This is a genomic window from Colwellia sp. Bg11-28, from assembly GCF_002836245.1.
Lineage (GTDB): Bacteria > Pseudomonadota > Gammaproteobacteria > Enterobacterales > Alteromonadaceae > Colwellia > Colwellia psychrerythraea_A.
Genome location: NZ_PJBA01000006.1, coordinates 1903159 through 1960829 on the forward strand (window position 1 = coordinate 1903159; position 57671 = coordinate 1960829).

Here is a 57671-nt window from a genome sequence, read left to right on the forward strand (position 1 = left end):
CCAGCCACCAAATTGGCGGGTTAATGCTTGTCACTGCTTTCTTATCAATGTGGATGTCTAATACAGCAACCGCAGTCATGATGTTGCCTATCGCCTTATCTATTATCGAGATGGTTAAGCAGAAGCAAAATGGTAGTACCCCTGAAAACTTTTCAAAACCAATGTTATTAGCTATTGCTTTTTCTGCAAGTATTGGTGGCTTAGCGACCTTGATTGGTACTCCTCCTAATGCGCTGATGGCGGCTTATTTAGCTGATAGCTACAACATTGAAATCGGCTTTGCCCAATGGATGATTATCGGCGTACCGTTAAGTGCAGTATTGTTGGTATTGTGTTGGTTTATTCTTACCAAGGTTTGTTACCAAGTTAATGAAGGGGAACGAGTTGATACAAACAGTATGTTCAAAGAGAAACTTCAGGAATTAGGTCAAATGAATAAAGGAGAGAAACTCGTACTGTTTTTCTTTGCTTTTGCAGCCTTCAGTTGGATATTTAGACCGTTAATAGCCAAAATGACTGGACTCGCTATATCGGATACCGGCATCGCTATGTTTGTAGCTTTGTTATTATTTGTTGTACCTGTTGACCGTAAAAAAGATATTCGTATTTTAGCCTGGGAAGATACTAAGAAGTTACCTTGGGGTGTATTGTTGCTTTTCGGTGGTGGATTAGCCTTAGCCAGTTTAATCAAAAAATCAGGACTAGCGGGTTACATAGCCACGCAGCTTGAAGCAACGTCTAACATTCCTGTTATTGCTGCCGTTTTGGTCGTTACTATTACCATCTTATTCTTGACTGAAGTAACAAGTAATACGGCAACGGCTGCTAGTTTCTTACCTTTACTAGGACCAATAGCTGTGACCTTAACTGATGGTCCTTTAATGTTAGTTATCCCTGCCGCATTAGCTGCTAGTTGTGCCTTTATGATGCCAGTGGCAACACCGCCAAATGCTATCGTATTTAGCTCCGGAGAATTACGTATTGCTGACATGGCCAGAGCAGGTTTCTGGCTTAATATCGCAGCTATATTTATGATAGTTTTATTGATGTTAACTACAGTACCTATGGTCTTTAACTTATAAATAAAGTCTTTTAGATTCTCGATTTAAACACCAGACTAATAGTCTGGTGTTTAAATTACGCGCTACTCTATATAAGCAGTCCCTACTAATATCAATCGGACAAGTACGCTAAACGATACTAGTTATCACCTTACTAAAATTCAGAAAAAACTCTAAATCCACCCCTCTACACTGCTCATTTAGACGATCTACTTAAAGTAATTGCTAAAGTAATATCGCAATCAGCTACTCAATAAAAACATCAATCGCGGCGTAAATCTCATACTTTCCTCGTGATTAAAAAGCACAGGAAACATGTTCTGCAACAGTCTGGGAAGCAATTTGTCCGAGTAAAGCCTGCTCAGACTCAGTTCCAGGTAACTCTGCAATGTAAGGTAAAGTATCTGCTGTTTGACCACTAATTACTTGATACAACACCAAAGCGCTGAGTAAAGCCCCTAACTCCGTAGCATGATTTCCATCCGCTTGATAAAGATCCAAATCAGGCTCAATAGTTAACACTTTATTCCAACTTAATCCTACAGGGGCAATACAACTAGACTCTTCATCGGCAATATCAACATGTAAACTATGAATATAATCAGCTTCGAGAAGATTTCCTCGTTGCGGATGTTCAGGATAGAGTATTGGCGTAGCTCCTTTCTTCTTTGCACGTTGAATCCATGTTCTTGTTGCTTCTGTCGAATAAAGGACTGATTGACTCTGCGAATATTTCTGTCCTTGCAAAATTATATGAGTCCAAGGCCTTGCCTCAACTAATTCGACCAAACTTTCTTTATCAACAATGACATCTAGAAAAGCACCTACGCGCTTATCAATGTTTATCTCTTTTTCTTTGAGACCATTTTGAAAGATTAAGGTCAATAATTTTTGTATTGACTGAACGTGGCTATTGCCAATAACGAGTATTTGATACGTGTCGAGTGATCTATTATCTGGAATTGCCAAATTTTTAGACGCCGCAACAGACTCTGGTGCTTTAGCATCTGGGACTACCTGTGCTTTGGCTTCTCCTTCACTACCACTACCACTGCCGCAAGCAGAAAGTAACCATAATAATGGTAAAGTAAATAAATTTAATTTCATCATTCCCTCGATAAAAAATTCAATAAGTTATACCCAAGTCACTTGAAGATATGTGTTTCAGGTAGCTTGGGCAATACAGTTAATTGGTCGGTTTAGTACTACTTCTTAAAACGAGAAATAAGGCTTGATGTATCCCATCGGCTCCCGCCATTGTCTTGTATCTCTTGGTAATAACCATCAAGTTGCTTAGTTACTGTTAAATCAGCACCTAATTTTTCAGCTTCTGCAAATGCGATAGCCAAATCTTTTCTTACCCAATCAACGGCAAAACCAAAATCAAATTCGCGCGCACACATCGTTTTACCTCGATTATCCATTTGCCAAGAGCCTGCAGCGCCCTTCCCAATAGTATCAAGTAATTTGTCAGTATCTAATCCTGCTTTTTGGGCAAAGTTCAATCCTTCAGCTAAGCCTTGCACTGTATTGACAAAACAAATCTGATTAACCATTTTAGCTAATTGTCCTGAGCCAACGGGACCCATGATTTGACTAAAGCGAGCAAATGCAGCCATAACAGGCTCAGCTTTAGCAAAAATACTCTCATCACCACCGACCATAACTGTCAGCACACCATTTTCGGCACCCGCTTGACCACCTGATACAGGTGCGTCTAAAAAGTATTGGCCATTTTTATCCGCAACAGCAGCAAGCTCAACAGCAAGCTCTGCAGATGCCGTGGTATGATCGACAAAAATACTTCCTTTAGAAAGACCTGCGAAAATCCCTTCATCACCTAATGAGACTTGTCTGACGTCATCATCATTACCGACACAGGCAAATACAATGTCACACCCAGTAGCGGCTAGCGCAGGTGTTGTTGCAATATCACCACCAAACTCTTTTTGCCAAGCTAAGGCTTTATCCCTGTTTCGGTTATATACACAAACCTGATGACCTGCTTTAGTCAAATGTCCCGCCATTGGGTAACCCATAACGCCAAGACCAATAAATGCTACTTTCATGTTCCAACCTTTTAAGTCATTAATTTAATGCGATCAGTCTACTTCAGTTTTTTATTTTGCTCTAGCATCTTTTCAACACAACAATTTTACACTACAATGAACAAATATATTGTGCACAATCAAATTGCGAACCACTTAAATAGTCGCAGTATAATTATCCCAGATAGCTTTACATTTACTTTAAAGGAAAAATTAAGATGAGTAATATTTATCAGTTTACAGTGAAGAATAATAAAGAAGAGACGATCGAATTAAATCAATTTACCGATAAAGTATTACTCATTGTTAATACCGCGAGTAACTGTGGTTTCACTCCACAATATCAAGGTTTACAATCACTACATGATTCGTTTCAAGCAAATGGTTTTGAAGTATTAGCCTTTCCTTGTAATCAATTTAAGCAACAAGAGAGTGGTAATAACGAAGAAATACAGCAATTTTGCGATTTACACTTCAATATAAAATTCCCTTTATTTGACAAAATCGACGTCAACGGAAGTAATGCCCACCCTCTTTTTAGTTTTCTAAAGCAACAAGCTCCAGGCATTCTTGGTTCTAAATCCATTAAGTGGAATTTCACAAAGTTTTTAGTAAATCGTCAAGGTGAAGTAGTTAAACGTTATGCTCCTACAACAAAACCAGAAGCCATTACCGCTGATATTGAAAAGTTATTGAAGTAACCGATGAGTAATAATTTACTGCTAGAAAAACAGTTATGTTTTCGACTTTATAGTTTGAATAAATTAATGTGCCGACTTTACGCGCCCGTTTTAAAAGAGCTCGCATTAACTTATCCACAATATTTGGCCATGCTCGTTTTATGGCAAAACCTTGATGGAATTTCGGTTAAGGACTTAGGTAATAAACTTGATTTAGATTCAGGCACACTATCTCCCTTACTTAAAAGAATGGAAGCACAAGGGTTACTTACTCGAGTTCGACAACCGTCAGATGAGCGGGTAGTTATCATCAAACTAACTAAAAAAGGGATGGGATTACAACAAAGTGCAGAACATATTCCTGGAAAAATGTTTGCTGTAACGGGTTTAACACCAGATAAATTACTCAACTTAAATCAAGAACTTGATCAGCTTATTGCTAATATCAGCGATTGAACGCTAAACAACCCAGAGAAAGAAAAGAAAGAATGAAGCGTTTATCATTCTTTCTTTATTTATTAATTTAACAATGACGTTAACAGTACATTACCGTCAGATAGAAAGTATCAAGTAAGGTGTCCTGAGCAATCTATTAAGAAAACTAGGCTTAAGCGAATAAGGTATTATGTAATTTCTCAACCACATAATTTGCCTCATCTTCATTCACTAAAAAGCATAAGTTATTGGCACTAGCGCCATGACAAATTAAACGGATATTCACATCATTAATCGTTTCAAAAATGCTTTGACCAATACCTTTAGCACACGTTAAACCATTCCCAATCACAGCAACTAGCGATAAACCATGCTCAACGCTAACTTCACATAACTGCTCTAATTCTGCCACCACGGCATTAGTAATTAACGATTGCGTTGAACCACTTGGGTTATCAAAAGTTAAAGCGACACTAATTTCACTGGTAGTGATCAAATCAATGCTTAACTCATGTTTCGCTAATACGCCAAACACTTTTGCTAAGAATCCGCTAGCATGTAACATAGCCGGGCTTTTTACCGTCACTAACGTTTGTTCACGTCTTAATGCAATGGAGCGATAAGTGGGATTCGAATCAACTTTTTGCTTAATTTGCGTACCACCTTTTTCTGGCTCTTTACTTGAACCAACAAAAACTGGAATATTGCGGCGCATTGCAGGGATCAGTGTCGCGGGGTGTAATATTTTCGCGCCAAAGGTGGCCATTTCGGCCGCTTCGCCAAAGCTAATTTCTTTAATCGCCCGCGCTTGGTCAGTAATACGCGGGTCGGTAGTAAAGATACCTACAACATCCGTCCAAATAGATAAATTATTACCATTTAAAGCTTCAGCAAGTAATGCTGCGGAATAATCGGATCCACCTCGCCCTAGCGTAGTCGTATGACCTTGGCTATCTTGGCCAATAAATCCCTGAGTAACAATAACTTTATCAATCAGTTTTGGGGCAAGCAGTTGTGTGCTTTGTTCACTCAGTTGATTAAGATCTACTACCGCTTTGCCATATAAACTATTGGTTTTCATCACTTGTTGCACATTGAAATACTCACCTGGAATATCAACAGATTGTAAAACTTGAGCAAAAATTCGCGAGCTAAATTGCTCACCAAAGGCAAGAATGGCATCTGCTGTCTTAGTCGAGTATTGTAATAACTGCGTTAGTGCATGTTGAGTTAGTTCATCAAGTAAGCTGTTTATTTCTTGATTAAGCTGTGCTTCAACATCGCTTGATAAATGCTGAGTAATATTGACTTGAATAGCGCGGATATTTTCAACAATATCCTTTTGCTCAATGACAGATACATTTTTCTGACTTAAGCGAACTAGCAGGTTTGTCACGCCTGAACTAGCTGAAACAACCACTAGACGATTGCTGTTATCATTTTTAATAATATTGGCGCAACGAAGCATAGCTTGGTAATCGGCAACACTAGTACCGCCGAACTTGGCAACAGTTAAAGATGATGTAGATTGAACTGAATTCACAAAATTCTCCCATAAAAATACTAGTTACTTACTGAGCTCTTTGCTGAGTAAATTAACTATTGGAAGAGCATGACTGAGTAGGTAGCGAGTGGTGTATTTTGCACGTTTAAAGGGATATCTAATAAACTGCAAAAAAAACGAAACTTTTTCAGCCAGAAGCTCTCCACCTATTATTTAATGCTTAATGATACCTAATTAGTTAGGTATCATTTAACAAATACGTCAGGTGACAGCCATAAGGATTCAACCTTAGTGACCGAGTATCTAAATCCACTTTTAAATACTCTCGGCGATAACTTCCCTCAAAAACGGTATTTGGAATGTGGTTCCTCTCGTTTTCTACCTAAGTTTCGCACCTCTTCTGGTACATTATATTTTAGAGTATTGACCCTAAACCACAATGCGAAATCATTAGAACCGATTTAACCTTACATTGCAACAGGCTATTAGTCAGTTTTTATAAGTTTTTTGCCCTTATTATTCACTTTGATCGGCATCGTCCTAGGTACTCTACTACCTATTATCTATCTACCAAGCATAAGAAAACTTGCTAACTAATTACTTTACAAAAGCAAAATCGAGAGTCAAGGCTATACTTTACTCACTTAGGTCTTTGGTTTGTTTAATGATTAAACCCTGCAAAGGGGGAAATTATTCGCTAAACACTGTACAGTAACAATGTGTATACAAAGCCCGTTTTATTCAAAACTACTTACAGGAAGCCATAATGAGCAAAAACAAAGAAGATACAGATAAAGATAAGGAGCTTGTTGTTGAAAAGTCAGTTTACCGATCTGACCACGTGATTGGAGAGAATAACGTAGAAATAATGGGCATGGACTTACATAATCCTGTGTTCTTTTTCTCATCTACACTTATTGTTGTATTTGTTCTATTAACCCTACTATTCCCTGAATTAGCCAAACAATCATTCGATGCATCAAAAAGTTGGTCTATCGACCATTTTGACTGGCTATTCATTGTCAGCGGTAACCTTTTTGTCCTTTTTTGTTTAGCCTTGGTTGTTTCACCTTTTGGAAAAATCCGACTCGGTGGTACTGAAGCAAAACCAGACTTTAGCAAATTGTCTTGGTTTTCTATGCTATTTTCTGCCGGAATGGGCATAGGTTTAATGTTTTGGAGTGTTGCAGAGCCTGTTGGTTACTTCACTAATTGGTATGGCACGCCCCTAAATACGGTTGCCGGTACTCCCGAGGCAGCTAAAATGGCGATGGCGGCAACAATGTATCACTGGGGATTACACCCATGGGCCATCTATGCCGTTGTAGGTTTGTCTTTAGCTTTCTTCACTTTTAACTGCAACATGCCATTAACCATCCGCTCTTCTTTTTACCCATTGTTAGGCGAGCGAGTTTGGGGCTGGCCGGGCAATGTCATTGATATTACCGCGGTATTAGCTACTATTTTTGGTCTCGCTACTTCTTTAGGTTTTGGGGCACAACAAGCGGCTGGAGGTTTAAGCTTCCTATTCGATATACCCAATACCATAAACACTCAGATTGCCATTATATTTGGCGTTACCATGGTCGCCATATTCTCAGTGACTCGAGGCTTAGATGGTGGGGTTAAACTATTAAGTAATATCAATATGTCACTTGCGGTTGTATTAATGTTATTTGTTATTATTACGGGCTCTACTGTAGTGATTATTAATGGTGTTGGCACAACCCTGCTTGCCTATGCCGAAAATATTATTCCGTTAAGTAACTGGATTGGTCGTGAAGACGAAACGTTTTACCATGGCTGGACTGTATTTTATTGGGCTTGGTGGGTTTCTTGGTCACCGTTTGTCGGTATGTTCATCGCAAGAATTTCGCGCGGCAGAACGGTTCGTGAATTTATATTAGCAGTATTATTTGTTCCTACTTTACTTACATCAGTATGGATGGCAACCTTTGGCGGCATGGGTCTTGAACAAGTACAAAATGGTGTAGGTCAATTAGCTCAAGGCATTGGTGATAGCTCGTTAGCACTATTTCAAATGTTAGAGAACTTGCCTTTAAGCAATGTTACTTCGTTCTTGGCGATTGTCTTGGTATTGATTTTCTTTGTCACTTCATCAGATTCAGGCTCTTTAGTCATAGACAGTATTACCGCTGGTGGTAAAGTAGATGTGCCGGTACCACAAAGAATATTTTGGGCTGCTATCGAAGGGGTCATTGCTGCTGCATTATTATTCGGCGGAGGCAAAGATGCGCTGGGTGCCTTGCAAGCTGCAGCCATCACAGTAGGATTACCTTTTACCATACTACTAATTGTTATGTGTTTCGGTTTATTCTTGGGATTAAAAAGAGAGTATAAAAAACTAGGTTAGGGCAACTTAGCTTTCTCCCAACAAAGTTTAATTTAGCTAAGCAGCCTAGTGCAATACTTGATATAGTAAATAGATATCAATGCTCTAGGTAACTTAGCTGAACCATATGGATTTATTTCTTCTTAAAAAAATCATCACTGTATTGATCATGCCCATCAATATAGTGCTGTTATTACTCATTTTTGCCCTCATTGTTCATCGTAAAAAGCCTAAACAAAGTATTAAGAGCTTATCTGCAGCGATAGTCATTTTACTTATCAGCGCCTTCGCACCTTTTTCAAATACGGTTATGACCGCTATTGAGAATGATTACCCGCCTTATGTTAAAACCAACGTATCTATCGACTACATCGTGGTATTAGGTTGCGGTCATAATACCAACGCAGAGTTGCCAGTAACCAGCCAATTAGCTAATTGCTCCTTACAACGCATGGTTGAAGCTTTACGTATATATCAGTTACATCCAGAAGCCAGAATAATCACATCAGGTTATGGCGGACATAATCCAGTCTCTAATGCGGAAACGGTAAAACAATCATTGGTACTTTTAGGCGTTCCTGCGCAAAAAATTATTACTGAGAATTTTCCAAAGGATACTGAAGAAGAAGCACAACTCATTGCCCCACGGGTACAAGGTACCCAAGTGATACTGGTAACAAATGCTGACCATATGCCACGCTCTATCAATTACTTCCAGGCAGAAGGAATATACCCTATTGCTGCGCCGACTGGCTATTGGGTAAAGAACCCAGACAGTAGCAAAAACTGGGCTCATTATATGCCTAGTAGTAAGAAACTAGAACAAACCACTATTGCCTGGTACGAGAGTTTAGGGCTGATAGTGCAATGGTTTAAATCACTATTTAGCTAAATAAAATTAAGAAGGTTACTTGAATCGATAAAATAGATTCAAATAATGAACCGACGTAACCTGTCTCCGCTTAAACCTTAAGTTTTAAACGGGGTTATCGATATCAACAAATATTACTTCAAGTCCGTGCTTTTCAGCTAAATGCTCTCCTAAGGCTTTTATCCCATAACGCTCAGTGGCATGATGGCCAGCAGCAAAGAAGTGTATATCCATTTCATGGGCTATATGAGTCGTTTGTTCTGATACTTCACCCGTTAAAAAGGCATCTATGCCCTGCTCTGCAGCAAGTTCAATATAACCTTGACCACCGCCAGAACACCAAGCAATAGTTTTTATTGGCTTATTACTCGGTGCCGCAATATGTAAACATTCTCGCTCAAGCGTACTATTAATTAACTGGCTAAATGCTTCACCGCTACATGGATGCTCGAAACACCCTTGCATAGCAACGCTTAATGGATTACCTACTTCTAGCGGCTCTACATCGACAATATTAAATAACTTAGCTAACTGTGCGTTGTTACCCAGCGTCGGATGAATATCTAAGGGTAAGTGATAAGCAAATAAATTAATGTCATTTAGCAATAGTGCCTTGATTCGGTCATGCTTCATGCCACGAATAACGTAAGATTCATTTTTCCAAAAGTAACCGTGATGTACCAGTATGGCATCAGCTTGCTCTGCGATTGCTTTATCAATTAAAGCCTTAGAAGCTGTGACCCCGGTGATCACTTTACTAATGTGAGCACTACCTTGAATTTGTAAGCCATTAGGAGTGAAGTCTTTTATTTGTTGCGGTTTTAACAATTCAGCTAAATAGCTTTCTAGTTCATTACTTTGCATAGTTGGGTTACTTTTAATAAGGATAAAATAAAGGTTAGGTTGTCAGTTCACATAAACTATTTTTCTTGGGGGAATTATCTCTTCTGATGCCCTTTTTTGTGATCCACTAATTCTCGATGTGTGCTTAGACTAGGGACTTTTACAGGACGAAACCCAGATCGAATCTGCCATTTGGGTTTAATTGGTGTTAAGGGTAATACTCTTTTTTTCGCGACAATTACATAAACAGAGCCTAAGGCAGGTAAGTAGCTTTTTGCCAACTTGTGCCATCTATGTTCTAAGCTGTCGGTGCTCACCTTCCCCGTTAAACTACTATGTAAACAACGTTGGTCAGCTAAAATTTCAAAACCCATTAAATGTAACCAATCTTTGATTCTCATCGGCGAGAAGAAATGTTCATTCCAAGGTGTTTTACTTCGTCTATACGGTAATAAACGGTTTAAGCCAACAAGGCTTAGTGGATTAAATCCCGTTAAAACTAAGTAACCATTGGGAATTAACACTCTATTAGCTTCACGGACCACATGGTGAGGGTCAAGCGAGAACTCCAATGCATGGCTTAACAAACAAACATCAACACTATGCTCCTGCAAAGGTAAATCATCAATATCTCCAACCACATTAGCCAAGCCATTCTTAATGCTAATACTTACTTGATGATTAATAGTGCAGTCAGGTATCTCGATTTCACTACTTAATGCACCAAGCTTAATTAAATGATAACCAAAAAACTTTTGCCACCAAGGGGCAAGTTCTTGCTCTATTGCCTTTTTAATGACTTCTCCATTAGGCAATGCCTTCCATGAGTTAGGGTAATGTGGCTGTCGAAAAGCTAACGCAGGTTTCATAGAGTCTTCTTTTAGGCGTATAATAGTATTAAGTATATACCCGTTACCTTTCAAAGTGCATGATTTAGGTGGGAGTTAAAAATGATTTAGGCAAGGCATTTATTTTAAACAATGGTTATTCCCTTGTTCAAATGAATAACGCTGCTTAAAGCACTCTTAAACAAGCATCTTGAGTGGCAACGGGTATAAATCAAACTACAGGTAAAATCTCATATGACTAACTCTCACCAAATTGTTACTGCAATTAACGCGTTTAATGATAATTATATTTGGGCTATTTCTAGTCAAAATAATGATAAAATTGCACTGGTCGACCCAGGTGATGCAGTAGTGTGTATAAAGTACCTGCAAGAAAATAACTTGGCGTTATCTGCCATTCTGATCACCCATCATCACAGCGATCATGTCGGTGGTATTGAAAAACTCCTTGAATACTCTAAAGATAAAGCGTGGCCTGTGACTGTTTATGGACCCGCTACTGAAAAGATTGCTCAACTCGATATCACACTTAAAGAGAACGATACTGTTGACTTAACGGAGCTTGATTGTCGATTTACTGTGCTTGATTTACCGGGTCACACTAAAGGTCACATTGCTTATTATAACGACAATATGGTTTTCTGTGGTGACACCCTATTTTCAGGTGGTTGTGGTCGCTTATTCGAAGGGACTCCCCAACAAATGCATCACTCTCTGACTAAGCTAGCAAGCTTAGCAACTGATACGTTAATCTATTGTGCCCATGAATATACCCAAGCAAACTTAGCCTTTGCTTTAGCAGTAGAGCCTAATAACACTGACCTGCATAACTATGCAGAGCAAGTAAAAATGAAGCGTCAACAAAACCAAGCAACTATTCCAACTAATATAGCGCTTGAATTGCAGATAAACCCTTTTCTACGTTGCCATGAAGAATCTATTAAACTTGCTGCACAAACTTATAGTAATCAAAATCAGCCTAATGATAGTGAGGTTTTTTCAGCTATTAGGGCTTGGAAGGATAATTTTTAATCCGTCAATTTATAAGGCTTAGATGGGCATTGTTGATTCTAATTGGAACCGCCAAACAGGTATAAGTTATTATAAAGTTAGTAGAAATTATCCTGAACATACTTCCTAGGCTGATTATTCTCTTTTACCTATATCTTGCTTCTAAGCCGCTACATTATTGCTAACTAGCCAATAAATTAGTCCGATTGGTGTTAAACATGCTAATCTGCTCAATTATTTTTAATTCCTGCTGATTTTAACTGGTTATTCATGAAGTATTTATTATTACCCGTTGTAGTTCTTTTAGCCGGCTGTCAAAGCCTATCCCAAAGTGATGGTAATGCCATTACTGACAATTCAGATTCGCAAGTTGAAACTGCTCATCCAGTTGAGATTAATCAAGCGTTATTAGCAGATGAAAGCATTGACGTTATCCATCCTGTTGCTGATGTTGACTTCTCTTTAAATAATACCTTAAAAGATCAAAAATCCATTGATGAGAATAATATTTGGCCACGCATTCGTAGCCAATTAACCTTTGATATTCCAAATCAAAAACGTCTTGTCTCTCAGAGAAACTGGTATGTAAAGCACCCTAGTTACCTTAATCGAGTTGCTAAACGTGCCGAGCCTTTCCTCTACTATATTGTTCAAGAGTTAGAAAAGAATGATATGCCAATCGAGCTGGCTTTCTTACCTATTGTAGAAAGTGCTTTTGACCCCTTTGCTTATTCGCATGGTCGCGCTTCAGGCATGTGGCAGTTTGTGCCGGGTACAGGTGAACGTTTTGGTATGAAGCAGAACTGGTGGTATGACGGCAGACGTGATGTCGTTGCTTCAACCGAAGGTGCTATTAAATACCTAAAATATTTGCACAAGTTTTTCGATGGCGATTGGATGCTCGCATTAGCGGCATATAACTCTGGCGAAGGTCGTGTTAGAAATGCCGTAAGAAAGAACAAACGCCTAGGTAAACCGACCGATTTTTGGTCGCTTGATTTACCAAAAGAAACCCGTGCTTATGTACCAAAATTATTAGCCTTAGCTGATATTGTAAAGCGCCCTGAAGACTTTAATTTATCACTGTATTCAATCGATAATAAAAGTGTCTTGAGCCAAGTAGATATTAAATCACAGCTCGATTTAGCGAAGGCAGCAACGTTAGCAGGCTTATCGTTAGCTGAATTACAGCGTTTAAATCCTGGTTTTAATCGTTGGGCTACTGATCCTGACGGCCCTCACCGTTTATTGTTACCTTCGCACAGTGTAGAAAAGTTTGAACTAGGTCTGAGTAAACTGAGTAAAAAAGATCGACTCGCTTGGCAACGTTATAAAATTAAAAGCGGTGATAATCTAGGACTTATTGCTAATAAATTTAATACCCGCGTTGATTTGATACAACAAGTTAATAACATTAAAGGCAATCAGATACGTGCTGGAAAGCATTTGCTTATTCCTGTTGCGGCTAAATCATTAGATAGTTATGTTTTCTCACAAGAACAACGTATTGCTAAAAAGCAAAATAGACCACAAAAGGGACGAAAACTCGTTCACACCGTTAAATCTGGTGATAATTTATGGGACATAGGACGTAAATATAAGGTAAATAGCAAAAGTATTGCTAAATGGAATGGTTTTGCCCCAAGAGACACGTTAAAACTCGGTCAAAAGTTAGTGATTTGGCAAAAAAGCGATACTAAATCAAATAAGTCAAACTTTGCTAACAGTAAAACCGGTAATAATGTCGAAAACGCCATCATGCGAAATATTACTTATAAAGTACGCCGTGGAGACTCTTTCGCTCGCATAGCCGATAAGTTTAATGTTCGAATTAGTGATATTGAACGTTGGAATAATCTTGATAGAAAGAAATATTTACAGCCAGGTCAGCGATTAAAGCTTTCTGTCGATGTAACTAATAATATTTAAGAACAACTGCTTACTTTCATTGAACTAAGTATAGCGAGTTGAGAAATATATAAAAAGCGAGTCTCAGGCTCGCTTTTTTATTGTCTTTTTATCTGCCAAATAAGATGAACGTTAAAAACGTTGACTGGTAAAGTCGACAAAAAACGTCTGCTTTTTATCTATCAATTCCACCGTTATCCACAAACGCCACACCATTTGTTCTTCACTGCAATTAGCCAATAAACTTTCTGCTAAATAAACGTTCCCTTCATCAGTAGGTTCAAAAAATACCGGTACCTTACCCATAAACATATCTCTACCCTCCAGATAAGCAGATACTTTGGTAATACTTTGCAAAGGACTTTGCTGAGAAAATGGTGTCAGCTCAATAAAAAAGGGTAGCTCAGTTATAACCTTGTCTGATAATTGATGCTGAGAAAATTTAACCTTAAAATGAGCAAACTCGGTATTGATTTCGCACTGGCTCTGACTTTCAATACATAGTGCAACTAGGGCACTAGCGTTATTTACAGAGCTTTTTTCACTTACTGGCTTACAGGCACTAATGAGGAATAAACAACCAACAAGGGAAAGCCATTTTAACACGTTATTAAACCTCTTATTAGACACTGAAAAACCTACCTTTTGCTGCAAAGTTGTTATTATCCACTAACGCCAGTAAACTAGCTACCCTAAGTCTTAGTTAACTAATATCAATAAAACGTCTTGTTATTGAAAATTTATTCACCTTAAAGTTTACGCCATTAGTTAATTTAATTGATAAAACATACTCGTTGTAAGTAATGACCCTATCTAGTAAAACGACCAAGAAAAATACTTCTCAGCACAAGCATCCGCGATACGTTGACTGTGATAATTGCTCGATGCAAGCCATCTGTCAGCCGATCGACGCCGATAATCAGGCTATTGATTTAACCAGTAACTATCTAACTAGACGTGTTGAAGTTAGCACCGAACAAAGTTCATCACTGCCGCTAAATCAATCGGCTGGTGTTGCATTGTTTGAACAAGCTAGTCCACTTACCGCTATATTCGCAGTATGTTCAGGGACTTTTAAGTTGTGTCAGAAAAATGATGACGGCCTTGACAGAATTGTTGGTTTCAGGTTTCCTGGTGAACTGATAGGTGAAGATGCTTTATTTTTAGAAGTTTATAATTACAGTGCTGTTGCCTTAGGTGATAACTCAGTTTGTGAGGTTTATGTAGATTCGCTTTCTGCCTGTTCACAATTAGCACCAGAGTTACAGCAAAACTTAATTCAATTACTCACAAAACAAAGCTATGAGCAACAACGTAATGCTCACGCGATCACTGGTAAAAAATCGGCTGACTGTTTACTCGCTGCATTTTTACTTAATATTTGTCAGCGCAATGCTAAACATTCAGGCAATGAAACAGAAATAGAGTTAACCATTAGTCGTCAAGACATTGCCAGCTTCTTAGGTATGCGTCGTGAAACTTTGAGCCGATTATTGTCAAAATTTCAACATGAACAGCTAATTAGTCTCAATGGTAAACAATTATCCTTATTATCCCTAAATCATTTGAAGCAACTTTCAAATCAATAACGTTCATCGTGAAAAAAGCTAAATAACGCTGGTATTTAATTCTGTCAAAAAGTCTCTAAGTGAGGTGCCCTCTATCTCTGCTAAAATTTATCAACGAATAAAAAGTGAAAGTTAATAAATCTTTGCTAACTCATTGAGTTACTTTTATCTTTTATTGTTCAATTAATATCCACAAGCAATTTAAGGGCAATTCTCTTTTATTGATCTACATCAAATTTAAACGCGCATAGTTGTTGATTTATATCCTTGCCAAAGGGTAAAATTGCTGGGATTTAGACACATTTGCTTACACGGATGTGACATATATCACAGCTCATAGAGCAAACACACAGAGTTAGTATGAATTGTGTCCTATATCTAAGGCTTTTCATGTTTAGGTATTACAGCAAGAAATACTTTCTGATTAATAATAACACTGCGGAATCCTTAACATGACCACAAGTAATACGTCAGCAGTAGACTACAACTTCGATGTTGTACGTCAGTTTACTGTAATGACTGTAATCTGGGGAATCGTGGGTACACTAGTAGGTGTACTTATCGCGGCACAATTAATTTGGCCTGCGTTAAATTTTGATACACCTTGGTTAACCTACTCCCGTCTTCGTCCACTTCATACTAATGCTGTAATTTTTGCTTTTGGTACAAGTGCTTTATTTGCCACGTCTTATTACGTTGTGCAACGTACCTGTCAAACGCGTCTATTTGGCGGTAAATTAGCAGCCTTTACCTTTTGGGGTTGGCAAGCTGTTATCGTTGCAGCGGCTATCTCGTTACCTTTAGGTTATACCTCTACTAAAGAGTACGCAGAGCTAGAATGGCCAATCGACATTCTTATTGCTGTTGTTTGGGTTTCGTACGCCATCGTCTTCTTTGGTACCTTAGTTAAACGTAAAACCTCGCATATTTACGTAGCTAACTGGTTCTTTGGCGGCTTTATCGTTACCGTTGCTGTGTTGCATATCGGTAACTCAATGGTTATACCTGTTTCGGCAATGAAATCATACTCACTCTATTCTGGCGCTATTGATGCCATGATGCAGTGGTGGTATGGACATAATGCCGTTGGTTTCTTATTAACTGCTGGTTTCTTAGGTATGATGTATTACTTCGTACCAAAACAAGCTGAACGTCCTGTATATTCTTATCGTTTATCTATTGTTCATTTTTGGGCATTAATTTCTTTATATATTTGGGCTGGTCCTCATCACTTACATTACACTGCACTTCCTGATTGGGCTCAGTCAGTTGGTATGGTAATGTCTATCGTATTATTCCTTCCTTCATGGGGTGGTATGATCAACGGTATCATGACGCTTTCTGGCGCATGGCATAAACTTCGCAGTGATCCTATTTTACGCTTCTTAATTGTTTCATTATCTTTCTACGGTATGTCTACCTTTGAAGGCCCGATGATGGCAATAAAATCAGTTAATGCCTTATCTCATTATACTGACTGGACTGTTGGTCACGTACATTCTGGTGCTCTTGGTTGGGTTGCTATGGTTTCAATTGGTGCTATGTACCACTTAATCCCAATCTTGTTTAACCAAGGCCGTATGTACAGCATGCGCCTTATCAACATTCATTTCTGGTTGCACACTGCGGGTATCGTACTTTATATCGTAGCTATGTGGATTTCAGGTGTAATGCAAGGGTTAATGTGGAGAGCTGTGAATAGCGACGGTACATTAACATACAGCTTTGTTGAGAGTTTAACCGCTTCTTACCCATTCTATTTCATCCGCTTCTTAGGTGGTGTATTAGTGGTAACTGGTTTCTTATTAATGGCTTACAACATGTTTAAAACAATTGGTGCTAAAGACGGAAGTCTTAAGCCTCTTGAAGTAGCTTAAGGAGAGCCATATGAAAAATTCACATGAAAAAGTTGAAAAGAACGTTGGCTTATTCTTCCTATTTACTGTCTTTGCTATCAGCATCGGTGGTTTAGTAGAAATTACGCCATTGTTTTTCCAAAAAGAATTAGCGACGCCAGTTGATAACTTAAAACCTTACACTGCCCTGCAAATGGAAGGTCGTGATATCTACATCCGTGAAGGTTGTAGTAACTGTCACAGTCAAATGATTCGTCCATTTCGCGCTGAAACAGAGCGTTACGGTCACTACAGTGTTGCGGGCGAAAGCGTTTGGGAACATCCATTTTTATGGGGTTCTAAGCGTACTGGTCCTGATCTAGCACGTGTTGGCGGTCGTTATAGTGATGATTGGCATATTGCCCATTTAACAGATCCTCGTTCAGTTGTGCCAGAATCAAACATGCCTGCATATAGCTGGTTGAATACTGACACACTTGATGGTGAGTTAACGGGTAAGAAGCTAGCAACATTTAACTTCTTAACACGTAACCGTAGTCATAAAGACGAAAACGGCAATGCAATTCCGCTTTATACTCAAGCAGAAATTGACGGCGCTAAAGATGCTGTAAAAGGTAAAACTGAAATGAGTGCCTTGATTGCGTATTTGCAATCACTTGGCCACGCATTAAAGTAAGCTGAGCATCATGGATTACGGAACACTTAGAGGGTTTTTTGCCCTCCTTATATTGGCGTTGTTTATTATCATCGTTGTATGGTCCTATTCAAAAAAGCGTAAAGACTCATTTGATGATGTCGCAAACTCTATTTTTGAAGAAGACAAATTAGATACAGCAGATAAAACGCGCCATCCCGATAAAGAAAGCAAACAGGAGACGAATAATAATGTCTAGCTTCTGGAATATATGGGTTTGGGTTCTTACCCTTGGCTCGTTAGTAGGGTGTTTTTTACTACTACGTATGTGCTTAAAGAACTTTGCAGGCGTTGAAGAAGGCGAATCAATGGGTCATACGTTTGACGGCATTGAAGAGTTAAACAACCCTTTACCAAAATGGTGGAGCACGTTTTTCTTATTAACTATCGTTTGGGCATTTGGTTATATCGCACTTTATGGCTTAGGTAACTGGACTGGCGTTTTAGGCTGGAAAAGCTCTAACCAAGGCATTTTAAACCTTGCGGAATCAAAAGCTAAAACAATAGAGAACTTGCATAAAGACTCTGGTGTATTAGTACAATATGACCGTGAAGTTGCCGCTGCTGATGCTAAATTTGGTCCGATTTTTGAAGCTTACGCTGCGCGTAGCATTGAAGATTTGGCTACTGACGGCGACGCATTAAAAGTGGGTCAGCGTTTGTTCATCCAAAACTGTTCACAGTGTCATGGTTCTGATGCTCACGGTACTACCGGCTTCCCTAACCTAACTGATAAAGACTGGTTATATGGCGGCACACCTGCAGTGATTAAAGAGACTATTATGAATGGTCGTATTGCTTCAGGCATGATGGCTTGGGAAGGCGCATTAGGCGGCGACCAAGGTGTTAAAGAAGTTGCAGCTTATGTCATTAGCTTAAGTGGTCGTTCAGTAGATCCTGAATTAGCGAAAGCCGGTAAAGCTAAATTTGCTTTATGTGCTGCTTGTCATGGTCCTGATGGACAAGGTAGCTTAGCATTAGGTATGCCTATGGGCGCGCCAAACTTAACAGATAATGTTTGGTTATATGGCGGTTCAAAACGTGCAATTGAAGAGTCTATCCGCAATGGTCGTGCTGGTGTTATGCCGCCATGGAAAGATATTCTTGGTGAAGAAAAAGTTCATCTAATTAGTGCTTATGTTTATAGTCTTTCTCAAGATTAATAATCCATAATACTGATACTGAGCGGCTTAGTTCGGTCTTTGTCATTCATGACAGATTGAGCTATCCCTCAACATGAATATAAAACCCTTGTTACACTTTGTAACCAAGGGTTTTTTTATGTCTTTTAAAGAGCACAGAACTAGATGCTTGTTGAGAAAAAAGGTATAATCTTGCCCCATATTCTACCGTTAACGTAAGTACTTTTTTATGAAAGATTCTTGGTACCGCGAGCCTTGGGCTTGGTTAGTTTTTATTCTTCCTTTTACTGCTGTTGTAGCTGGTATTGCTACGTATATCATAGCTAACACTAACCCTGATACGTTAGTCGTTGGTGATTATTATAAAAAAGGTAAATCCATCAATTTAGAAGTGGGCAAAGTAAAAATGGCCCAAAAATTGGGCATGCGATTTGCGCTTCAGTTAAAAGACAATGAGTTAATAATTAAACCAACGGGTATTGAAAAAGTTTTCCCACTACTTAATGTCAGTTTTTTTCATCCTACCCTTGAAGAAAGAGACTTTTATTTAGCGTTAACTCAGGATGGTAATGGCTATTTCAGACACCATTTTGATAAAGATATTAGCGGCAAATGGAAACTGACCCTGACTTCTTTTGAAAACAATTGGAAAATACAAGATACCCTTAGCTTACCGCAAGCTGATTTTATCGATTTAATTCCTAACCCGATAAAAGCCCAATAAGTTAAATAGCGTTGATGAGCTAAATAAGTTAGCACGATTCTAATCACTATGGTGACATCTAAAAAGTTACCATAGTGCCTCCAGCCCTAAGAAAGTAGCCATGACCAGTCAATGTTTTCACTGTAATGAAGCCGTTCCCCGCGGAATTAACCTCTCGGTTGAAATCAGCCAAATTCAACAACCTATGTGCTGCATTGGTTGCCAGGCAGTAGCTCAAACTATCGTTGATAATGGCCTAACTCAATATTATGCAGTAAGAACAGAGCCGGCTCATAAAGGCCAATCTCTTGTCCCTGAACAATTACAAAAAAACAAATTACTTGATGAAGCTGTCTTACAAACCGAGTTTATTTATCAAGACAATGATTGCAAAGAAGCCATATTAACGATTGATGGTATTAGTTGCGCTGCTTGTGCTTGGCTTATCGAAATGCAATTGGAAAAGCTCAAAGGTTTAGTCAAGATAAACGTCAATGCGACTAGTCAACGAGCGACTGTAAGATGGCAAGATGATGCATTAAAACTCAGTGAGATATTACAGGCTATTGAGCATATTGGTTACCAAGCACTGCCTTTTAAAGCCAACGAAGCAGAACTGAGAAATAAAAAACAAAGCAAAGCATTTATCAAACGTCTAGGTATAAGTGGCATCTTAATGATGCAAATCATGATGATAGCCTTTGGCCTTTATTTTGGTGCCTTCTCTGAAATGGCTGAACACAATAAAGTTTATCTACGCTGGGTTAGTTTCATCTTAACAATTCCTATTATTTTTTATGGTGCCTTACCCTTTTATACAGGCGCAATAAAAGCGATCAAAGCAAAACGTTTATCCATGGATGTTCCCGTTTCTATTGCTATCCTTTTAGCTTTTAGTGCAAGTGCTTGGGCAACAATTACTCAGCAAGGAGAGGTGTATTTTGAATCGGTCTCCATGTTCACCTTTTTACTGCTCATCGGTAAATTCTTAGAATTTAGAGCCCGATCACATGCAGCGCAAGTCTCTGCAAATTTATTGAAATTAATGCCTATGACGGCAACTAAAGTGATTGTATCGAACGATAACATCGTCGCAGAAGCACAGAACAACGAATCACAAACTAGAGAAGTATTAGTTGCCGCGAAACAACTTATTCAAGGCGACCTCGTTATCATTAAACCAGGTGAAGTGGTACCTGCTGATGGCGTCATTATTTCTGGGCTAAGCCAACTCAATGAAGCCATGCTCTCTGGCGAACAAGTACCTATTAGCAAAACAATCAATGATAATGTCTTTGCTGGTACACTCAATGGTGACGGTAATATTACCGTGCAAGTAAAACAAGCAACAAATCAATCATTTTTAAGCCAGCTGATCCGCTTAAGCGAAGAAGCTCAAGCACATAAACCTAAAATAGCAAAATTGTCAGACAAGATTGCCCAATACTTTGTCGCCCTTATTTTATTAACCTCCATAGCAACCGCTATTTATTGGCAGCAACATATGCCAGAGGAAGCTTTTTGGATCACCCTTTCTGTCCTTGTAGCGACCTGCCCTTGTGCACTTTCATTAGCAACACCTACCGCCTTAACTTGTGCAACCACTCATTTAAATCGAGCAGGTATTATGATCAAAGGTGGTCATGTTATGGAAACCATGCCAAAAATTGACTGTTTTGCTTTTGATAAAACAGGCACCTTAACCACGGGTGAATTTACTATTGATAGGGTTGAGTTAATCAATAACGATTCAAGCTACAACCAAGAACAGATCCTTGCCATAGCTGCAGCATTAGAAGCTCATTCAGAGCATCCTATTGCTAAACCATTTGCCGAACATAGAGATTACAACTTAACTGCACAAGAAGTTAAAGTGCATTCTGGACAAGGTGTTACCGGTACGATAAATACTATTGATTATGCCATTGGTAAATACTCTTGGTTGGAAAATAGTCTTGCTGAAGAAGGCGGTCAAGCAAAGTCACTTAAGATTAATGTAAACGGTGCTAGCTGTATTTTAATAGCCAATAAAGAAATTATTGCCGTATTTTATCTCATTGATAAGATTCGTGACGAGGCTTTTGAAGTGATCTCTGAGCTTAATAATCACAATAAAACGCTGTTATTATCTGGCGATAGTCAAATAGCTTGTGACACTATTGCGCAAACATTACCCGTAAATACTGTATTGGGTGGACTGAGTGCTAAAGATAAAATGGAACAGATTAAACAGGTCCAAGCTCAAGGTTATACAGTAGCCATGGCGGGTGATGGCGTGAACGATTCACCAGTATTTGGCGCTGCCCATATTTCTATAGCAATGGGCTGTGGCGCAGATATCACTAAGAGTGGTGCAGATGTTATTTTGCTCAATAATAAACTGAGCAGCATCGATACTTTGATAAAAGTCGCTCACCGAACTCGTCGAATAATTTTACAAAATTATTTATGGGCTTTTGGTTATAATGCTATTGTATTACCGTTAGCTGTGGCTGGTTATATAACGCCTTACATGGCTGTTATTGGCATGTCAGCTAGCTCTATTTTAGTTATTACTAATTCATTACGTTTACTTAAAAAGTAAGCTAAGAAATAAGCTAAATAATCAGCGGGGCAATGAGTTAAAAGCAAAGTGCTGCCCTAGAGATAAACTTAACACGCGAATCAACTTAGTCATGAGTAAAATATGAGTATTATTTATATCCTAATTCCTATAGCCATATTATTAACTGCTTTGGGCATTTACCTCTTTTTCTGGGCAGTTAAAACTGAGCAATTTGAAGACTTAGAAAAGCAAGGCATGAGTATTCTTTTTGATGATGAACAACAAAATGAAGTCACCGAAGAAAAGCCAAAGAAAGAAATAGAAGACACTAAGCAAAGCTCAGATAACCAATGAGTTTAGATGTTTTTTCTGCCTTTATTATTGGTTTGCTTGGCTCTGGTCATTGCTTAGCTATGTGTGGTGGTATAACTACCCTGCTGACTTCTGCTATTAATAAACCGTCAAATTTGCCAACCACTAAAGAAAGCCTGCAAGGCGACATTCCTGTCAACGTAACCTCAGCACCATCAGGTTGCTCGCCCCAAGCTTCCCGTTTAAATCTAGTCTTCTTATATCATGTTGGGCGCATTGCTAGTTATTGCCTAATTGGCGCAATTGTAGGTTTTACTGGCTCTATCGCCGCTAAAAATGTAGGTTTACCTATTGCAGGGTTACGCCTAGTTGCAGCACTTTTTCTTATTCTCTTGGGCCTTTATATAGGCCAGTGGCTTTTATGGTTAAATAAGATTGAATCTTTAGGCAAAGGTTTATGGCGCTATTTATCTCCTTTAGCTAAACATGTCATCCCAGTAGATACTCCTAAAAAAGCGTTAGGTTTAGGGGCTTTGTGGGGTTGGTTACCTTGTGGTTTGGTGTATTCTACACTCACTTGGGCACTTGCCAGTGGTAGTATTTTAACTGGTGCAGCTATTATGCTTTGTTTCGGACTAGGTACTTTACCCGCATTAATTGCTTTATCCCTAGGTATCGACAGCATAAAAAATCTACTAGTCAATAAAGTCTTTCGAAAAATGATGGCTATTTCTCTTATTACCTACGGTATCTACAGTTTTGTTGTTGCATATCAAGTAATGTTCTAATAACATATACTTGTCTTAAAGTAGCGTAAATAGCTACGTCACAGAGTAATATTATGCAAAATAAAAGTTGTCCAACGATACAACATATCAAGTGTCAAAACTGTAGCATTAGTGAGCTATGTTTACCTTTCTCTTTAAATGATAAAGAACTTGATTCTCTTGACAATATTATTGACCGCAAACGGCCTATTCATAAAGGCGATAAAATTTTTCATGATGGCCAAGAAATGCATGCGCTGTATGCCATTCGTTCAGGCACATTTAAAACGTTTACCGTTAATGAACAAGGTGAAGAACAAATTACTGGTTTTCATTTAGCCGGTGATTTACTTGGCTTTGATGCAATTGCTGAAAGCCAACACCCTAGTTTTGCCCAAGCACTTGAAACATCAATGGTCTGTGAAATTCCTTATACAAATCTAGATGAATTATCTAATACTATGCCTAAGCTTAAAAAGCAGGTATTGCGATTAATGAGTCATGAAATTAAAACTGATCAAGAAATGTTAACCCTGCTAAACAGAAAAAATGCAGAGCAACGTGTTGCAACTTTCTTGGTGAGCTTAAGTGAACGATACCATGCCCGTGGTTTATCATCGACAGAATTTCGCTTAACAATGACTCGAAGTGATATCGGTAATTATATTGGCTTAACTGTTGAAACGATTAGCCGTTTATTAAATCGCTTCCATAAAAGTGGCTTAATTAAAGTCGATGGTAAATTAATTTCGATTATTGATATCGACAAGCTTTGTGATACTGCTGCCCTATAGTTCTATCTGCCTTCCTGTTATAGGTTTATTATCGCCCCAAAGATAATAACCCTATAACAAAATAAACTTGATTTAAAACAAGCATTAATTTGTCAACTTTGCTATAAATAAACTAACGTTATTATTTAGTTTGCCAGAGGTTGCCATGGACATGTATCAAAATATCCTTGTTGTGATAGATCCAACAACAGATGAACAAAAAGCCCTTAAACGAGTCATTGATCTCGCATCAAGAATAAATACTGCCGCTCCAGATCAGCAAACAAATATTACTGCTTTTTTTAGTATTTTTGATTTTTCTTATGAGATGACCACCATATTATCCAGTGGCGAGCGCGACACCATGCGCCAAATGGTTATTAAAGAAAAACAAAAATGGCTAGATGACATCATTGCTGTAAGTAATAGCCCAATAACTATTACCAGCAAAGTTGTTTGGCATAATCGCCCTTTTGAAGCCATTATCAACCAAGTCATTGAGCATAAGTATGATTTAGTGGTCAAAGGCACCCACCAACATGATAAATTTAAATCTGTAGTATTCACGCCAACCGATTGGCACATTTTGAGAAAGTGCCCATGTCCTGTACTACTTGTTAAAGAACATGAATGGCCTGAACAAGGTAATATTTTAGCCGCTGTAAATGTTGGTAGTGATGAAGCTGAGCATATCTCTTTAAACGAAGCCATTACTACACAAGCAAAAAATATTGCTCAATTAATCACTGCAGATGTGCACTTAGTTAATTCATTCCCAGGCACTCCGGTAAATATTGCCATTGAAATCCCTGAGTTTGACGCTAGCGAATATAATAGTGCTATGCAAGCACACCATAAAGAAGCTATGAGCAAGCATGCTAATAGCTTTGATATCCCATTAAGTAATACTTATGTCGAGGAAGGCTTACCTGAAGCGGTCATTGAACAAGCAGCCCTTAAGATTGATGCTGAATTAGTTATTTTAGGTACCATCGGTCGAACTGGTATTTCTGCAGCACTGATTGGTAATACTGCTGAACATGTTATTGACCAATTAGACTGTGATGTTTTAGCGTTAAAACCTGATGGCTATATATCACCACTTGATGTTGAGTAGTAATTAACTTTATTTACCTAACCTCAACTTTAATTATAAAGCTGAGGTTAGGAATAATTAATGAGCTTTGTTTGTGAGAATCGTCTCAAATTTAGATGAAACATATTATCTGCTTGTGACATAGAAATTGGCTCAAAGCGTACTTTATCACCTTGGCGTAACTGTGAAAGTTTAGCGCAATCTTGTGAGATAACGGCACCAATTTTAGGGTAGCCTCCAATAGTCTGTCGATCATTAAGTAAAACTATTGGCTGACCATCGGCTGGTGTTTGCACAGCACCATAACAAATCCCTTCCGATAAAATACCATCTACATCAGCCCTTATCGCACGACCTTGTAAACGATATCCCATGCGATCCCAATGTTGACTAATTTGATATTCACTTGAGAAAAATGATCTTTTTTCTATATTGGAAAAATGAGCTTGCTGGTAACTTAATACCGTATGTAATTGTACTTCATTAGTATATTGTGGTTGATCATTTTCGGCTAACATTAGCAGTTTTAAACTATCATCAGCTTTAGACACTGTTTGACAAGGTAATACATCATTATTGACCAGTTTATTACCATTAATGCCACCTACCGACTCTCGACAAACCGTGGCTGTGCTGCCAAAATTTGGCTTTATAGTAAAGCCTCCCGCTACTGCCAAATAACAACGCACACCAACTGGGGTGAACCCTAAACTAATAGTATCTCCTGCTTTAACCAGAAAACTTCGCCAACATGACTTTGGTTGACCGTTTATAGTCAGTGGCATCGGAGCGCCTGTAATAGCAATAACACAATCAACTTGCGCAATAAGCTCCAAGCCTCCCAGACTAATTTCAATAGCCGTTGAATTTATTGTATTACCACATAATCTATTGGCCCAATAAAAAGCTAAAGAGTCTGCAGGACCGCCATTAGTGAGTCCTAAATTAAAGGCACCAAAACGACCCGCATCTTGAATTAAACTTAAGACACCGCCATTGGTAACGATAAACCCTAAAGCATTCTTACTTATAGTCATTTTAACTCACTTGATTGGGTAAATTACCACCTAACTCAAGGTACTTCTGTTTATCTATCTCGACAAATTTCACCCTATCTCCCACTTCTACAAGCATCGTAGGCTCTGCTTGTGCGTTAAACATATCAATCGGGCATAAACCAATGAGATTCCAACCGCCAGGAGATTGCGCTGGATAAACGGCAGTTTGTCTATCGGCTATAGCAATGGCGCCTTTGGGCACTTTTAGCCGTGGCGTAGTTAATCTGGCCATGGCAATGCGCTTATCAACTTCACCTAAATAAGCAAAACCAGGGGCAAACCCTATAGCGTACACTCGATATTCCTGCGCTTGATGTAAGTTAATAACCTGTTCAACAGTTAATTTGGCATACTTGGCAATGCGTTGTAAATCCATGCCTGACTCAAGCGAATAATAAGCGGGTAACTCAATTAACCGACCCTGCTTATTATTTGCATTACCGCATTGCTTCAATAACCTTTTTAGTTTATTACGCAAATGGTGGTGATCTATTTCAAGTAAGTTAAACACCACTAAAATGGAGGCGTATGAAGAAATAAGGTCAATTATTTCAGTTGAAAAATTTTGACGAATAAGCTGTTCTGCCTGGTGAACATTACTGCTGATACTTGGAGTAATAATTGACGACTCTTGTCCTTTATCTGAAAAATATAGCATCAAGGAATTTTCACCGGCAATTTCAAGGCGAATACTGTCATTTATCAGCGTTGACATTAGCTCAGCAGCTCTTTAATTTCACGAATAGCCTGTACACCGGCAATATTATCACCATGAACACATAAACTATCTACGCTAATCTTGAGCACTTTACCTGAGATGGTGGTCACAGTGCCTTGCTGTGATAATTGTTTAACTTGGGCAAGCATGGCTTCTTTATTTAACACTGCCCCCGATTGACTACGTGCTAATAATCGACCTTCATCGTCATAACAACGATCTGCAAATGCTTCACTATAAATAACGAGACCAAATTTATTTGCCTGATCCCTATACGACTCAATATCTGCCGTTGCTTGTAACATCAACGCAAGTGTTTTTGGATATTGAGCAAGCGCAGTTAAAATAGCTTCAAACACTTTAGGCTCTCTCATCATGTCGTTATAGAGTGCGCCGTGGGGTTTTACATAATCTAGCGATAGCCCTTGAGCACTTGCCATACCGTCAAGTGCTGCCACTTGATAATGTATAAGCGCGATTATTTCTTCTGACGAACAAGCCATTGAACGACGGCCAAAGCCAACTAAATCAGGATAACTAGGATGCGCACCAATACTGACTTGGAATTGCTTGGCTAATGCCAACGTATTTTGCATCACTAAAGGGTCACCAGCATGAAAGCCGCAGGCTATATTTGCCTGATCAATATGAGGCATAACTTCATTATCGAGTCCCATAGACCAAGCACCAAAACTCTCACCTAAATCGCAGTTTAATTTCATACTCATGACCTTGTCACATTTCTTTATAATAAACATTTAGAATATAGCGATTATATACCCGTTACCAATCAAAGTGCAGAATTTCAGTGGGAATTAAAACCACTTTAGGCAAGGTAAATAATTTAAACATAGTCACTCAAATATTGAATGACAGGTACAAAAAAGCCGACGAGTTACACAAGTCGGCTAGGGAAAATAAATTATATACCCGCTCCACTTGAAGATGCTCGTTTCAGGAAGTCTGAGCGATTCATAATCAAGGCACATTTTTTTATTAAGGGTCAGTCCCTTAAAAAGAAATGTAACGCAGAGTATTATTTGCTCAGCCTTCCCCAAGGGGCTGGATTAGAAACGCTTAATGCTGCGTTATTGATTTCGACAATAGAATAACTATTCTCTTCAATCAATGCCTTGCCTAAAAGCGGTTCTGTTTCCAGCTGAATCATGCATCTTCAAGTGGAACGGGTATTAACTTAACTACATATTTAGTTAAACTTTAACACCCAACTCACGTAAACGTTCGAGTAGATAACTCGCTTGAGTATGCTTATCAGATAGCACCACTTCACTGCGAGGATGCAAAAACAACGGTAATGAAATTCTAGATTTATCACTGCCCTTGCCTGTTGGGTTGATAACTCGATGACTTGTTGATGGAAAATATCCAGCTGATGTTTCTTGTAACATATCACCAATATTAATAATTAGATTACCAAAGTCAGAAGGAACATCAATCCACTCACCATTTTGACGTTGAACTTGTAGACCAGGTTCATTCGCTGCAGGCAATATAGTCAATAAATTAATATCTTCATGTGAAGCTGCTCTAACAGCGCCAGCTTCTTCATCACCCGTCAGTGGTGGATAATGTAAGATGCGTAACAATGTATTTGGCGTCTCTTTAATCATATTAGATAAAGCTTCAGAATACTTATCTGCGATGTCCGCTGGACTGTACTCTTCTACCCAGTCAAGTAACTCGGCAGCAAGCTCTGATGCTAAACGATAATATTCAAGAATTTCATCATTTAGCTGTGCAGGAATACGTCCCCAAGGGTAAACATGGAAATACTCTTTTATATCTTTTTTACTATGACCTTTTGCCGTTTCAGATATCTCAGATGAGAAATAGCCATCTTGCTTTACAGGATCAAAAGCAAATGCATGTTTCTCTTCGCTTAAGAAAAATTCTTGCCAATTTTTGTAAATTGATTCAACTAAACTTTGCTTTATTGGATGATTAACAAGCACAGCAAAACCAGTTTCATGTAAACTTTTAACAAATTTTTCTGCCGCGTCTTTTGCGGTGTAATCTACAACTAGTACTTGCATAATTTGACTTCTCTTTGTCGATAATAATGAGATTTTACTCTTTTCTCGATTTTGTTCAACAGCTGCAAGATAAAAACCTGACCACTTGGTTCGTTTACTTTATGATAACTAATACCAAGTTGATTAAGTTATTTCCCACTCAGCGAGAATTAAAAGGCTTAAAGGTAAGGCATAGATTGAAGAGAATGGTTATTCCCTTGTCAAAATCAATAACGCAACATATAAGCCTTTTAAACTCGTCCTTTGGAAGCTAATTAGCAAACTGATAACAGCGTAAAATGAATAAAATATAGAATAACTATGTTTAACAAATTTTTCTTGCTCTAAGCTCGCTAATGTAGCTCTGAGTAAGGAATAAATTTAAACAAATTGGTATAACTTGCATCAATTCCCATTCTTCGCTAGGTTAGCTTTATTTCCTTTATTCTTAATTTGATTTTAAAAGGCTACTGATGACTTTCAGCATTTACACATGGAAAAAGCGTTGTTTACACATTACCTTTTTATTGCTTTCGACTACTAGCTCAACACTTTGGGCACAAACAGTGGTTGTACTGGCCGATACACCCTATAGCGATAAAGAAAAACAAATGATACAAGGGCCCGGAGGCATTCTTTATCGTCTTATTAATGCAATAAATCCTACTGTAGTTATGCATCTTGGGGACTTTAAAAGTGGTAGTAAGTCGTGTACTGACGACTTATTAAAAGAGCATAAAGCACTGTTAGCTCAAATCTATCCAGGTAAAATTATCTACACCCCTGGAGATAATGATTGGACTGACTGTGATCGTTCGTCATTACTTTACAGCTTTAATGAATTAGAAAGACTCGATTTCCTAATAAAATTGATGTTTAAAACGCCACCATTGTTAACCAAAAACTTACCTTCAATTATTAGTCAAGAAACACAAATAGAAAATAAGATATGGATTAATGACCGCCTAGCAATAAGTACTTTACATATAGTTGGAACCAGTAATGGTAGGGCTAATATCGATAAATCAAAGCGAGAGAATGCTATCAAAAAAGTTGATGAGCGAGACAATAATAATCTTACTTGGTTAAAAAACATTGAAGAAAAAGCAAAAGATTTTGATGCGATAATTATCGGTTTTCAAGCTGACATTTATCAACAGTCAGTATTAGAGAGTGGCTCATGCGATAATTCATCCTTAACAGCTTGTGACGCATTTGCTGTGTATCGCCAAGCGTTTAAAGATCTAGCAAAGCGAATCAATAAACCAATACTCATTAGCCATGGTGATACCGGAGAGTTCTGCTTTGAGAAGTTAGACAGCAACCTATGGCATTTAAATGCTGCGGGTGATTTTCAATATCTTGATGCCACTCAAGTTATCTTTAATAAGGAATCACCTGATAGACCCTTTATTATAAACGGTCTGATTAATCCAGATTTACCCACTATTGGTTGTTCAAATTAATGAAAGCATACACAGCAATAATTTTTTATACCTACAGGTTGTGCCTTAACGTAAAAATAGTGTAATGTTGCAAAATATAAATCCTGACCTAATGGTTAAGTAAAGCAATAACTATAAGTTTGGCTGATAGTTCATATTCAAACTAAACGTTGAACTTAAAAGAGAATTATTGATGAAAAACGTAATATTAACAACAATCGGACTGCTATTTATTCTGTTCAGCAGTTTTAAAACTCAGGCCGAAGAGATAAAAGTTGCTTCATGGAACATCGCTTGGCTAGGCTCTCATGAGTACAACCATCGTACCGACGCTGATTACAAAAAATTAGCCAAGTATGCCAAACAATTGAATGCTGATGTTATCGCTTTGCAAGAGGTTGAGAGTGAGTATTGGGCACGCAAAGTTTTTGGCAATGATTATGATTATTACTTTTCTACCAAAGACTGGGTTCAACGTGTTGGCGTGGCTATTAAAAAATCACAACACTTTACTGTTGAAGCTAAAGAATATAAAGCCTTAGATGTCGGTAAAGTACGCCATGGCATGGATATTACGCTAACAAAAAATGGTAAAACATTACATTTGTTAGCCGTACATTTAAAATCTGGCTGTTTTGCTGCGCCATTAGATAGCAGTAGTGTTAAGGCAATGCCGAGTACATCAATTAAAGAAGAAAAACGTAAAGAGGCCTGTACCAAACTTAGTAAGCAAATATCTCCGTTAGAGCAATGGATTGATTTACATGCAAGCCAAGACGCTGCGTATATTGTTTTAGGTGACTTTAATCGACGTTTTTCTCAAGATATCGCTTTAAAATACTCTGAAGATAAAGGTTTGTGGCAAGCATTAAATGATGATGGACAAGAAACGCTATGGACACCAACCATGACAGCTAATTCTGGTTGTTGGGGCGGTTATTATAAAGAATACATAGACCATATTATTTTTAGCCCTAAGGCCAAAGAAAAGTATATTGAATCTTCATTTGAACAACTTATTTTCAAACCTAAATACACTAAAGAATTATCTCGAAACTTAAGCGACCATTGCCCTATATCAGTAAAGGTTAAGCTTTAACTTTTAGAACACACTAATGAAGTCTATAATTAATAAGAATGTAACGTGGGTAATGTTCAAAATTCAACGGCATAATTTTATCCACAACACTTTCACTGCTAGGACAAACTTTTATCATGTTTAATAATCAACTTCCCCTCGTCGATTTACATCGTCATCTAGATGGAAACATACGCCCAAAAACTATTTGGCAGTTAGCACAACAAAATAATATTAAATTACCTGAAGACAACTTTGAAGCATTTATCCCTCACGTGCAAATCACTGACAGTGAAGCTGACCTGCTTGCCTTTTTGAAAAAGCTTGATTGGGGTGTTGGTGTGCTAAAATCCCTAGATGATGTGGTACGTATCGGTTTTGAGAATGTTGAAGATGCTTACAACGCTAATATTGATTATGCTGAATTAAGGTTTTCTCCCTATTACATCGCCATGACGCACAACTTACCAATAGAGGGTGTGGTAGAAGCAATTATTGAGGGGGTAAATCAGGGTAGAAAAAAATTTACCACTAAAATTAATTTAATGGGCATTTTAAGTCGTACCTTTGGTGTTGAACACTGCCAAAGTGAACTCAATGCCCTGCTCGCTTATAAAGATGATTTAGTTGCAGTTGACCTCGCGGGCGATGAGTACAATTTTCCAGGCAGCCTTTTTGAAAGTCACTTTAAACAAGTAAACGATGCAGGCCTTAATGTTAGTGTCCATGCCGGTGAAGCCGCCGGGCCTGAAAGTGTTTGGCATGCTATAAAAACACTAGGTGCAACGCGCATTGGTCATGGTGTGGCTTGTGCTAAGGATCAAGAATTAATGGACTACATGCGAGAAAATAAAATAAGCATAGAGTCTTGCCTTACTTCAAACTACCAAACAGGAACGATTAAAGATTTGGCAGTACATCCAGTAAAAACATTTTTAGCAAACGATCTTACAGTTTGCTTAAATACTGACGACCCTGCCGTTGAAAATATCGAGCTCGCTGGCGAATTTCAAGTAGCACGCGAAGTACTTGGACTCAATATAGATCAAATCAGCCAATTACAACGAAATGCGGTGCAAATGAGCTTTTTATCTGAACAAGAAAAGCAAACACTTCTCAATATTAAGAAAAAAACACTAAAATAGGCCTAAAATAATAGGGGCTACTTGAACGATACTTCACTTAGCATTATTATTAACTGTGCAATATTTATAGATGAATAAATACTGCGCAGTACTGTAAAAATCAGTAAAATAAATACTTAATTAAGTAAAAATTAACATCAACTTTATCAGTAAAAAATCCTTGATAGCAGCATGAATGATTCTGTTCTGGCTAGAAACTTACTGAGTTACACTTAACCTTAAAAGGATAACTCTTATGCCAACACCACATATCGAAGCACAAGCCGGCGAATTTGCAGAAACAGTACTAATGCCTGGCGATCCCCTTAGAGCAAAGTTTATTGCCGATAACTTTCTAGACGATGCTAAATGCATTACTCAAGTACGTAATATGCTTGGTTACACTGGTACGTATAAAGGTAAACGTGTCTCTGTAATGGGCTCAGGTATGGGCGTACCGAGCATATCAATTTATGCTACTGAACTTTTTAAAGATTATGGCGTTGAAAAAATTATACGCATCGGCTCTTGTGGCGCCGTAAGAGATGATATAAAGATTCGTGATATTGTTATTGGTATGGCTGCAAGTACAGACTCGAACGTTAACAGACAACGTTTTCACAATGTAGATTTTGCTGCTTGTGCCGACTTTTCTTTATTAAAAAGTGTCGTTGATACCGCTGATAAACTCGGTAAACCTGTACATGTAGGTAATATTTTTACTGCTGATTTATTTTATACGCCGCAACCTGAAATGTTTGCAACCATGGAGAAGTATGGAATTTTAGCGGTAGAAATGGAAGCAGCCGGCCTTTATGGTGTTGCTGCTGAATATGGTAAAAAAGCACTTACCGTCTTAACCGTTAGTGATCATATTAAAACAGGTGAGAAAACTACTTCTGAAGAACGAGAAACCACGTTTAAAGATATGATGGAACTTACATTAGAAAGCGTACTATAGCTTTCAAATTCAGTTTTCGTTGTCTTAAAGAAAAGGGTTAGCAAAATGCTAACCCTTTTTTATTTCTTAGATAGAATATAACTAAACTGTGCTAACTGTAAAAGTTACCATTAAAAGAAATTAGCTTTAAACTCCACACCAAAGAAGCGAGCTTCATTGGTGTAACCCGTTAAGTTATTAAAATCAATTGCACCGGTTAGCTTTTCTTCATCAAGAATATTTCGAGAAAAAACAGCAACCTCATATTCTGCATCGCCAGCAAACCATTCATAACCAACGCGTAAACCACCTTCCGTTATGGCATCACCCATAAATTCTTTAGATTCATATAGGAAAAAGCTGACTTCACTACGATAAGACCAATCGGTATAAACATATAACTCACCATTACCAATTTCTTTGGTCCAACGAGCGCTTAAATTACCAATCCACTCAGGTGACTGTGGTAATGAATTACCATCAATAATAACTTGTCCATCACTATTAATAGGATCTGTAATTGTACAGCCACCACCACATCCTTCAACAGAGATAGTATCATCCTGCAACTCTGTATGGTTGTAACTTAAGCTAGCACCAAAGACCAAGTCCTCACTAGCCCAAAATTCTGAGTCTAGCTCAAAACCATAACCTACGGCTTTATCGGCATTTAATAAACTGGCAACATTACCTGTGCCACCAACCGCTGTTAGCTGTTGGTCATCAACAACATAATAAAATACTGAGCCGTCGATACGCGCAGTGTTCTCTAACATAGTTGATTTAAAGCCAGTTTCAATTGACGTTACTAACTCTGAATCAGCCGTCGTATGAGAGGCAGAAAACAATAAGCTACGGCCTTGAATACTTGGCGCACGATAACCTTTTGCTAAACGGGCATAAAGGTTTGTTTCATCTGTCATACGGTAATTAACACTAACATCACCGCTAACTTGTGAATCATCAACGGTAGCATTTTCACTAAATCCAGGAGCACCGAAAGGTGACTGAACTAACGTACCATCCCAAACACGCTCATCATCTGAATAGCGAATACCAGCGGTTAAATTCAGTTTATCTGAAAGTTCAAAGTCCATAGAAGCAAAAACAGCCCAAGCCGTTGTTTCCATATTTTGAATCGCAATACCATTTTGATTACCACCGCCTAATGTATCAAAACTCAAGTTGTTTATAGTTAAATCCTCATTGAAATAGAAGAAACCTACTTGATAATCAAATTTACCAAGATCATTGCTAGACAACCTAAGTTCTTGAGTTATTTGAGAGTGATCAGGCATTTTCGCACCTGTTTCTGAGGTGAAAGGAATAAAACCAGGCCCCATATTTCCTGGATCACAGCCAGGAATTGCTGTGATCCCACAGCCATAACCGCCATCAATATCACCGACAGAGAACATTTCTGCGGATTCATAACCTGTTACAGATGTTATTGTATGGCTGCCAAAGTCATAATCTAACTTTAAGCTAGAGCCTTTCATTTCAATGGTTTGATTATTTCGTGAAGCAGCATCGTGATATACAACTTCTCGATCAAAATCATCGACTAAGTCATTAGTGCCTGGCTTAATTATATTGGCTCTAAAAACACGAGCATCTGCGTCTGCATCTCTAAAATGATAATTAAACAAAGCTGAAAAATTATCACTTGGTTCCCATAAAAGCTGAATTCTTCCAGCTGTTTCTCCGTATCCACCCAGCTGATCATCTTGCTCAAAACCTGGCGCTTTATTGTCTATCCAATCATCTCTATCTTGCTGTAAAAAAGCAACACGAGCAGACAATGTATCAGTTAAACCACCGCCGACAGCTACACGTAAGTCTGTCGAATTGTAACTGCCATATGAAGCTGAAACCGTAGCATCAAAATCTTGGGTTGGTTTTTTTGATTGGACTTTAATAATACCTGCAGTGGTATTACGTCCAAACAAAGTACCTTGAGGACCACGAAGGACCTCTACACGTTCAAGATCGAACATAGGCATGCCTTTGGTTAACGCATTTTCTAAAACAACATCATCATAAATTAACGATACGGGTTGTGAAGCAAGTAAATCAAAGTCTGTGTTACCTAAACCACGAATATAGAAACGTGGAAAAGTTCGTCCAAATGAAGATTCAATTAATAAACTAGGGACTTTTGCAGATAAAGAACGCACATCCATACCTGATGAGCCTAAAACTTCTAGTTTCTTACTTGTTAACGCTGAAACTGAAATTGGTACATCTTTAACATTTTCGGTTCTTTTACGTGCTGTGACTTCTATAACCTCAACACCAACAACTTTTGCTTTTGTGACCTCATCTGCTGCTAAGGCACTAGTAGAAAAACCAGTAACACTCGCAATGATTGACGCCTGCACACAAAGTGACAATGCACTTTTTTTAAATATTTTCATTTGTTTACTCCCAGGACTGTTTTTGTTTTTTATTATGTTTTATGCTTTTTATCTTTTGTTTTTATTATGTTTTATAGTGTAGTAGAACTTATACAGGTTATTGAATTAATTGCGCTAGAACTTCCCCCTACTATTCACTGTACTTATTACTTTATTATTTTATTACTTACTGTATAACTCTGACAGAAAGCTTGTGCCGTAGTCCATTGCTTCTACGTTAAATAACTCAGCGACACTTTGTCCTAAATCAGCGAACGTCTTACGGTTACCAAGGTTTACAGAGTCAATCTGATGATGGTAAGCAATAATAGGTACATACTCTCGAGTATGCTCAGTACCAGGCCATGTTGGATCACAACCATGATCAGCGGTTAAGAATAGTACATCCTCCGCAGACATCGCATGAAAGAGCTCAGGTATACGAACATCTAGTGCTTCAAGCTCTTTTGCATAACCGATAGCATCGCGTCTATGACCAAAATCTTGATCAAAATTAACCAAATTAGTGAAAATGAGTGAATTGTCTTGTGCGGTATTAATATGATCCAAAGTGGCATCAAATAGTGCATTAAGCCCAGTCGCTTTTGTTTTTTCATCAATGCCTTGATGAGCGAAAATATCAGCAATTTTACCAACACTGATAACATGAGTTCCTGACTGTGATATTTTATCAAGTACCGTAGGAGCTGGCGGTAACACTGAGTAATCTCTACGGTTACCTGTTCTAGCAAAGTTATCAGCACTATCTCCTACAAAGGGTCTAGCAATAACACGTCCTATATTTAAATCACCAAGTAACTCTCGAACCGTTTCACAGTATTTATAGAGGTTATCTAAACCAAAATGTTCTTCATGCGCAGCTATTTGAAAAACGCTATCGGCCGAGGTATAACAAATAGGTAAACCTGTTTCAATATGCTCTTGTCCTAAACGGGTAAGAATTTCGGTACCTGAAGCATGACAATTGCCTAACATGCCATCAAAACCCGTTTCACGATTAATATCGTCAATTAATGATGTGGGAAAGCTATTTTTTTTGTCGGTAAAATATCCCCAATCAAAAAGCACGGGTACTCCTGCCATCTCCCAATGACCACTGGGCGTATCTTTACCTGTACTTATTTCTTGTGCAAAACCATAAGCACCTTTATTCGGTTCTTGACCCTGATAAGGAAATGTTTGATTAGATGCTTGTTCACAAGCCTTTATCATTCCCAGTGCCGATAAGTTGGGTAAGAAAATCTCTTTACCTGTTTCTTCATAATATGCACGAGCTAGGTTAGCAAACGTATTTGCGCCCACATCACCAAAATCTACAGCATCTGGAGAATAACCGATACCCAAGCTATCAATAACTATAATTATTGCACGAGCCATAATGTTTCCTTTTTACATTTAATCACAATGATTAAAATAATTTGTCAAAAACTATGACCAACTGGTCAAGTTGTGTTAATTTATCATCTTTACAATTAAGGGTAAATAGAGCTTTATCTTGTCGCTGATTATTTATCTAAACTATAGAGAATATCTTGCGCCAATTACTAACAAAGCTCAAGATAGTAAAAAATTCTTAATTATTGATATTTGCTTTAACTACAGGCTGAACATTGAAATCAATTAAACCAACAATTATTGCTATCGCTGGCCCTTCGGCCTCAGGCAAGACACTTTTTGCCAAAACAATACATGATGAGCTTATTGATGAGCTTGGTGACAGTGGTATTTCTATTATGTATGAAGATGCTTATTATCGTGACCAATCTCATTTGTCCATGCAAGAGCGTGAGCAAACTAACTATGATCATCCCAGTGCATTTGAACACGAACTTTTATCAGAGCACTTAAAAAAACTCACTGAAAATCAGATGATTAATAGTCCTGTTTATTGTTACAAAACTCATACCCGGCTCGATGAGAGTAAAAAGTTTTTACCCACTAAAATAATTCTAGTTGAAGGTATATTACTTTTATCTAACAAGGAATTAAGAGAGTGTTTTGACATTAAGGTCTACATGGATACACCATTAGACATATGTCTCATTAGAAGAATCAAGCGAGATTTAGTTGAACGTAACCGTAGTATTGAATCGGTCACTAACCAATATTTAGCAACGGTTAGACCTATGTATTATCAATTTATTGAACCTTCTAAAGCTTGGGCTGATATTGTTATTACCCGAGGTGGTAAAAATAGAATGGCTATTGAGGTGATCAAAGCAAAAATTCGACAACTTTCACAATTACCCCCACAACAATAAGTATAATAATAAAATATAAGAGGTATTCATGGAATTAGGTGCTCTAAGAGGTGTGCTAGGCATTTTCGTTTTGTTAGCTATCGCCTACGCATTATCAAGTGGAAAAAAATCAATAAATATTCGCACAGTCGGTTTAGCTTTTGCACTACAAGTGCTGCTTGGCGCTTTTGTGTTATACGTTCCCTTTGGTAAAGACGTGTTGCTGTCTATGACTAATGGTGTGCAAAGTGTTATTGATAGTGCAAAAGTAGGCATTAACTTTCTTTTTGGTGGTTTAGGTACCGATGCCATGTTTGACAATGGTGTAGGTTTTGTCTTTGCCATCAGAGTATTGCCTAATATTATTTTCTTTTCGTCTTTAATTGCTGTGCTTTATTACCTTGGCATAATGCAATGGGTAATTAAAATCATCGGCGGCGCATTACAAAAGCTTTTAAAGACGAGCAAACCTGAGTCACTCTCAGCGACAGCCAACATATTTGTCGGTCAAACCGAAGCCCCTCTTATTATTCGTCCCTATATTGCAAAAATGACCCAATCAGAGCTATTTGCCATCATGGTTGGTGGCCTAGCATCCGTTGCAGGTTCTATTTTAGCAGGATACGCTGGCCTAGGTATTGAACTAAAATATCTAATTGCCGCTTCATTTATGGCCGCCCCAGGTGGACTATTAATGGCTAAAATCATTTGCCCTGAAACTGAACACGATAAAATAGTTACCGAGTCTGTCGATTATGATGACGAAAATGAAAAACCAACAAATGTAATTGATGCCGCCGCTTCTGGTGCAGCGTCAGGTCTTAAATTGGCAGTAAATGTCGGTGCAATGTTACTTGCCTTCATTGCCTTAATAGCATTGTTAAATTCGCTAATTGGCGGTGTTTTTGGCTTATTCGGTTATGAAGATATCACCATAGAATTTTTCTTGGGTTACCTTTTTGCACCGTTTGCTTATGTTATTGGTGTTCCGGTCAATGAAATGCTGCAAGCAGGTAGTTTTATTGGGCAAAAAGTTGTCGTCAATGAATTTTTTGCCTATGTTAATTTTGTTGAAATCAAAGATACCTTAAGCCCTGCAACTCAAGCCATTGTGACTTTTGCGTTATGTGGTTTTGCTAATTTATCATCAATTGCCATTTTACTTGGTGGCATTGGTTCGATGGCGCCGAGTCGTCGACATGACATTGCCAGATTAGGCATGCGAGCCATGATTGCAGCTACTTTAGCCAATCTAATGAGCGCGGCAATTGCTGGTATATTTATTTCCTTGTAGGAAGTATATACACAAAAACGATACACGAGAATTTAACACAGGAACAATACAATATGTCTGATATTAAAGCAGTAGCCCAACGAGCACTGTCACTAATGGATTTAACGAGTCTTACCAACACAGAGACTGACCAAGAAATTATTGACCTTTGTCGTCAAGCTAAATCACCTGCCGGCGAAACGGCCGCTATTTGTATTTTCCCACGCTTTATTCCTGTGGCTAAAAAGGCGCTAAAAGCGCAACAAACACCTCACATAAAAATAGCAACCGTCACTAATTTCCCACAGGGTAATGACGATCTTGATATTGCGTTGGCAGAAACAAAAGCTGCTGTCGCTTATGGCGCTGATGAAGTCGATTTAGTATTTCCTTACCGTGCGTTAATACAGGGTAATGAGACGATTGGTTTTGATATGGTAAAGGTATGTAAACAAGCCTGTAGCGGCAATGCTAAGCTTAAAGTCATCATTGAAACAGGTGAGCTTAAATCTGAAGAGTTGATACGAAAAGCGAGTGAAATTGCTATCAACGCTGGCGCCGACTTTATTAAAACATCGACAGGTAAAGTAGCCGTTAATGCCACACCTGAAGCGGCTAAAATTATGTTAACCGTGATAAAAAATAAAAATACCGCGGTGGGATTTAAACCTGCAGGAGGCGTTAGAAATGCCGATGATGCCGCTATTTATCTTGATTTAGCAGATAATATATTAGGTAATGAATGGGCAGATGCAAATCACTTTAGATTTGGTGCTAGCAGCTTACTTATCAGCTTATTAGATACACTCGGACATAAAAGTAATACTAAGTCATCAAGTAACTACTAAGTCCCCCTAAATCACAGCTAAGTTATTGCTGTTATTATCAGGCAACTAAATCCCATTACAACAATACCTGAACGTTGAACATTAATTTTCGATGCTCAGGTATTTACTACATAAAAAGAAATAACTAAAAATGGCACAACTTTATTTTTATTACTCATCGATGAATGCGGGAAAATCAACTCACCTCTTACAATCATCTTATAACTATCAAGAACGTGGCTTAGCCACCGCTATTTATACTGCGAAGATTGATGATAGATTTGCAAAAGGCAAAGTTGCTTCACGATTAGGTATTGACGCCGACGCTTTTTTATTCGACGAAAAGATCAATCTATTTAAAGACGTTGACCAGAAACATCAAGCTGAAAAAATTGATTGTGTACTTATCGACGAAGCACAATTTTTGTCAACTGAACAAGTTAAACAGCTTACTGATATTGTCGACCTATTGCATATACCTGTATTGGCTTATGGCATACGCACTGATTTTTTAGGACAAACCTTCTCAGGTAGTGCCGCTCTGCTCGCTTGGGCTGACAAACTGGTTGAATTAAAAACGATATGTCACTGTGGGCGAAAAGCTAACTTTGTCATCAGACAAGATGCCAACGGTAAAGCGGTACAAAATGGTGAGCAAGTAGAGGTTGGTGGCAATGAACGTTATGAGCCGCTTTGTCGTGCTCACTTTAAGCAACTCGTCTGGCTATAGGCTAATGCTGATAATAAAAACCTTAGCATTCTATATTAACCGCTAAGGTTCTTTATTGGTAACTCATTCCTAGCTAATTAATAGATTACCGGTGGTAGTTCAGGGCTCTCTTCAGAGTAACTAATCGCATTATTAAATTGCTCAATGGCTCTATTGGCTGAGTCTTCATCTTTAGCATGTAATCGTGCAATCACTTCGCCACGATTCACTTGTACACCCAGAGGTAATATCCGATCAAAACCAACACTGTGATCTACCTGTTGAGTAGGTGCCGTTCTCCCTCCACCTAAACCAACCACCGACATGCCAATAGCACGAGTGTCCATCTGCGCAATGTAACCATGCTGTGCTGCTCGCACCTCAGTAATAACATTTGCCTTTTTCATTGAGTCCCAAGGCTTTTCTATAAAGTTTTTCGGTCCACCTAATGCGGATACCATGCGATCAAATTTTTCAGCCGCTAAGCCTGAATTTAACACCTGATCAATTTTCTCATGGGCATCTTTTTCACTACTCGCTAGATTAGTATTAATAAGCATTGCACTAGCAAGTGCATGCACAATTTTATGTAAGCGCGGCTCTCGTTGTTTACCGGTTAAGTATTTAACTGTTTCATACATTTCTATGGCGTTACCGGCACTAGTACCTAAGACTTGATTCATATCGGTAATAATAGCCTGTGTTTTAACGCCCGCTCCGTTAGCAACACTGGTAATGCTTTGTGCAAGTGCTTTAGCATCGTCTAGGTTATTCATCATGGCACCATTGCCCACCTTAACATCCATCACTAAGACATCAAGTCCTGCGGCAAGCTTCTTCGATAAGATAGAAGCAGTGATCAATGGAATAGATTCAACTGTTGCGGTTACATCACGAATAGAATACAAACGCTTATCGGCGGGTGCTAAATTATCGGTTTGTGAAATAATGGCAACACCAACGTCTTTAACAATACGTTTAAATTCACTAATACTGGGTTGTACATTAAAACCAGCAATACTTTCAAGTTTATCTGAGGTACCACCTGTATGACCCAAACCACGCCCTGAAATCATAGGAACATAACCGCCGCAAGCAGCAACGATAGCAGCTAACATAAAGCTAACTTTATCACCGACACCACCCGTTGAGTGTTTATCAACAATAGGACCATCAAAACCTTCCCAGCTAAGAACTTCTCCTGAGCGCATCATAGCCTTGGTAAAATTGACTCTTTCATCAATCGACATACCCTGTTGAAAAATAGCCATGGCCATAGCGCCAACTTGGCTATCTGAAAAGTTGCCATCAACAAGGCCTGAAACAAAGCCATTTATCGCTTGTTCATCTAATATTTTACCATCACGTTTCAGTCGAATAATCTCTTGAGGGATGATTTTAGCGGTTACAGACATGAATTAAATCCTTATAAGTCTAATAAATCTTTTGGGGTGAATGCATCTGGTAGTAATTGTTGTACCGTCCAGATTTTTCGGTCATTTTTGTGGTTTACTGCTACCACTAGCGCTGATTGCTCGAAAAATTCAGCAATCACTTGTCGACATGCACCGCACGGAGGAGTCAGCTTGTCTTGCTCGGTGTAAATCATGATGAACTTAAACATCTGCTTACCCTGAACGACAGCATGACTAATACAGTTACGTTCAGCGCAAATGGTCAAACCATAAGAGGCATTTTCTACATTACAGCCGTTAACTATATTGCCATCCGTAGTCAGTGCTGACGCGCCAACATGAAATTTACTGTAAGGAGCATAAGCTCGTTGGTAAGCTTCTTTTGCCGCTGATAGTAGCTCATCAAAACGCTCTATTTTATTTTTATCCATATTTACATGCCTTTAGATAATTTACTGTATTTATTATATTAATATAGCATTACTGACCATATGGTCAAGTTATACATGAGATAAAATATACTGCCATACTGTTAGCAAAAAAAAAGCCATACTTTTCAGTATGGCTTTACTTTTGATTGACTAAATAGCGTTAACTCATGTCAGCTAACACACTTAATAATTAAGTCATTAAAAGTCGTAACTTACCCCTACGCGCATTTCCCAAACGGAAGCATCTTTGTAGAAGTTTTGATCTTCATTACCACTATTGAAGCCCTCATAAAGGTATTTACCATCATCTTGAACCGACATTTCAACCATACGATTACCAACAAATTCACCTTGTTTCATCACACCCCAATCATCATTTATCATGTTACCTACGTTTTTAATGATAAAGAATGCATTGCCTCGATGTCCTTCAATTAAACCAGGGATTTCTTGGTTAATTTTAATGTCAAAGCTTACATACCAGTCAGCATTTTGTGCGTTTCGACCAGTAGTTTGACCACGTGCAAGCCCTTCAGCGCTAACAAAAGCGTCAAATGCTGCTTTATCAAAATCAGGTCCATAAACAACATTAGCATCATCAACGGTTGGAATATAAACTAACTGACGGTCACCACTCCAGTTATTGTCACCAAAAGCACCATCTGAATCATCATAAGTAAATGAATAAGCTTGCCCTTCACTTGCTTGACCAAATAAGCTAAAGCGTGTTTCAAGCCCTCCAATGAGCTCAACACCATAACTAATATTCATGGTGAAACGATGCGGTATCTCATAATTAGATGTGGTAATTGGCGGATTAAGTGCATCCGTTGTCGCTAAGTTTCCGTAGTTAGATCCTGCAACCGCACTAGTCATTGGATTAGCATCTTCAGACTTAGTATAAGAATAACCAAATGAAGCATCTAAACCAAAATCAAAACTTTTGCTTAACGCAAGTGAAATAATAGTAGAACTACCATCACTCTTAGTATTCGTTAATACATATTCATTAGAGACATTTTTAACACCATCAGGATGAGTTACTTCCTTATAGGTAGGACGGCCATCGAATGTTTTATCGCCGTATTCTAAATTATAGTCAAGAATAGTCGCTGAATCTTGCTTACGGTTATGTAGGATATCTGCCGAAACAATATAATCATTATCGGTAGTGTAAGTAGCACCTAACGCATATTTCCACTCTGATGGTATTTCAAAATTTGGGTCGGTCGCATTAACAGAAGCATTACCACTTAGTTCGTCTAGATCTTGAATTGAATCTACCATCACTTGTGGTACACCAAAACCTGGGCCTCGAGGGTCCGAAGATGGTGTATTAAACAAATCAAATTGCTTACCAACCATTGTAATACTATCTTTGTGATACTTGGCACGTTCACTAATATTCACTAAACCATCGTTTGAATATGAGTTAGACAACCAAACGTTAGGGTTACCGCCAGAATAAAGACCGAAACCACCTCTAACTTCTAAATTATCTTGAACCGCCCAGTTAAAACCTACGCGGGGTTGGATTAAGTCAATACCATCCATATTTTTATCATTTCTGATACCGTAACGTTCTTCAAATTGAGCGTTATAGCGCGGGTTATCGCTACTGGTATAACGGTCATAACGTAAACCTACCGTTAATGTCATATCAATATCAGGTAATGTGTATTCATCTTGAATATAAAAAGTATGTAAACCATAAGTGAATTCTTGGCTCGCATCACTTGGTACATTAGTACCAGCAGAGTTATTGTAGTAAACACGATCCGCTAAACCATTCTCATATTCATCTATCGAACCAAAACGATACTCACCTACGGTGTGTTGCATAAATAAATTAAATGCAGTTAAACTTTCATACTCATAGCCAGCAGTAATGGTGTGTTCATCTAAATAGTAACTACCAGCAAGCTTAAATGTAGTTGTTTCCCAGTTCATTTCGTTCGATTGGCGAGAATCATCCGGACCTAAAAAGATAGTTGTACCATTGTGACGAATTTGCACTTCACCAAAACCGCTATCCGCATCTAAGGATTCTTGTCTATTCTCGAGTTCTGTGTGACCTACTCTTACTTCAGTGGAGAAATTATCTGTCCAATCAGAGTTGAGTGAGCCTACAAATGAATTTAATTCTGCACCTGATTCATAAAAGTGATTATCTAACGTCATACCCCATTCATCAGATTGGTCTAATTTAAAACCATCATTGTAGTTATAGACAAAACTAGCACGATGATCTTCATTAATATTCCAATCTAATTTAACAAGAATTTTTTCATCATCAACCGCTTTACTTGCTGGGGTACCACCCGCGTTATAACCATATTTATCTATCGATATTTGGTTTACACGGTCAATATCCGCTTGTGTAACTTGTGGATCGCTACCACTCATTGGCGAATATTCAAATAATTGCACACCATCTAATTTTTCATAAGAGGTATATAAAAATAATGTATCTTCAATTAACGGTAAACCAACATTAAAACCATAGCGCTTATCATCATAATCACCGTTGTCTTGGTCTTCACCTTCAATGCTGTCACCTTTCAATGAATCATTGCTGTAATCGTAAAATACACTGCCGTGCACTTCATTTGTGCCTGATTTTGTTACTGCGTTAATGTTACAAGAAGTGAAACCACCATATTTTACGTCAAATGGGGCGAGTTCAACTGATACTTGATCAATTGAATCATAAGAGAAAGGAATACGTGTAGTCGGATAACCATTATCATTTAAACCAAAGCTATCATTCATACGAACGCCATCAACAGTTAAACTGTTAAACCTTGGGTTACCACCGCCACACTGAATAGCATCGCTGCGACTTTCATCAATGTAAATACGTGGATCAATGCGTACAATATCTTTCAGATCACGATTGATTGATGGGGCATATTTTAAATCATCAGAATTAAAATGAGCGGCTGGTCCTGTACCGCCTGACTGCATACTGATAGAGCGACCAGTAACAACAATGGTTTCTAAAGCGCTTTCTGAGTTTAAAGCCACATTTAACGGGTATGTTTCACCTAAGGTTAAATAAATATCTTTTACAGTTGTATCCTCAAATTTATTTGAATCAACAACTACTCGGTAAGGTCCACCTACACGTAAGCCTTTGGCAACGAAAAGGCCTGCATCATTAACTGTTGCCGTTTTGGTAGTACCAGATGGTACGTGAACAATAGTTATGATTGATCCAGCCGCAGGATTACCACTTGGCCCTGCAACCCGTCCTTTTATTGCAGAGGTGGTAACATTAGCCATAGCCGCCGTAGAGAGTCCAAGCGCAAGTATTAACGCGCCAGTAATGCGTGAGATACGATGAGTTTTCATCTGTTATTCCTAAGTTATGTTATTAAATAATTATTTTTCTTATGGAAACAAATGATAAAAAGTTAACCATTTGCTCTGTTTTTATTTATATTGAAATTAGCAGACTTTTATGTCAGTTTCATTACAAATATTTACATATTGATAAGAATGTAAATGTATAGAGATGTAAGACCAGTAAAAATAAAACAACAAGTAAAGTATAAACCCTTTAAAAACAAATGGTAACGAGTTATTTTAGTTATAGGCTTGTAGAAGATAAAATAAATAACTTTTTTATATAAAATATTGTTATGAAAAGAGACAAGTTTAATTACATTTGGTTATAAAAACTTTCCAAACGGTCAGATAAATAAACATAAGCAATCCAGTTACAATAAAAACAATAACTTAAAGTAAACGAATAAAAGCAGTTCACTTGATAATATTTGAAGTAATAAAAGAATTTTATAAAAATATTTATAAAACATTAATTTTTAGCCATCTCATAATAAAATTGTAATCAAACAACGATATGATGTACTTTTTTAGTTTAATAAATTACATTCACTGTAGATATTGTTAATAAACATAATATGAGTAATTTTTCTAAAAAGACGAGAAAATTGACTAATAACAATTTAAGTAATGTGTAATTTCTACCAATACAAAACGTAAAAATTCACATAAAAACAATCATAAAAATACTAACGAACACCGAGCCTAAAGAATGACTAGTGCTAATCTAATAAAAAAAACAGGTAATATTCGAGTAAAGAGTCAAGTTAAGATTCTATCGGCAGCCAGAACAGAGTTTGTACTGCAAGGCTATAGGGGTGCAACAGTTCAGTCTATTGCTGATAGAGCTGAGCTACCCAAGGCAAATGTCCTCTATTATTTCAAAAACAAAGAGAATATTTATCATGCTGTACTAGAAAATACACTTCAAATGTGGGACGAAGGTATTGGAGATATTGAGCAAAACGAAGGACCTAAAGTTGCCATAGAAAAATTTATCGCCGCCAAGGTAAGAATGTCATTTAAACACCCTGAAGCATCAAAGATATATGCCATGGAAGTTATCCAAGGCGCGCAACACCTGAAAGATTATGCTCGAACATACCAACGCCAATGGGTAAGAGAAAAAGCTAAGTTATTTCAACAATGGATAGACAACGGTGAGATGGTTAATGTTGATCCCGTTCATCTTATTTTCCTTATTTGGTCTTCTACCCAGCATTACGCTGATTTTGACACCCAAATATTAACCATAATGAATCAAGCTGATTTCGAAGATGATGATGTTGAAAAAGTTATCGCATTTTTATCAGACATTATTTTACGTGGTTGCGGCTTAATTTAATTCATTGACGTAAAGAAAATCTATTATGAAAAAATATTCAATCATTGCCTTATTTGCCTGGGTGTTTCCCACTATGACTATTGCACAAGAGACGACATTAAAAATTGCGACCTTCAATGTTAGTATGGAGGCATTAAATTACGTTGCCCATAAACGTGGTGAAGCACCTAATATCTCCGGAAAAACACTTACCAAAGCTTTAGCTAGTGATCACCAACAGATAAAAAATATTGCGGAGATCATTCAAACAGTTAATCCTGATATTATTTTACTAAATGAATTTGATAATCAAGATAATGATCATCAAGATTTAAAAATATTTATTAGTCACTATTTAAATAAAAGTCAGAACGGTAAAACGGCCATAGATTTTCCATACTATTACCAAGGCTCTGTTAATACTGGAGTAAATTCTGGTATAGACATCGACGGTAATGGTGAAAAAGGAAAATTACCCGGCGATGGTTATGGTTTTGGCTACTTCCCAGGTCATTTTGGTATGGCCCTTTTATCAAAATACCCAATAAACGTTGATCAAATCAGAACTTTCCAACACTTTAAATGGCATGACATGCCAAATGCATTAATGCCTATAGATCCTGAATCAAATAAAGCCTGGTACAGCCAAGAGGTTTGGCAAAAACTTAGGCTTTCATCAAAGTCCCATTGGGACGTGCCCGTAGAGGTCAACGGTAAAACCATTCACATACTGGCAAGCCATCCAACACCACCGGTATTTGATGGTCCAGAAGATAGAAATGGTAAACGAAATCATGATGAAATACGTTTTTGGCAAGACTATATATCACCCGAGAAATCGAGCTACATTTACGATGACAAAGGTAATAAGGGTGGCATTAAAGCCAAGCAATCCTTTGTTATTCTTGGCGACTTAAACGCAACGACTGTGGATGGTAATGCGATTAAAGCCGGTATTTCATCGTTATTAAACGATGATAAAATTCAAGATGCTATGCCGCAAAGTCAAGCAGGCGAAAAGCATAGTCCTGAAAATGCTCATGGTAAGCACCATACGGCTTTTTGGCGCATGAGAGTTGATTATGTCTTACCCTCAGTTAGCGGGTTAAATATTAACAATTCTGGTATCTTTTGGCCTGCAGAAACCGACGAAAGCTACCGGTTGATAAAAGATAGAAAAGCGTCATCCGATCACCGCTTGGTCTGGCTTGAACTAACCACAAAGAATTAATCCCATTATATTTAACCACAAAGAACCAACATAATGAAAAAACTACTTTCCGCCGTTTTTGTCACCCTCACATTGGGTGCTTGTACTACCACTGAACAGTCTAGTGATATTTCATCTGATAACTCAGTAGCCCCAAATTCACAAAGCAGCCCTAAAAATATCATCATGATCGTAGGCGATGGTATGGGACCAGCTTATACCACTGCTTATCGTTATTTCAATGATGACCCGACAACAGCTGAAATTGAACAAAGTGTATTTGATAAACATTATGTCGGCTCAAGTAGTACCTACCCAGCAAAAATGTCTGGATACATCACTGATTCAGCTGCTGCTGCAACAGCGCTAGCGACAGGTGTAAAAACTTATAATGATGCGATATCTGTTGATACCAATAAAAAGTCGCTTTTGACTGTTTTAGAGTGGGCCAAACAGCAAGGTAAAAAAACAGGTGTCGTTGTTACTTCTCAGATAAATCATGCAACTCCTGCCTCTTATCTTTCTCATAATGAAAACAGAAATAACTATAACGCTATTGCTGATAGTTATATCGACAATGGCATAAAAGCCGATGTTTATTTTGGTGGCGGCTGGAAATACTTTATTCGAGAAGACCGTAATTTAGTCAACGAATTTAAAGCAGCTGGTTTTCAATATATAGATGATTATAAACAATTATCAACACTGAAATTAAATAAACCGGTACTCGGTCTTTTTGGCGATAGCGGTTTACCTTGGGCCCTAGACGATAAAGAAAAACATCGTTTGTCGTTAATGACAAAGGCAGCTACAAAACAGCTTAAAAATCCCAATGGTTACTTTATGTTAGTTGAAGCCAGTCAAATCGATTGGGGTGGACATGGACGAGATATTGGCGCGGCTATGGCTGAAATGGACGACCTTGCAAAAACAATCGCTTTTCTAGAAGAGTATGTCGCTAAAAATCCAGATACCTTAGTTGTACTTACAGCAGATCATAGTACAGGAGGCCTCAGTATTGGAAGAAAAACAGCTATGTCTAACAAAGACATACACAGTAAATATTTATGGCAACCTGAGATACTACGAACACTGCCCCTTTCTCCTGAAACGTTTGCTAAAACCTTTGCTAACAACAACCTGACTCTGCAACAGGTCAATGAGGTATTAAAGTTTGAGATATCTTCTGATGATATGGCGTTGTTATTACAGTCAAAAAAAGAGGGTATAAAAATATACCAACAGTTATCAGCAGAACAAAAACAAAAAAAATGGGCACCTAAAGCTGAAGGACCTATTTTGATAGCAATTAAAAAAATCATAGACATAAAGACAAACACTGGCTGGGGTTCAATTAGTCATTCGGGTACACATACCGCAGTGGATGTACCCGTCTATGCCTTTGGTAAAGGAAGTGAGCAATTTAAGGGGCAAATAGATAATACCGATATTGCTAAAAAGATATTTACTTTACTAGGTAAAAAGTAGGAGCAAAGTAGGTACAAAAAAGCCGACAAGTGGCCACACGAGTCGGCTGAGCTTATACATGAAAGTGTAAGCAAAACTAGTGAATACTTTTATATTTTATAACCATAGTTCCTTTGTTAATTTAGCTAGAATAATAACTATTTATGTACCCGTTATTCTGGCTGTTAATTAACTTTAGCAATGACCTCATGATTTTTATCTTTAATAAACCGTACTTTCTCACCGCTTTGTAAACGCTCTCCGCCACGAACGACCACACTATCATTTACTGATAAAGCGCCCGTTACTGAAACCCAACTCTTTACACCTTGTCCAACAAGCACAGCAACTTTCTGTGCTTGTTGATCAGCATCGATAGTTAATACATAAGTTTCATTTTCTCGCAGCATCAAAGCATCACGTGGCACTAAAATAGCTTCTCTTGGTGCTTGTTTAGGTAAAGAGACAGTAACAGCGGTACCTGCTAACATCGCTATGCCATCAGCAGCTAGCCTGACATCAAAAGTACGGGAAGCTTGATCGCCCGCTTGGCTCCATGTACGTACAGGTAGTTCAATCAAGGTTTGATTCCATTTGACCATCACCTTACTGCCTCGTTGTAAAAATGGTGCGATTGAAATTGGCGCAGCAATTTTAATATCAAGATTCTTAGTATCAATGAGTTGCACTAACGGACGGCCAACAGAGATTAGCTCACCAACATGGGCAAAACGTTGACTAATATTTCCAGTAAACGGCGCTCTAATAGTGGTTTTCTCTAAGGAAAGTAAGGTTTGCTCCACTGATATATTCAACGCAGCAACTTCATTAATAGCAATGGTTAAATCTTTATTAACCCGTTCAAGTTCACTTAACGCTGAATTGTTTTTTTCGCGCAACTTTAGAAAACGTGCCTTTTGTCCTGTGAGATAATCAACATCAGCTTGATGTTGATTCACTTGAGCTTGTTGACCGGCCAATTGCAACTTCAAATGGCGATCGTCAATTTGTGCTAACAGCTGGCCTTTTTTAACTTGGCTACCAACATCTTCAATCCACAACAATTGTCCGGTTTGTTCCGCAGATATTGGTGCATTTTTACGGCTGATAACATTGGCAGGCAACCAAATACTTGGGTTCACCTGTTCTTTTTTAACGGACTCAACACTGACCAAGTGTGCTGGCTTTTCTGGCGTTTCTGCCGCATTGGCTTCTTGGCAAAAGTTAAGTAAACCAATGACTGAGATAAACGTAAAAGTTATGAATGCTGAACTGAAAAGGTTTCCTTTAATCGACTTATTTCTCAACAGTGCCATTTTTGGTGGTACAACATTGGTTAGCATTAAATTATTCATGATTTGTTCCTTAATCTCTTGAGTTGTCGTTACGGGTTAACGCTAGCGTTTGGTAATTGTTGGACTGCACTTTGTTTACTCTGATTTTTACTCCGACTTAAGAAAAAATCATGCTTAGAGAGTCTTAACAAACATGGCAGTAAAACGATGGTAAATATTGTACTAAAGGCTAAACCACCGACGATAACCGCGGCTAAACCGCGATATATAACACTGCCGGCGCCAGGCATAAGTAACAGTGGTAACATGCCAAAAAAGCTGGTTGCTGTGCTCATAAAAATAGGCCGTAAACGTAAGGTCAACGCTTCCTCAATAGCTTGTGTCCGTTCAAGACCATCTTGTTGGCCTAAACGTGTTTGATGTACTAATAAAATGGCGTTATTAACCACTAATCCCAGTAAAATGATAAAACCTATCATAGTCAGTAAATCGAGTGGTTGAAAAACAGTGAGGTTAAGTAGTTGTAGCGCTAAAATACCACCAACCGTGGCTAAAGGAATGGTAATAACAACCAGTAAACTATCCTTGATGGACTTGAATAAGGCAGCCATTAATAGAAACAGAATAACTAAAGCAAAAGCAAAGTTCTCTGCCATAACACTAATCGCTTTATCTAACTGGTCAGCACTGCCACCATATTGAATATTGCCATCATCTGGCATGATATTGCGTAACTTTGGCTCTACCTGTAACTTCAATGCCGATATTGTTTCTTCCAGCGACCAACCTTTAGGCGGGTTAACATTCAAACTAATGGTACGTTGTCCATCAATACGCGTTAATCGGCTTGGTCCAACTGTACGTTGTATATCGACTAAGTTTGATAACGGTGTAACGCTGCCATTTCCTGTAACAACAGGCACATCTCCCAAGTTATCGGGATCATCCCAGCCGTCGGCACGTAAAATCATGTTCAACCGTTTACTGCCATTAAAATACTCACCAACATACAGCCCATCGCCCAAGGTTCTCACCACGCGACCTACATCTCGACGGTTCCAGCCTTGCTCTAAAATATTACGATCGTTCGGACTTAAGTTAATCTCTGGCTCTGACATAGCAAGACCAGGGTTGGCGTTAACATTCGCCCCTTCAATCGCTTCTTTTATCCAATCCATGCCTTGACGAGCCACTTCTTGCAATGCTTTGGTATCTTTAGATTGCAGGTGTACTTGTACTTGTCTACCGCCACCAAAACCACCGAATAAGTTACCTTGTCTTGCAAAGGCACGTGTATCAGGTAAATCTATGAGTATTTCATTCTGAACAATGTCAAGTAGCTCATCAACTCGATCTTGATCTTTAACCCTAACGCCTAAACTGCCGCCAAATGGTCCACCAAAAATATAATAGTTTTTTAATGCTGGCTCTTTAGTGCCATCCATATAAGGTTTTAATCGCTCAACAATCGGTTGGATAATTTCCTGCTCAATGGTTTTAACATTTGCTCCGGGTGGAAATTGCAAGTTCGCATCAATAGCATCGCGCTTTACTGGTGGTAAATAATCAAGTTTTGGTATGGCAATAATAGATATGACAACCGGTAATATTAAAAGACTTGCAGCGAGTGACAAGCGCTTAGCTCGACTACTGGTGCTGTTCATCACAAAACGGGTAATTCTCTGCCACAGTTTTTTATTCGGATCGTTCACTTCTTGTTGTTTGAGAAAATATTTTGCTAAAACAGGTAGCAGCACTACGGCAACGATAAGTGACACCGACACCGCAATGGCAATAGTTAACGCTAAATCACCAAAGAGTTGCCCTTCAATATCTTTTAAGAAAAATACTGGTAGAAATATAGCAACGGTTGTCGCAGTAGAAGCAAGTAAAGCGCCCCACACCTGCCCTGCACCTTGCTCCGCACTATCATGTTCATCTAAGCCTTTATCACGCATTCGTAAAATATTTTCTAACACCACAATGGCGGCATCAAGCACCATGCCTACTGCAAAAGCTAAACCCGCTAATGAGATAACATTGAGCGACCGCCCCGTTATTTCCAAGACGATAAAAGTACTTAACAAGCTTACCGGGATAGCGGTAGCAATAATGAACGTAGCGCGGGCTCGACGAATAAAGAACCATAAAACCGATAACGATAAAACAATTCCGACAAATAGATTACTAGTCACTAAATTAATGGCGCGATAAATAAAGACCGAGGCATCAAAAGATTGCACCATCACTAATTTTTTATCCGCGAGTAATTCATTATTAAGTAATGCCACTTCGGTTTTAACGCGATTTAACGTTTCTAATACATTAGCGCCATTGGCTCTGTCTATGCGCATTGAAAAAGCAGGATTACCATTTTGAACTGCCAGTCCTTGTCTATCGTTACGACGCACCTCAACAGTAGCAATATCACTTAAACGAATATTACGACCACCACGTGACTCAAGCATTAATTGTGATAATTCATCAACACTGTATTTACCGCTATATCGCAAGGTATATTGACGTCTGCCAACATCGACAAAACCACCTGAAATATCATCACTTGCCGAAACTAAAGCGATTAATTCTGGAATTTCGATACCATATTCTGCCGCTTTAATAGGGTCATATCGGATCTGTAGCTCTTCTCTATTTTGCTCCATAAAGGTTTGCACGCCAGCAACCCCTTCAACCGCTTCAAGGCGCGGCCTAATAACATCATTAGTAAAGTCGATATATTGATTAATATCTTGAGCATTGCCCGGCAAAGCTTGTAAAAAGAAATAAGTTAGCGCAGGAGTATTGCCCCCAAAACCGCCAAGCATTATTCGTGGCGGTCTGGCATCACGTGGCAAATTGGCCACACGAGTCATTCGACTTATTACTTCAATTAAGGTTTGCTCCATATTAGTGCCAACACCAAACGACAAGTTTATGTAAGCACTTCCTCTATTGGCAAAAGCATTCATTGACTCTATACCAGGGATACCTCGCAATACTTGCTCTTGGGGTTCAATGATTTCAGATTCAATTTCTTTAGGTGATGCCGATCGCCAAAAGGTTTGTACCGCTATTTGTGGACGTTCAATATCAGGAAAAAGCTGAACGGGTAACTTAAATAAACTGAGCATGCCGACTAGCAGAGTTAGGGCAACAACTACAGCAACGGCTGCTGGGCTAGTTAAGGCGCTCTTGGTGAGTTTCATTGTGATACCAACGTTGGGTTACATTATTTAACAATCAAGATACAAGTCCTCAGTAATAAAGAAAGGACGGTTGCGGTTAATCGAGATAAATACACGACCAATGACCAGAGCGAAATGCTTTGAAATTACCTGACATAATTAGACATATTTAGAGGGGGCTTTGAAATAAGTGAATAAAATGTTAATAGTTTGATGACTTACTGGGTCACTCTTGTGAACTTACGACGTTGAAGCGCTATTGATTTGTAACACAATAAGCTATAATCGAGACAAATTTTTAGTTCAAGTTATCGACTATTATGAGATCAGTATTTTTAATTGGGTTTTACCTACTTTTATTGTCACTTTCGATGAGCACACGAGCTTTTACACCTGAAAGTGATGACAACAGCGTCGACAGAACTCCTCACGAAACAGCCTTTGAAGAATGTTTATTTACTGCCATTAAAAGTGCCAATAAAAAGGCTACGCTAGCGCAAATAGAAAAACAATGCGAAGAACAGATAGCACGTATCATTCTCCAAGATGGCGAAGGCCAGAACATTGAACTGGGTGCGCTTTCCCATAGAATAATTAAAGAAAAAAGAACCGCTGCGGATCCTTATGTGCTTACACCTCATAAAATGAATTACATCTTGCCTTTTTCTTATGTTGATGAAATTAATCGTCAAGCTTATCAAGACGTTCCATTATGGGCCGATAATTTAAAAGATGCTGAGGCCAAGTTTCAAATAAGCCTAAAGATTCCCCTGCTGACTGGGTATTGGTTGAATGAAGGTGACCAATTATTTTTTGGTTTTACCTTAAAGTCATGGTGGCAAATTTACGCAGATGAAATTTCTAAACCGTTTAGAGAAACCAATTATCAACCTGAATTCTTCTATATTACGCCGCTAAATTATCATCCTTGGGGAGGAAACTCAGCCTTAATTACCGGTTTCGAGCATCAATCAAATGGCCGTTCACAGTTGCTTTCCAGAAGTTGGAATCGTGTTTATATTAACTACCTGTATGAAAAACGTAACTTCGCCCTATCTTTTCGTCCTTGGTATCGCATACCTGAAGGAGATAAGTCTTCTCCTTCGTCTGGCCAAGGGGATGACAATCCCGATATTTTAGATTACATGGGTCACTTTGAATTAGGCATGGTATACAAATACAGTAAAGATTTTGAATTATCTTTTAAAGGCCGTGAGAATTTCGCCACGCATAATGGCTTTGTTGAAGTCGGTGCTACCTTTCCATTGTGGGGAAAATTAAAAGGTTACGCTCAATTTAGTAGTGGCTATGGTGAGAGTTTGATTGACTACAATGTTAATCAAAAACGTTTCGGTATTGGCATAGCATTAACAAATATTCTTTAAATTAATCATCTATACCCCCACAACAAGATGACTGTATCTAGACTAAAACGTGTATTTCTTTACCTGTTTTCTATAACAGCTAATTCATCTGCATCCTACGTAGAGAGGAGCAGTAAGCTGTTATCTAACAGCTTACTGCTCCTTTTACTAAGCCCGCTTGAAGTCACTTTGATGCGCAATCCGATAAAGTATTGGCAATACAAGTAAAGTAAGCAAAGTAGACGAGATAATTCCACCAATCACTACGGTGGCTAATGGTCGCTGTACTTCTGCACCCGTACCTATATTAAGCGCCATAGGAACAAAACCTAGTCCAGCGACTAAAGCCGTCATCAAAACAGGTCTTAATCTGATCATCGCGCCATCAATAATTCCAGACATAAGTTCTCCGCGTTCTTTACATAAATAACGAATAAAGGAGAGCATGACTAAACCATTGAGCACGGCCACACCAGAAAGCGCAATGAAACCTACACCTGCTGAAATAGACAAGGGCATACCACGAAACCACAAAGCAAGAACACCTCCAGTAAGCGCTAATGGGACACCTGTAAATATAATCAAAGCATCTTTTAGATTGCCAAATGCCATGATTAACAGCCCTAAAATCAATGCTAAGGTGAGCGGAACAACAATGGTTAAGCGTTTACTTGCCGATTCTAACTGTTCAAAAGCGCCACCGTACTCCAGCCAATAACCAGCAGGTATCTCAACATTATCTTGGATTTGTTGTTTGGCATTTTTAACAAACGAGCCTAAATCAGTACCACGTACATTGGCGGTTACCACGATACGTCGTTTACCATTTTCTCGACTAATTTGATTAGGTGCAGCCGCTAGCTCCAATATAGCCACTTCAGACAATGGAATATAATTCCCATTAGGCAGAGCAATTGGCAACTCGCTTAACCGATTAACATTTTGTCTAACTTGCTCTGGCAGTCTTACCACGATATCAAAACGGCGGTCCCCCTCATAAATCACCCCTGCTTTCTCGCCACCAATAGCTGTAGATAAAGCATATTGCAGTTGTGAGACATTAAGACCATAGCGCGCAAGTTCAACCCTTTTTGGGTGTATCGATAACATTGGCAATCCTGTTACCTGCTCAACTTGAATATCGCTAGCGCCTTCAATTTTTTCTATCACTTCTCGAATGGCATTCGCTGATTTAAGAAGCTGGTTTAGATCATCACCAATAACTTTGATGCCAAGATCTGCCCTAACGCCAGAAATCAGTTCATTAAAACGCATTTCAATGGGTTGGGTTAATTCAAAGTTGTTACCCGGTTGGCCAGAAACTGACTCAACAATTTGCGCCGCTAATTCGCCATGACTTAACGTTGGATCTGGCCATTGGCTCCGAGGTATTAGCATTACATAAGTATCAGCAATATTAGGTGGCATAGGATCATTAGCTACTTCTGGCGTACCAATTCTAGAGAATACATTTTTGACTTGAGGGTATTGCTGTATTTTTAATTCCAGTGCTTTTTGCATTTCAATCGATTGGCTCAAACTCGTACCTGGAATGCGGATTGCTTGCAACAGTAAGTCTTCCTCATTGAGCTGCGGAATGAATTCAGAGCCAAGTGTGGTCGCTAACCAAATTGAAAAAGCGACCAAAGCAGCACACGCCAGTAAAATTATCCAACGTAGCTTCATTGCACCAATAAGAAGTGGCTTGTACACACTTTTAGCGGCACTGATCACTGGGCTTTCTTTCTCACT

General features: G+C 38.4%; 49 protein-coding genes and 1 riboswitch (2 of these 50 only partly in view). Of the genes, 30 read left to right on the forward strand and 19 right to left on the reverse strand.

The window, feature by feature from the left end:
• Window positions 1–1082, forward strand: the 3' portion of a protein-coding gene (locus tag CXF79_RS15485; protein WP_101156027.1) for an SLC13 family permease. It extends 370 nt beyond the left edge of the window; only the last 1082 of its 1452 coding nucleotides appear in the window; the start codon falls outside the window, past its left edge; it ends in the stop codon at window positions 1080–1082.
• Between the two features lie 276 nt (window positions 1083–1358).
• On the opposite strand, the gene CXF79_RS15490 is transcribed toward CXF79_RS15485, so the two are convergent.
• Window positions 1359–2168: a hypothetical protein gene (locus CXF79_RS15490; RefSeq protein WP_101156029.1), complete on the reverse strand. Its 810-nt coding sequence runs from the start codon at window positions 2166–2168 to the stop codon at window positions 1359–1361.
• A gap of 98 nt (window positions 2169–2266) precedes the next feature.
• The gene (locus CXF79_RS15495) at window positions 2267–3130 is read right to left on the reverse strand and encodes an NAD(P)-dependent oxidoreductase (RefSeq protein ID WP_011042831.1); all 864 of its coding nucleotides are present in this window, start codon (window positions 3128–3130) and stop codon (window positions 2267–2269) included.
• A gap of 197 nt (window positions 3131–3327) precedes the next feature.
• On the opposite strand from CXF79_RS15495, the gene CXF79_RS15500 reads away from it, so the two are divergent.
• Window positions 3328–3810 carry a glutathione peroxidase gene (locus CXF79_RS15500; protein WP_101156031.1) on the forward strand — a complete coding sequence of 161 codons (483 nt, stop codon included), beginning with the start codon at window positions 3328–3330 and terminating at the stop codon, window positions 3808–3810.
• Between the two features lie 3 nt (window positions 3811–3813).
• On the forward strand, window positions 3814–4245 hold the full coding sequence (locus tag CXF79_RS15505; RefSeq protein ID WP_101156033.1) for a MarR family winged helix-turn-helix transcriptional regulator: 432 nt from the start codon (window positions 3814–3816) through the stop codon (window positions 4243–4245).
• Window positions 4246–4396: 151 nt separating this feature from the next.
• On the opposite strand, the gene lysC is transcribed toward CXF79_RS15505, so the two are convergent.
• Entirely contained in the window at window positions 4397–5767 is a 1371-nt protein-coding gene (gene lysC / locus CXF79_RS15510) for a lysine-sensitive aspartokinase 3 (protein WP_101156035.1), read from the reverse strand.
• A 148-nt stretch (window positions 5768–5915) separates the two neighbouring features.
• Window positions 5916–6136, reverse strand: a riboswitch (Lysine riboswitch).
• A gap of 358 nt (window positions 6137–6494) precedes the next feature.
• On the opposite strand from lysC, the gene CXF79_RS15515 reads away from it, so the two are divergent.
• Window positions 6495–8102, forward strand: coding sequence for a BCCT family transporter (locus tag CXF79_RS15515; protein WP_101156037.1), 1608 nt, complete (start codon window positions 6495–6497; stop codon window positions 8100–8102).
• A 106-nt stretch (window positions 8103–8208) separates the two neighbouring features.
• The gene (locus CXF79_RS15520) at window positions 8209–8973 is read left to right on the forward strand and encodes an ElyC/SanA/YdcF family protein (protein WP_101156039.1); all 765 of its coding nucleotides are present in this window, start codon (window positions 8209–8211) and stop codon (window positions 8971–8973) included.
• An 84-nt stretch (window positions 8974–9057) separates the two neighbouring features.
• Here the strand turns inward: CXF79_RS15520 and CXF79_RS15525 are convergent, their stop codons facing one another.
• Window positions 9058–9816, reverse strand: a complete 759-nt coding sequence (locus tag CXF79_RS15525; protein ID WP_011042825.1) for a Nif3-like dinuclear metal center hexameric protein — start codon at window positions 9814–9816, stop codon at window positions 9058–9060.
• Between the two features lie 74 nt (window positions 9817–9890).
• Window positions 9891–10664, reverse strand: a complete 774-nt coding sequence (locus tag CXF79_RS15530; protein WP_011042824.1) for a class I SAM-dependent methyltransferase — start codon at window positions 10662–10664, stop codon at window positions 9891–9893.
• 213 nt (window positions 10665–10877) lie between these two features.
• Between CXF79_RS15530 and gloB the strand changes: the two genes are divergently transcribed.
• Window positions 10878–11675 (forward strand): hydroxyacylglutathione hydrolase, encoded by a 798-nt coding sequence (gene gloB, locus CXF79_RS15535; protein WP_101156041.1) that lies wholly within the window; start codon window positions 10878–10880, stop codon window positions 11673–11675.
• A 249-nt stretch (window positions 11676–11924) separates the two neighbouring features.
• Window positions 11925–13583 (forward strand): lytic transglycosylase, encoded by a 1659-nt coding sequence (locus CXF79_RS15540; protein WP_101156043.1) that lies wholly within the window; start codon window positions 11925–11927, stop codon window positions 13581–13583.
• Window positions 13584–13694: 111 nt separating this feature from the next.
• Here the strand turns inward: CXF79_RS15540 and CXF79_RS15545 are convergent, their stop codons facing one another.
• Window positions 13695–14168, reverse strand: coding sequence for a hypothetical protein (locus CXF79_RS15545; protein ID WP_101156045.1), 474 nt, complete (start codon window positions 14166–14168; stop codon window positions 13695–13697).
• Window positions 14169–14365: 197 nt separating this feature from the next.
• On the opposite strand from CXF79_RS15545, the gene CXF79_RS15550 reads away from it, so the two are divergent.
• From CXF79_RS15550 to uspE, 11 genes are all read left to right on the forward strand, one after another.
• Entirely contained in the window at window positions 14366–15151 is a 786-nt protein-coding gene (locus CXF79_RS15550) for a Crp/Fnr family transcriptional regulator (RefSeq protein WP_101156047.1), read from the forward strand.
• Between the two features lie 431 nt (window positions 15152–15582).
• Window positions 15583–17007 (forward strand): cytochrome-c oxidase, cbb3-type subunit I, encoded by a 1425-nt coding sequence (gene ccoN, locus CXF79_RS15555; RefSeq protein ID WP_011042819.1) that lies wholly within the window; start codon window positions 15583–15585, stop codon window positions 17005–17007.
• Between the two features lie 10 nt (window positions 17008–17017).
• Window positions 17018–17662, forward strand: a complete 645-nt coding sequence (gene ccoO, locus CXF79_RS15560; protein WP_011042818.1) for a cytochrome-c oxidase, cbb3-type subunit II — start codon at window positions 17018–17020, stop codon at window positions 17660–17662.
• Window positions 17663–17672: 10 nt separating this feature from the next.
• Window positions 17673–17879, forward strand: a complete 207-nt coding sequence (locus CXF79_RS15565; RefSeq protein WP_011042817.1) for a cbb3-type cytochrome oxidase subunit 3 — start codon at window positions 17673–17675, stop codon at window positions 17877–17879.
• Window positions 17872–18843 (forward strand): cytochrome-c oxidase, cbb3-type subunit III, encoded by a 972-nt coding sequence (ccoP, locus tag CXF79_RS15570; RefSeq protein WP_011042816.1) that lies wholly within the window; start codon window positions 17872–17874, stop codon window positions 18841–18843. Before CXF79_RS15565 ends, ccoP begins: the two co-directional genes overlap by 8 nt.
• Before the next feature lie 208 nt (window positions 18844–19051).
• A complete protein-coding gene (locus CXF79_RS15575) occupies window positions 19052–19546 on the forward strand; it encodes a FixH family protein (RefSeq protein ID WP_011042815.1) in 495 nt (164 codons plus the stop codon).
• 100 nt (window positions 19547–19646) lie between these two features.
• Window positions 19647–22109: a heavy metal translocating P-type ATPase gene (locus CXF79_RS15580; RefSeq protein WP_101156049.1), complete on the forward strand. Its 2463-nt coding sequence runs from the start codon at window positions 19647–19649 to the stop codon at window positions 22107–22109.
• Between the two features lie 102 nt (window positions 22110–22211).
• Window positions 22212–22424, forward strand: coding sequence for a cbb3-type cytochrome oxidase assembly protein CcoS (gene ccoS, locus CXF79_RS15585; protein ID WP_011042813.1), 213 nt, complete (start codon window positions 22212–22214; stop codon window positions 22422–22424).
• Complete coding sequence (locus CXF79_RS15590) at window positions 22421–23170, forward strand: sulfite exporter TauE/SafE family protein (RefSeq protein WP_011042812.1); 750 nt, start codon at window positions 22421–22423, stop codon at window positions 23168–23170. The genes ccoS and CXF79_RS15590 overlap by 4 nt, the downstream gene beginning before the upstream one ends.
• A gap of 53 nt (window positions 23171–23223) precedes the next feature.
• Window positions 23224–23943, forward strand: a complete 720-nt coding sequence (locus tag CXF79_RS15595) for an FNR family transcription factor (protein ID WP_101156051.1) — start codon at window positions 23224–23226, stop codon at window positions 23941–23943.
• A 145-nt stretch (window positions 23944–24088) separates the two neighbouring features.
• The gene (uspE, locus tag CXF79_RS15600; protein WP_101156053.1) at window positions 24089–25039 is read left to right on the forward strand and encodes a universal stress protein UspE; all 951 of its coding nucleotides are present in this window, start codon (window positions 24089–24091) and stop codon (window positions 25037–25039) included.
• Window positions 25040–25086: 47 nt separating this feature from the next.
• Here the strand turns inward: uspE and CXF79_RS15605 are convergent, their stop codons facing one another.
• The 5 genes from CXF79_RS15605 to CXF79_RS15625 all read right to left on the reverse strand — a co-directional run bounded on the left by CXF79_RS15605 (window position 25087) and on the right by CXF79_RS15625 (window position 28848).
• Window positions 25087–26055: a biotin-dependent carboxyltransferase family protein gene (locus CXF79_RS15605; protein ID WP_101156056.1), complete on the reverse strand. Its 969-nt coding sequence runs from the start codon at window positions 26053–26055 to the stop codon at window positions 25087–25089.
• Between the two features lies 1 nt (window position 26056).
• Window positions 26057–26791 (reverse strand): 5-oxoprolinase subunit PxpB, encoded by a 735-nt coding sequence (gene pxpB, locus CXF79_RS15610; protein ID WP_101156058.1) that lies wholly within the window; start codon window positions 26789–26791, stop codon window positions 26057–26059.
• Entirely contained in the window at window positions 26791–27516 is a 726-nt protein-coding gene (locus tag CXF79_RS15615; protein ID WP_101156060.1) for a 5-oxoprolinase subunit PxpA, read from the reverse strand. Before CXF79_RS15615 ends, pxpB begins: the two co-directional genes overlap by 1 nt.
• Before the next feature lie 314 nt (window positions 27517–27830).
• Window positions 27831–27962 carry a hypothetical protein gene (locus CXF79_RS23825; protein ID WP_269801470.1) on the reverse strand — a complete coding sequence of 44 codons (132 nt, stop codon included), beginning with the start codon at window positions 27960–27962 and terminating at the stop codon, window positions 27831–27833.
• 43 nt (window positions 27963–28005) lie between these two features.
• Entirely contained in the window at window positions 28006–28848 is an 843-nt protein-coding gene (locus tag CXF79_RS15625) for an isopenicillin N synthase family dioxygenase (RefSeq protein WP_101156062.1), read from the reverse strand.
• Between the two features lie 452 nt (window positions 28849–29300).
• Here CXF79_RS15625 and CXF79_RS15630 point away from each other — a divergent pair, with 452 nt between their 5' ends.
• The 4 genes from CXF79_RS15630 to deoD all read left to right on the forward strand — a co-directional run bounded on the left by CXF79_RS15630 (window position 29301) and on the right by deoD (window position 33435).
• Window positions 29301–30293 carry a hypothetical protein gene (locus CXF79_RS15630; RefSeq protein WP_232769194.1) on the forward strand — a complete coding sequence of 331 codons (993 nt, stop codon included), beginning with the start codon at window positions 29301–29303 and terminating at the stop codon, window positions 30291–30293.
• A 172-nt stretch (window positions 30294–30465) separates the two neighbouring features.
• Window positions 30466–31371: an endonuclease/exonuclease/phosphatase family protein gene (locus tag CXF79_RS15635; RefSeq protein WP_101156064.1), complete on the forward strand. Its 906-nt coding sequence runs from the start codon at window positions 30466–30468 to the stop codon at window positions 31369–31371.
• 116 nt (window positions 31372–31487) lie between these two features.
• Window positions 31488–32495, forward strand: coding sequence for an adenosine deaminase (gene add, locus CXF79_RS15640; protein ID WP_101156066.1), 1008 nt, complete (start codon window positions 31488–31490; stop codon window positions 32493–32495).
• A 235-nt stretch (window positions 32496–32730) separates the two neighbouring features.
• Window positions 32731–33435 carry a purine-nucleoside phosphorylase gene (gene deoD, locus CXF79_RS15645; protein ID WP_101156068.1) on the forward strand — a complete coding sequence of 235 codons (705 nt, stop codon included), beginning with the start codon at window positions 32731–32733 and terminating at the stop codon, window positions 33433–33435.
• Window positions 33436–33545: 110 nt separating this feature from the next.
• Here the strand turns inward: deoD and CXF79_RS15650 are convergent, their stop codons facing one another.
• Both CXF79_RS15650 and CXF79_RS15655 read right to left on the reverse strand, forming a co-directional pair.
• Window positions 33546–35831, reverse strand: coding sequence for a TonB-dependent receptor (locus tag CXF79_RS15650; RefSeq protein WP_101156070.1), 2286 nt, complete (start codon window positions 35829–35831; stop codon window positions 33546–33548).
• Window positions 35832–35993: 162 nt separating this feature from the next.
• A complete protein-coding gene (locus CXF79_RS15655; protein ID WP_101156072.1) occupies window positions 35994–37208 on the reverse strand; it encodes a phosphopentomutase in 1215 nt (404 codons plus the stop codon).
• Window positions 37209–37441: 233 nt separating this feature from the next.
• Here CXF79_RS15655 and udk point away from each other — a divergent pair, with 233 nt between their 5' ends.
• The 4 genes from udk to CXF79_RS15675 all read left to right on the forward strand — a co-directional run bounded on the left by udk (window position 37442) and on the right by CXF79_RS15675 (window position 40901).
• Window positions 37442–38092, forward strand: a complete 651-nt coding sequence (gene udk, locus CXF79_RS15660) for a uridine kinase (RefSeq protein WP_101156074.1) — start codon at window positions 37442–37444, stop codon at window positions 38090–38092.
• 28 nt (window positions 38093–38120) lie between these two features.
• The gene (locus CXF79_RS15665) at window positions 38121–39365 is read left to right on the forward strand and encodes a NupC/NupG family nucleoside CNT transporter (protein WP_011042797.1); all 1245 of its coding nucleotides are present in this window, start codon (window positions 38121–38123) and stop codon (window positions 39363–39365) included.
• A 53-nt stretch (window positions 39366–39418) separates the two neighbouring features.
• Window positions 39419–40192: a deoxyribose-phosphate aldolase gene (gene deoC, locus CXF79_RS15670; protein WP_101156076.1), complete on the forward strand. Its 774-nt coding sequence runs from the start codon at window positions 39419–39421 to the stop codon at window positions 40190–40192.
• 130 nt (window positions 40193–40322) lie between these two features.
• Window positions 40323–40901 (forward strand): thymidine kinase, encoded by a 579-nt coding sequence (locus CXF79_RS15675; RefSeq protein ID WP_101156078.1) that lies wholly within the window; start codon window positions 40323–40325, stop codon window positions 40899–40901.
• 77 nt (window positions 40902–40978) lie between these two features.
• On the opposite strand, the gene deoA is transcribed toward CXF79_RS15675, so the two are convergent.
• The 3 genes from deoA to CXF79_RS15690 form a co-directional block, all read right to left on the reverse strand.
• Window positions 40979–42295, reverse strand: a complete 1317-nt coding sequence (deoA, locus tag CXF79_RS15680) for a thymidine phosphorylase (protein ID WP_101156080.1) — start codon at window positions 42293–42295, stop codon at window positions 40979–40981.
• A gap of 11 nt (window positions 42296–42306) precedes the next feature.
• A complete protein-coding gene (locus tag CXF79_RS15685; RefSeq protein ID WP_101156082.1) occupies window positions 42307–42726 on the reverse strand; it encodes a cytidine deaminase in 420 nt (139 codons plus the stop codon).
• A gap of 198 nt (window positions 42727–42924) precedes the next feature.
• Window positions 42925–46080, reverse strand: coding sequence for a carboxypeptidase regulatory-like domain-containing protein (locus CXF79_RS15690; RefSeq protein ID WP_101156084.1), 3156 nt, complete (start codon window positions 46078–46080; stop codon window positions 42925–42927).
• Window positions 46081–46786: 706 nt separating this feature from the next.
• Between CXF79_RS15690 and CXF79_RS15695 the strand changes: the two genes are divergently transcribed.
• The 3 genes from CXF79_RS15695 to CXF79_RS15705 are packed head-to-tail and all read left to right on the forward strand — an operon-like array spanning window position 46787 to window position 50096.
• Window positions 46787–47419 carry a TetR/AcrR family transcriptional regulator gene (locus CXF79_RS15695; protein ID WP_011042789.1) on the forward strand — a complete coding sequence of 211 codons (633 nt, stop codon included), beginning with the start codon at window positions 46787–46789 and terminating at the stop codon, window positions 47417–47419.
• Window positions 47420–47444: 25 nt separating this feature from the next.
• Window positions 47445–48629: an endonuclease/exonuclease/phosphatase family protein gene (locus CXF79_RS15700; RefSeq protein ID WP_101156087.1), complete on the forward strand. Its 1185-nt coding sequence runs from the start codon at window positions 47445–47447 to the stop codon at window positions 48627–48629.
• A 33-nt stretch (window positions 48630–48662) separates the two neighbouring features.
• Window positions 48663–50096, forward strand: coding sequence for an alkaline phosphatase (locus tag CXF79_RS15705; RefSeq protein WP_011042787.1), 1434 nt, complete (start codon window positions 48663–48665; stop codon window positions 50094–50096).
• 164 nt (window positions 50097–50260) lie between these two features.
• On the opposite strand, the gene CXF79_RS15710 is transcribed toward CXF79_RS15705, so the two are convergent.
• A complete protein-coding gene (locus CXF79_RS15710; protein ID WP_101156089.1) occupies window positions 50261–51430 on the reverse strand; it encodes an efflux RND transporter periplasmic adaptor subunit in 1170 nt (389 codons plus the stop codon).
• Between the two features lie 29 nt (window positions 51431–51459).
• Window positions 51460–54576: an efflux RND transporter permease subunit gene (locus CXF79_RS15715; RefSeq protein WP_101156091.1), complete on the reverse strand. Its 3117-nt coding sequence runs from the start codon at window positions 54574–54576 to the stop codon at window positions 51460–51462.
• A 350-nt stretch (window positions 54577–54926) separates the two neighbouring features.
• Here CXF79_RS15715 and CXF79_RS15720 point away from each other — a divergent pair, with 350 nt between their 5' ends.
• Entirely contained in the window at window positions 54927–55940 is a 1014-nt protein-coding gene (locus CXF79_RS15720; RefSeq protein WP_232769195.1) for a phospholipase A, read from the forward strand.
• A gap of 147 nt (window positions 55941–56087) precedes the next feature.
• Here CXF79_RS15720 and CXF79_RS15725 read toward each other — a convergent pair whose 3' ends face one another.
• Window positions 56088–57671 carry the 3' portion of an efflux RND transporter permease subunit gene (locus CXF79_RS15725; protein WP_101156093.1) on the reverse strand. Its footprint extends 1533 nt past the window's final position, so the window shows 1584 of its 3117 coding nt (coding positions 1534–3117); its start codon lies off the right edge, out of view — the gene reads right to left on this strand; the stop codon is at window positions 56088–56090.

What these genes read in the sequence shown, in the direction of transcription:
- CXF79_RS15710 (WP_101156089.1), bottom strand. Translation starts at nt 51,430, where the DNA reads ATGAATAATTTAATGCTAACCAATGTTGTACCACCAAAAATGGCACTG.
- ccoN (WP_011042819.1), top strand. Translation starts at nt 15,583, where the DNA reads ATGACCACAAGTAATACGTCAGCAGTAGACTACAACTTCGATGTTGTA.
- ccoO (WP_011042818.1), top strand. Translation starts at nt 17,018, where the DNA reads ATGAAAAATTCACATGAAAAAGTTGAAAAGAACGTTGGCTTATTCTTC.
- CXF79_RS15700 (WP_101156087.1), top strand. Translation starts at nt 47,445, where the DNA reads ATGAAAAAATATTCAATCATTGCCTTATTTGCCTGGGTGTTTCCCACT.
- CXF79_RS15715 (WP_101156091.1), bottom strand. Translation starts at nt 54,576, where the DNA reads ATGAAACTCACCAAGAGCGCCTTAACTAGCCCAGCAGCCGTTGCTGTA.
- CXF79_RS15665 (WP_011042797.1), top strand. Translation starts at nt 38,121, where the DNA reads ATGGAATTAGGTGCTCTAAGAGGTGTGCTAGGCATTTTCGTTTTGTTA.
- CXF79_RS15530 (WP_011042824.1), bottom strand. Translation starts at nt 10,664, where the DNA reads ATGAAACCTGCGTTAGCTTTTCGACAGCCACATTACCCTAACTCATGG.
- deoD (WP_101156068.1), top strand. Translation starts at nt 32,731, where the DNA reads ATGCCAACACCACATATCGAAGCACAAGCCGGCGAATTTGCAGAAACA.
- CXF79_RS15515 (WP_101156037.1), top strand. Translation starts at nt 6,495, where the DNA reads ATGAGCAAAAACAAAGAAGATACAGATAAAGATAAGGAGCTTGTTGTT.
- pxpB (WP_101156058.1), bottom strand. Translation starts at nt 26,791, where the DNA reads ATGTCAACGCTGATAAATGACAGTATTCGCCTTGAAATTGCCGGTGAA.
- CXF79_RS15705 (WP_011042787.1), top strand. Translation starts at nt 48,663, where the DNA reads ATGAAAAAACTACTTTCCGCCGTTTTTGTCACCCTCACATTGGGTGCT.
- CXF79_RS15605 (WP_101156056.1), bottom strand. Translation starts at nt 26,055, where the DNA reads ATGACTATAAGTAAGAATGCTTTAGGGTTTATCGTTACCAATGGCGGT.
- CXF79_RS15540 (WP_101156043.1), top strand. Translation starts at nt 11,925, where the DNA reads ATGAAGTATTTATTATTACCCGTTGTAGTTCTTTTAGCCGGCTGTCAA.
- CXF79_RS15525 (WP_011042825.1), bottom strand. Translation starts at nt 9,816, where the DNA reads ATGCAAAGTAATGAACTAGAAAGCTATTTAGCTGAATTGTTAAAACCG.
- CXF79_RS15630 (WP_232769194.1), top strand. Translation starts at nt 29,301, where the DNA reads ATGACTTTCAGCATTTACACATGGAAAAAGCGTTGTTTACACATTACC.
- CXF79_RS15675 (WP_101156078.1), top strand. Translation starts at nt 40,323, where the DNA reads ATGGCACAACTTTATTTTTATTACTCATCGATGAATGCGGGAAAATCA.
- CXF79_RS15695 (WP_011042789.1), top strand. Translation starts at nt 46,787, where the DNA reads ATGACTAGTGCTAATCTAATAAAAAAAACAGGTAATATTCGAGTAAAG.
- CXF79_RS15685 (WP_101156082.1), bottom strand. Translation starts at nt 42,726, where the DNA reads ATGGATAAAAATAAAATAGAGCGTTTTGATGAGCTACTATCAGCGGCA.
- uspE (WP_101156053.1), top strand. Translation starts at nt 24,089, where the DNA reads ATGGACATGTATCAAAATATCCTTGTTGTGATAGATCCAACAACAGAT.
- CXF79_RS15580 (WP_101156049.1), top strand. Translation starts at nt 19,647, where the DNA reads ATGACCAGTCAATGTTTTCACTGTAATGAAGCCGTTCCCCGCGGAATT.
- CXF79_RS15720 (WP_232769195.1), top strand. Translation starts at nt 54,927, where the DNA reads ATGAGCACACGAGCTTTTACACCTGAAAGTGATGACAACAGCGTCGAC.
- CXF79_RS15565 (WP_011042817.1), top strand. Translation starts at nt 17,673, where the DNA reads ATGGATTACGGAACACTTAGAGGGTTTTTTGCCCTCCTTATATTGGCG.
- deoA (WP_101156080.1), bottom strand. Translation starts at nt 42,295, where the DNA reads ATGTCTGTAACCGCTAAAATCATCCCTCAAGAGATTATTCGACTGAAA.
- gloB (WP_101156041.1), top strand. Translation starts at nt 10,878, where the DNA reads ATGACTAACTCTCACCAAATTGTTACTGCAATTAACGCGTTTAATGAT.
- CXF79_RS15650 (WP_101156070.1), bottom strand. Translation starts at nt 35,831, where the DNA reads ATGAAAATATTTAAAAAAAGTGCATTGTCACTTTGTGTGCAGGCGTCA.
- CXF79_RS15490 (WP_101156029.1), bottom strand. Translation starts at nt 2,168, where the DNA reads ATGAAATTAAATTTATTTACTTTACCATTATTATGGTTACTTTCTGCT.
- CXF79_RS23825 (WP_269801470.1), bottom strand. Translation starts at nt 27,962, where the DNA reads ATGATTCAGCTGGAAACAGAACCGCTTTTAGGCAAGGCATTGATTGAA.
- ccoP (WP_011042816.1), top strand. Translation starts at nt 17,872, where the DNA reads ATGTCTAGCTTCTGGAATATATGGGTTTGGGTTCTTACCCTTGGCTCG.
- deoC (WP_101156076.1), top strand. Translation starts at nt 39,419, where the DNA reads ATGTCTGATATTAAAGCAGTAGCCCAACGAGCACTGTCACTAATGGAT.
- CXF79_RS15590 (WP_011042812.1), top strand. Translation starts at nt 22,421, where the DNA reads ATGAGTTTAGATGTTTTTTCTGCCTTTATTATTGGTTTGCTTGGCTCT.
- add (WP_101156066.1), top strand. Translation starts at nt 31,488, where the DNA reads ATGTTTAATAATCAACTTCCCCTCGTCGATTTACATCGTCATCTAGAT.
- CXF79_RS15635 (WP_101156064.1), top strand. Translation starts at nt 30,466, where the DNA reads ATGAAAAACGTAATATTAACAACAATCGGACTGCTATTTATTCTGTTC.
- CXF79_RS15500 (WP_101156031.1), top strand. Translation starts at nt 3,328, where the DNA reads ATGAGTAATATTTATCAGTTTACAGTGAAGAATAATAAAGAAGAGACG.
- CXF79_RS15495 (WP_011042831.1), bottom strand. Translation starts at nt 3,130, where the DNA reads ATGAAAGTAGCATTTATTGGTCTTGGCGTTATGGGTTACCCAATGGCG.
- CXF79_RS15575 (WP_011042815.1), top strand. Translation starts at nt 19,052, where the DNA reads ATGAAAGATTCTTGGTACCGCGAGCCTTGGGCTTGGTTAGTTTTTATT.
- CXF79_RS15550 (WP_101156047.1), top strand. Translation starts at nt 14,366, where the DNA reads ATGACCCTATCTAGTAAAACGACCAAGAAAAATACTTCTCAGCACAAG.
- CXF79_RS15625 (WP_101156062.1), bottom strand. Translation starts at nt 28,848, where the DNA reads ATGCAAGTACTAGTTGTAGATTACACCGCAAAAGACGCGGCAGAAAAA.
- ccoS (WP_011042813.1), top strand. Translation starts at nt 22,212, where the DNA reads ATGAGTATTATTTATATCCTAATTCCTATAGCCATATTATTAACTGCT.
- CXF79_RS15690 (WP_101156084.1), bottom strand. Translation starts at nt 46,080, where the DNA reads ATGAAAACTCATCGTATCTCACGCATTACTGGCGCGTTAATACTTGCG.
- CXF79_RS15615 (WP_101156060.1), bottom strand. Translation starts at nt 27,516, where the DNA reads ATGAAATTAAACTGCGATTTAGGTGAGAGTTTTGGTGCTTGGTCTATG.
- CXF79_RS15505 (WP_101156033.1), top strand. Translation starts at nt 3,814, where the DNA reads ATGAGTAATAATTTACTGCTAGAAAAACAGTTATGTTTTCGACTTTAT.
- CXF79_RS15520 (WP_101156039.1), top strand. Translation starts at nt 8,209, where the DNA reads ATGGATTTATTTCTTCTTAAAAAAATCATCACTGTATTGATCATGCCC.
- CXF79_RS15595 (WP_101156051.1), top strand. Translation starts at nt 23,224, where the DNA reads ATGCAAAATAAAAGTTGTCCAACGATACAACATATCAAGTGTCAAAAC.
- CXF79_RS15655 (WP_101156072.1), bottom strand. Translation starts at nt 37,208, where the DNA reads ATGGCTCGTGCAATAATTATAGTTATTGATAGCTTGGGTATCGGTTAT.